Below are 57,671 nucleotides of genomic sequence, written 5' to 3'. Positions count from 1 at the left end.
AGTCTTTGACATCTCGTCGGTCGAGTCTGCTGATGCTTCGACAAACACCCGCATCGCGTCCATTCGGCCGGATTTGTAAAGTTCGATCTGATAGTAGGGGGCCAGACCGCCTGTCGCCATGACCTGTTCTTCGATCTGGCTGGGGAAAACATTCACGCCCCTTAGGATCATCATGTCGTCACTGCGGCCGGTAATCTTTGCCATCCGGCGCATCGAACGCGCGGTTCCGGGCAACAGGCAGGTTAGATCGCGCGTGCGGTAGCGGATCATTGGCAAACCTTCTTTGGTCAAAGTGGTGAACACCAACTCGCCGGTTTCGCCGTCGGGCAGTACTTCGCCTGTGGCCGGGTCAATGATCTCTGGTAGGAAGTGATCCTCCCAGATCACGGGACCATCTTTTGTTTCGACGCACTCGCTCGCGACGCCGGGGCCCATGATTTCAGACAGGCCGTAGATATCGACCGCGTGCATGTCGAATGCAGATTCAACCTCCGTTCGCATTGCATCTGTCCAAGGCTCTGCTCCGAAAATGCCGACCTTGAGAGAGCTTTTTCTGGGGTCGAGCCCGGATTTGTGGAACTGTTCAAGGATGTTGAGCATGTATGACGGCGTCACCATGATCCCGTCGGGCTGAAAATCATTTATCAAGCCGACCTGTTTCTCGGTCTGCCCGCCGCTCATGGGGACAACGGTTGCACCCAAACGTTCGATCCCGTAGTGGGCGCCCAGGCCGCCGGTGAAAAGGCCGTAGCCATAGGCGTTGTGGACCAAATCGCCCTTACGCAAACCTGCCGCCCGCAACGACCGCGCACCCAAATCTGCCCAGTTGTCGATATCAGCTTTGGTATAGCCAACCACAGTTGGTTTGCCGGTTGTCCCGGAAGACGCGTGCAGTCGAATAATCTCACTGCGTGGGACCGCGAAAAGGCCGAAAGGGTAGTTGTCGCGCAGATCGTTTTTATACGTGAACGGGAACTTCGAAATATCCGAAAGCTGTTGCAAATCATCCGGATGGACACCCGCCTCATCAAAGCGCTGTTTGTACATCGCCACGTTTTCGTAGGCATGTCGGACCGACCATTTGAGGCGTTCAAGCTGTGTCGCACGGATTTCGTCGATCGATGCGATTTCGATCGGGTCCAATTCAGCTTTGTTGGGGGACAGGGCGTCCATTGCGTTGCTCCTCCAGCGTATTTCTATTCGACAAAATTCTGACCACCAACCGCGCGGGACATGCCCCGGAATTCGGCGACAGTCATGCCATCTTGATTTGTGATGCGTACGTCATAGACGCCGCTACGACCTGCGACAGCGGTTTCTGTCGCGGTTGCGGTCAGGCGGTCTCCCAGGCGGCCAGGTGCGAGATAGCTCATCATTGTATGCTGGCCGACGGTCGCGACGTTGCGACTGTTGCAGGCAAAGGCAAAGGCGCTGTCTGCCAGGGCATGGGTGACGCCGCCGTGGCATATGCCATGGCCGTTGCAGTGATGAGTTGCGACGGTCAGTGCCAGAATAGCGCGGCCTTCGTCGACGTTAACGAGTTCCATGCCGAACCATTTGCTGGCCTCATCATTGGCCCACATAGCAGCGGCAGATTTAGCGGCGCGTTCTTGCGGGGTCATCGTCATTTGCCCTGAAAACTTGGCGCGCGTTTTTCGAGGAAGCTGGACACGCCTTCGGCATAGTCCGCACTTTCCCCGCAGATCTTCATAGCGTCCGCTTCAATTTCAAGATGATCAGAAAGAGTGGTGGTCGCCGCGGTCTGAATGCACTGCTTTGTCTTACCCAGCCCAACGGTCGGACCGTTGGCAAATTGGTTTGCCAATGCGCGACTTTCGGTCATCAACTGATCATCGGGCAGGGCTTTCCAGATCAGGCCCCAGTCTTCAGCTTGTTTTGCTGGTAAAGGTTGTGCCGTAAGCGCCAGTCCTTTTGCTCTGGCCTCTCCCAATAGGCGGGGCAGGTGCCAACTGCCGCCAGTATCAGGGATCAGACCGACCTTGGCAAAACTCTGAATGAACTTGGCGCTTTCACCGGCCAAAACCATGTCACAGGCCAGTGCCAGATTTGCCCCGGCTCCGGCAGCAACACCGTTCACAGCACAAATAACCGGGAAGTTCAGCGACCGGATCAATCGCACTAAAGGCGCATAAAAGGTCCGCACGGTTTTGCTCAGATCAGGCGGGCCGTCCATTTTCGATGGATCGCGGTCACCAAGATCCTGTCCGGCGCAAAATCCGCGACCTGCACCGGTCAAAAGGACGGCGCGCGCGCCGTTGTCTCGGGCGGATTTCAGCGCGTCTTGCAGCGCGTAATGCATCTCATCATTGAATGAGTTCAGTTTGTCGGGACGATTCAGTGTAATCTCAACCCAGGTCCCGTGATCTTCTACAAGAATCGTATCGCTCATGACTGCTCTGCCAGATGTCGTTTCATTTTTATCATTGCATTAACCGAACGGTTGGTCAATATATAAACAAGACTCGAATCCAGAGCGCTTGAAGGGCACACCCATGTCTCAGACCTCACTTGTGAATGTTGAACTCAAAGGCGATGTCGCCTGGGTCACCATTGACAACCCGCCGGTCAATGCGACCTCGCAAGCGGTCCGGCAGGGGCTTGCAGATGCTGTGGATGCGGTCAAAGGCGCGCGGGTGGCCGTGTTGCGATGCGCTGGCCGGACTTTCGTCGCGGGCGGGGACATGTCCGAATTCGACAAGCCGCCGGTCGAGCCGCATTTGCCCGATGTCGTCCAAATGATCGAAGACAGCGATGTCCCTTTCGTCGCCTGTATGCACGGGAATGTTCTGGGTGGGGGACTCGAAATTGCGATGGCCTGCGCATGGCGGATTGCAGCGCCCGAAACGGGATTTGGTCTGCCAGAGGTCAATGTTGGATTGATCCCCGGCGCCGGCGGCACGCAACGTCTGCCACGCCTTGTGGGGATGGAAGCGGCAATCGATCTGGCCTGCACAGGCAAAGTGCGGAAGGCCGAGGAGATGCAGCAGCTTGGGGCCGTCGATTTGGTGGCCGACGATCTTGAAGCGGCGGTCGAGAGTTTTGTGGCCGATCTGCCCGACCGTCCTGTGCCTGTCAGCCAACGTATTCTCGCTGATTTTGCGCCGGATCTGATCGAGACCTCTCGGGCATCGCTGAAAAAGCGTGCCAAGGGGCAGCAGTCGCCGTTGGAGAACCTGACCGCGTTAACCTGGTCCCAGAAGCCGTTTTCCGAAGCACAGCCGATGGAGCGGACGCGCCATCTGGTGCTTCGCCAAACTGCGGAAAGCCGCGCGCTGCGTCATGCGTTCTTTGCGGAACGCAGCGTATCAAAGCCCTCTCTGATCAAGGATGCCCAACTGCGTGATATCAGCCGTATTGCTGTTGTGGGTGGCGGCTTGATGGGCGCCGGGATCGCAACGGCCGCTCTGACGGCTGGCCTGTCTGTAACGTTGATCGAGCGCGACTCCGAGGCCGCATTGGCAGCCCATGATCGGGTTGAAGGCCTGTTGAAGGGTGCGGTCAAACGCGGAAAGATGACTGAGACGCAATGCCTGACTTGCCTGTCCCGATTTCGCGCCGTTGACAGCTATGCCGAAGCAGCCGACGCGGAATTGGCGATAGAAGCCGTGTTCGAGGACCTATCGGTCAAACAGCAGGTCTTTGCTAAATTGGCCAAGAACATGGACGCCAACGCAATTCTTGCCACCAATACATCTTATCTGGACCCTGCTGAAATCTTCTCGGGCATCGAAAACCAGACACGGTGCATCGGGCTACATTTCTTCAGCCCGGCCCATGTCATGAAACTGCTTGAGATCGTGCACACCCCCCGAACCGCCCCAGAGGTGGTGGCCACAGGGTTTGCTCTGGGCAAGAAACTGCGCAAGGTCTCGGTGCTGTCAGGCGTTTGCGACGGGTTCATTGGCAACCGCATGTTGGCCGCTTATCGGCGCGCAGCAGATTATCTGCTGGCAGACGGGGCACTACCCCATGAAATTGATCTGGCGATGCGGGATTTCGGGATGCCGATGGGGCCCTACGAGCTGCAGGATCTTACCGGGTTGCAAATCGCCTGGGCAAACCGAAAACGCAACGCTGCCACGCGCGACCCGAACGAACGCTATGTCACCATTGCCGACCAGCTATGTGAGATGGAGCGGTTTGGGCGGCGATCCGGCAAAGGCTGGTACCTGTACGAAGAAGGAAATCGCAAACCGATCCGCGACCCCGAGGTTGAAGCTTTGATCGAAGGGTATTCCACAGCGCAGGGCATTACCCGCCGGACCTTTACGGCCGAGGATATATCGTCTCGCCTTCTGGCGGTCATGGCGAATGAGGGCGCTTTGATCATCCAAGAAGGGATCGCCGAAAACGCAGAAGCCGTCGATATGGTTCAGATCCACGGCTATGGTTTCCCGCGTTGGCGAGGGGGGCCAATGAACTATCGCAAGGAAATCGGCAGTAACGTGTCCCAGTCGGTTATGCTGACTGTGGCTAAGGAAAGTCCGGCGTCTTGGGTCATCGCGGCCCAAACTATAGCGCTTTAAAAGTGTTGATGGTTACAAAAGCAACCATTAACGCATTCAGAATGCATGTTTCACAGGGAGGAGATAGAACATGAAACTCAGCAACTTGAGCACCTTGCTGGCTTCGGCGGCACTTGCCATTTCGGGTACCGTTGCGATGGCGGCAGACTATACGCTGACTATTTCCAGCTGGGCGCCGCCGACCCATGGCATCAACGCCAAGATGTGGCCGAAATTCGTCGAAATGGTTGAAGAAGCCACCGATGGCCAAGTCACCGCCGAACTGAAACTTGGCATCGCACCACCGCCGGCTCAGATGGACCTGATCATGGATGGGGCGGCGGATGCCTCGATCATTTTCCACGGCTACCAGCCCGGCCGTTTTGTCACCACCAAGATGATCGAACTGCCCGGATATGAAGGCTCGGCCGAAGCCGCATCGGTGGCCTATTGGCGCGCCTATGACAAGCACCTGAAGGCGGCCGACGAACATCGCGGCGTCAAGGTGATCGCGCTGCATACGCACGGACCAGCCCAATTGCATTCCAGCAGCCCTGTTACCACGCTGGACGAGGTGTCAGGCCTCAAGGTTCGCATCCCCGGAGGTGTTGGTGGCGATGTCGGTACAGCGCTGGGCGCAACCGGTATCCAGGTGCCTGCTCCGAAAGTGTACGAAACGCTGGCTTCGAAAGCAGCCGATGGCGTCGTGATGCCATTTGAATCCCGCAAGGGCTTCAAGCTGACCGAAGTGGCTCAGAACGTTTACGAAGTTCCGGGCGGCCTGTATCGCGGTTCTTTCGCCTTCATCATGAACGAAGACACATTTGCCGATCTGCCTGCCGAGCTGCAGCAAGCGCTGGAACAGCAAGTCTTTGGCGAGCCGCTGAGCCGTGAAATCGGTAAAATCTGGGACGAAATTGATGCCATCGGGCGCGAAGCCACCGAAGGCACAGACGGCAATGCGATCAACACCGCATCTGTGGAAGACCTGGAAAAGTTTAACGCTATTGCTGTCGATGTCCGCGCCAAGGTCATTGACGAAGTCAACGGCGCCGGGGTCGATGCTCAGGCCGCGTATGACATGATCGTCAGTGAAATGGCCGCGCAATAACGCGAGCTGGTTGGCGGTCTCGCACCGCCAGCCGTTTCGACCGGGCGGGAATTCCTCATGCAATCTCTGGTATCCTTCGCGCGCCGCATCAGTGTTTTTCCGACAGTGATGGCCTGTGTGGCGCTGTTTATCCTCATGGTTATGACGTTTTGCGACGTCATTCTTCGGTCCATGTTTAACGCGCCGATCGAAGCGGCGACCGAGTTGACGCGTATTCTGATGGCGATCCTTGTATTCTCGGTGCTGCCGATGATTTCGGCTGGAAAGGGTCAGATTGCAGTCGACCTGACAGACGGGTTGTTTGCGCGACTGCGCCTAAGCCGCGCCCGGGATGCGATTGTCTATCTGGTCTCGGGCATCATGCTCTTCTGGCCGATACAGCGGGTCTGGATCCTTGCCGAACGGGCGCGGGACTACGGTGACGTGACCGAGTACCTGTCCATCCCCGTTTTCTACGTCGGCTGGTTCATTGCCGCGTCCACAGCGATCACCGCCGTCGCGATGATCACGACCGGCCTTCTGCACATCTTCGCCCCCCATACTTTGTCGGAGCACCCTCAATGACTGCCGCACTGATCGGCTTTGGCCTTGTTCTTGTTCTCGTGCTTCTGCGCCTGCCGATTGTCTTTGCAATGGGTCTCGTCGGAACGCTGGGTTTTGCGTATGAACGCGGAGGCAGCATTCTGTCCGAACGCGGCTTGAAAGCAGCAATGTCGATGGTGGGTCGTCAGATCACCGATACGGCTCAGGACTACGGCCTTTCGGTTATTCCGCTGTTCATCCTGATGGGTTTGTTCGTGAACAAAGGTGGGCTGGCGCGCGAACTTTACGCCGTATCAAACGCGTTTCTTGGCCATTTCAAAGGCGGGATTGCAATGGCTACGGTTGCGGCCTGTGGTGGGTTCTCGGCCATCTGTGGTTCGTCCCTGGCAACGGCGGCAACGATGTCCAAGGTCGCCATGCCGGAAATGCGCCGCTATCGCTATTCGGACGAGCTGTCGACCGCCTCGATTGCGGCTGGCGGTACGCTGGGTATTCTGATCCCACCTTCGGTGATTCTTGTTATCTATGGCCTGTTGACCGAGACATCCATCGGCAAACTGTTTGTGGCCGGTATCATTCCCGGCGTGCTTGGCATCCTTCTGTATCTGTTTGCAGTCCGCTGGACCGTCTGGCGCAAACCCGAATCCGGACCCGCAGGAGAAAAACACGGCTGGGGCGAAAAACTGACAGCGTTACGGTCGGTTTGGGCGGTGTTGCTGTTGTTCTTTCTTGTCATTGGCGGGCTTTACGGCGCGTTTGATTTCCACCCACTGAACCTGACCTTCAGCCCGACCGAAGCCGCCGGCATGGGCGCCATGGGGGCGTTTCTGATCGCCTTGTCCCGCGGTGGGTTGACTCTGAGTTCGACCTTCGAGGTGTTGAAAGAAACAACTTACACCGCTGCCGCCCTGTTCTCGGTCCTGATCGGGGCTCAAATCTTTTCGAACTTCATCAACCTCGCTGGCCTGCCCGAGGCGCTGATTGGTTTGGTCACGGCTTATGACGTGGAACCGTTCGTGGTGATCCTGATGATCCTGGGCATCTACATCATCTTGGGCTGCGTGTTTGAATCCCTGTCGATGCTCTTGCTAACTGTGCCGATCTTTTTCCCGCTGGTGACGTCGCTGGGCTATGATCCGATCTGGTTTGGAATCGTGGTTGTTGTCGTGACCGAGATCAGCCTGATCACCCCGCCGGTTGGTCTGAACGTATTCATCCTGAAAGGGGTGGTCGGGGACGTTTCGACCGCAACGATTTTCAGGGGTGTTACTCCATTTTGGGTCGCCGACATTTTCCGTCTGGCCCTGATCGTTCTGGTGCCCTGGCTGGTACTGGTGCTGCCCGAACATATGGGGGCGATGGGTCACTGATGTTTTCCCTGACGGCGCTTCCCGACGGGTTTCACGAGGACCCTTATCCAGCCTATGCCGCGCTGCGCGAGGATATGCCGGTTTGCCCCCAGTCCGACGGCTCGGTGATCCTGTCGCGATACGAGGATCTGGATCTAGTCTATCGGGATACGACGAGGTTTATCTCGGACAAAAAGGCGGTGTTTGGGCCCAAATACGGGGTCGACAGCCCCCTATACGAACACCACACCACAAGTCTGGTGTTCAACGATCCGCCCCTGCACACCCGCGTCCGCAAGGTGATGGTCGGAGCGATGAACCCGCGTGCCTTGGCGCAGATGGAGCCGGGATTGATCCAACTCGTCGACAGTTTGCTGGATCAGATGCAAGCCAAAGGCACAGTCGAGTTGATCGAGGATTTTGCCGGGGCGATCCCCATCGAAGTGATCGGCAACCTGTTGGGCATTCCCAGGTCCGAACGCGAACCACTTCGGGACTGGTCTCTGGCTATTCTTGGGGCTTTGGAACCACAATTGACGCCTGAGCAGGAAGAGTGGGGCAATCGCGCCGTCTCCGAGTTCAAAGACTTTCTGCGCCATATTATCGAAGATCGAAAAGCCAACCCGGGCAATCCGGAAACGGATGTTCTGACACGGCTGATGCAAGACGATGCGGATGGAGGCCTGACCGACGTCGAACTGTATCAGAACTGTATTTTCATCCTGAATGCCGGGCACGAGACCACGACAAATCTGATCGGCAACGCTCTGGACCTGCTTGATCGGCACCGGGATAAACGCCCGGAATTGCTGAACAATCCCGATCTGATTTCCACAGCAGTGGACGAATTTTTACGCCTGGAAAGCCCAAACCAGTTTGGCAATCGCCTGACTACCGACGATGTGACACTCCATGGTTATACCATCCCGGCAGGCACGGATGTTCACCTGTGTATCGGTGCTGCCAACCGCGACCCGAGGCAGTTTGACCGGCCCGACGACATGCTGCTGGACCGCCGCCCGAACAAGCACCACGCCTTTGCCGGTGGCCCGCACACCTGCGTCGGTCTGACTCTGGCCCGGATGGAGGGCAAGATTGCGGTCAGTCGGTTATTAAACCGCTTTCCCAACTATCAGGTCACAGAGGGCGCAAAGCGTGGTGGGCGAATTCGCTTTCGCGGGTTCGCCCAGCTTCCTGCAAAGGTTTGACGTGACCGAACAAGAAAATGAATCGGCCTTTTTATTGACCGACCGTACGGTAAATATTATAGCTACCATAACCGCGCGCTTAGGGCCGCGTAGATTATTTCAGGACTGAGGAGAGGCACATGACGATCCAACAGATTTCAAGTTTCGCGGCCGGTGAGTGGGTCGCGCCGGGCGAAGGGGCCCGCAACATTGCCAGCGCCGTAACAGGTGAGGTGATCGCGACCGCTGGCAACACTGGCTTGGATGTGCAGGGCATGCTGGATCATGCACGCAATGTTGGCGGGCCAGCACTGCGGCAGATGACCTTTCATGAACGCGCTAAGATGCTAAAGGCACTTTCGGTACATTTGGGGCAGCACAAGCAGGCCCTGTATGACCTTTCATTCAACACGGGCGCGACCCAGTCAGACCATCTGATCGACATCGACGGCGGGATCGGCACGATGTTCGTGTTCGCCTCGAAAGGCCGCCGCGAAATGCCCGATGGTCACGTTTACTTGGATGGTGACGTCGAACAGCTGTCGCGGAATGGGACCTTTGTCGGTCAGCACATCTGCACCCCGCTGCAGGGTGTGGCGGTTCATATCAACGCGTTCAACTTTCCGGTTTGGGGCATGTTGGAGAAGCTGGCTCCGACCTTGCTGGCCGGTGTTCCAGCTATCGTCAAACCGGCGACGAATTCCTGCTACGTAACCGAATTGTGCGTGCGGTTAATGCTGGAGTCTGGCATTTTGCCTGCCGGGGCGCTCCAGCTTGTGTCGGGTGGTCTGGGTGACATTTTGGATCGCCTGACCATGCAAGACGTGGTCAGTTTTACCGGCTCGGCCGATACTGCGCTGAAACTACGGTCTAACCCCGTCATTCTGCAAAACTCCGTCCGTTTCGTGGCGGAACAGGACAGTCTGAACTGTTCGGTACTGGGCACTGACGCCCAACCGGGGACACCGGAATTTGACCTGTTCATCAAGGAAGTTCAGCGCGAGATGACCACAAAAGCGGGTCAGAAATGTACCGCGATCCGCCGGATCATCGCACCCGAGCCGCATGTGCAGGCGGTGATCGAGGCACTTTCCGCGCGGCTGGCAAAAACGGTTATCGGCGACCCTAGGCTTGAGACAACGCGCATGGGCGCGCTGGTATCGAATGATCAAAAACTGGATGTACTGGAAAAGGCTGCGATCATTTGCCAAGAGGCCGAACGTGTGTTCGGCAACCCGGATGACTTTGCCGTTGACGGCGCAGATGCCCAAAAAGGGGCTTTCCTGCCGCCAATGCTGTTCCATTGCGCCAACCCGGATGCGGCACAGCGTGTCCATGACACCGAAGCCTTCGGTCCGGTCAGCACCATCATGGGGTATCGCGATACTGACCACGCGATTGAGCTGGCGAACCGGGGGCAGGGGTCTCTGGTCGCGTCGATCATTACCCACGACCCGGACGTGGCGCGCAAATTCGCCATGGGTGCCGGGGCGTATCACGGGCGTCTCTATTTCAACAACCGAGACTCGATGAAAGAGGCTACGGGCCACGGTTCACCCTTGCCGCATATGGTCCACGGCGGCCCCGGTCGCGCGGGTGGCGGTGAGGAAATGGGCGGCGTGCGGGGCGTGAAACACTACATGCAGCGTACAGCCATTCAGGGCTCGCCTGACCTGTTGACGGCGATTGGCTCGAAATGGGTCTCGGGCGCAACCGAGATCGAAGGCCCGGCGCATCCTTTCACGCGGCGCTACCACGATCTGGCAATCGGTGAGACAATTCACACGGCGCCGCGCACCGTCACGCTCGAAGATATCGAGCACTTTGCGGAATTCACCGGCGACACCTTCTATGCGCACATGGATGAGGCCGCCGCGGAACGAAATCCGTTCTTCCCGGGCCGCGTCGCGCACGGGTACCTGCTGTTGTCCTTCGCCGCCGGGTTGTTTGTCGAACCGAACGAAGGCCCGGTCCTGGCCAACACAGGCTTGGATGGGTTGCGTTTCATGAAACCGGTTGTGGCGGGCGACAGCATCAAAGTGCGCCTGACCGTCAAATCAAAGACCAAACGAAACGATCAGTATGGCGAGGTTCGCTGGCATGTCACGATGACTCAACAGGATGACGACCTTGTTGCCGAATACGAACTGCTGACAATGGTGGCCTACTGACGAAACCGGGCCGGATGGTAATTCGATCCGGCCCGCCTATACTGCGACCATGAAAGACGCTTCCACAGACTGGTTCGACCATTGCGTTCGTCATTTGACCTCCGAAGGGTCTCTGCGGGTTTGGTCTGTGCTTGTCACGATCTTTGGCGATCTGGCGCAAAACAAATCCGATCAGATAAGCGGATCATTGATCACTGCGCTGACGAGCCTTGTGGGAATCAAGGCCGAAGCGACCCGAGTGGCGTTGCATCGATTGCGCAAAGAAGGCTGGATCGAAAGTACGCGCGTTGGACGCGCAAGCGTCCATCAGCTTACGGACTATGGCCGTACTCAAAGCGCAGCCGCTGCGCCACGCATTTACGCCCGCGAAACGGCCAAACCAGACGTCTGGCACGTGCTGATGTCGAGCAGTTCGGAAACATCCCGAAAGGAGTTGGCCGATCTGTTGCTGACCGGGGAATATATCTCATTAAACCCTTCCACAGCGATGGCAGCGGGAACCATGCCGCGCGATCTGGAAGACCTGCTAGGTTTTGAGACCACCGCGATTTCAGTACCAGATTGGTTAACAGAGCTATGCGGACCAGAGCCGCTGAGAATCGCGTATGACGCGTTTTGGACATCAATCCAGGTGATCGACGATCTGCTGCCGACGACCGGTGTGGATGATCCGATGAAAACGGCAGCGCTGCGTGTTCTTCTTGTGCACAATTGGCGCCGCATCATCTTGCGACACCCAGCTTTGCCCTCGGATTTTCTACCAAGTGACTGGAAGGAGCCCGCTTGCCGCGAGGCGGTCTCTAGGATTTTGGACAGGCTGCCCCGACCGCAACTCAAAAATTTGGAAGCAGATTTGAGCACTTAGGTTTTTGGGACAAAGGCCCTCCTGATATCTCAAAGGATGATGGCTTGCTTTAACAGAAAACTGATTTCTTTTTATGTTACGATAATGTGCAGAAAATAAAAATTCGGTAACATAATGCTTGCCTCGAATCGATGACGGAAATATAAACCGACCATACGGTCTATAATTGAGTGTGAACGCCCGGGAGAATTCACAGATGGATGCATTCATTTGCGACGCGACGCGCACGCCGATTGGGCGATACGGCGGGGCTTTGTCGTCGATCCGCACGGATGATCTGGCGGCCATTCCGCTGGCTGCGCTGAAAGAGCGGAACCCGCAAGTCGACTGGTCCAGCGTGGATGACGTCATCTATGGTGATGCCAATCAGGCCGGTGAAAGCAACCGGAACGTCGCCCGTATGGCGGCCTTGTTGGCTGGATTGCCGATTGATGTTCCGGGGACCACCATAAATCGCCTGTGCGCCAGCGGCATGGACGCTGTTGGAGTGGCCGCCCGAGGCATCAAGGCGGGTGACTATGATCTGGCGATCGCGGGTGGGGTCGAAAGCATGTCCCGTGCGCCCTTTGTGATGCCCAAGGCGACATCAGCATACACGCGCAGTAACGCGGTTTACGACACGACTATTGGTTGGCGCTTTGTGAATCCGAAGATGCAGCAGGCCTACGGCATCGATTCAATGCCCCAAACCGCTGACAACGTTGCCGACGACTATGGCATCAGCCGAGCGGATCAGGACAGTTTTGCCGCGCGCAGTCAGGCCCGATGGGCCGCCGCGCACGAGGCGGGGCTGTTCGCGGATGAGATCACTCCGGTCTCGGTTCCACAACGCAAAGGTGACCCGATAGTGGTCGATACCGATGAACATCCCCGCCCGGGAACAACGGCCGACAAGCTGTCGGGCCTCAAGGGAGTGAACGGGCCCGACAAAACTGTCACGGCGGGCAATGCTTCCGGTGTAAACGACGGAGCCGCAGCCATTTTGATGGCGAATGAGGCGGCGGCCGCAAAGAATAGCCTTACTCCGATTGCACGGGTTGTGGGAATGTCGGTGGCTGGCGTCGCGCCGCGCATCATGGGCATTGGGCCTGTACCAGCCAGCCGCAAGGTTTTGGCGCGGGCTGGGCTAACCATGGAGCAGATGGATGTGGTAGAGTTGAACGAAGCTTTTGCGTCGCAAGGGCTGGCAACACTTCGCGAACTGGGCCTTGCTGACGACGCACCGCATGTGAACCCAAATGGCGGTGCCATTGCCATGGGGCACCCTTTGGGCATGTCCGGAGCGCGGCTGGTTTTAACCGCCGCCTATCAGCTGCGGCGGACAGGTGGGCGGTATGCTCTCTGCACGATGTGCGTGGGCGTCGGGCAGGGCGCAGCCTTGATCCTGGAACGGGTTTGATGGGGAGAGCACTGTTTTGACTGAGGCGATCCAGATAATCGACCACAGCGAACGCGTCGAGCGGCTGTTTGAGCCGTATCAAGATGTTCTCGGCGACGACTACAAGGCCTATCGAGGCCATGTTTATCGTGTGATTACCTATGCCATGCACTTCCTTGGCGGCGATGACACGCATCGTGCATTGGTCGAGACGGCCTTCGTCTACCACGATATCGGACTGTGGACGAAACACGATCTGGCATATCTGGAGCCATCCGAAGAACTGGCTCTGAGGGACAACGCTGAAAAGGGTTGGGGGCTGGATCCAGAGCTGTTGCGCAATGCCATCCACTGGCACCACAAGGTTACACCCTACCGCGGGCCGCATGCCGATGTGGTCAACGCCTGCCGAAAAGGTGACTGGATCGATGCGACAGGGGGCAAGGTGCGAAAAGGACTGTCGCGCGATCAAGTCGCCAAGGTCGAGGCCGCCATTCCCAGCTACGGATTTGCGGATGTTTTACAGCGCTTGGCGAAGGACCTTGGTGGCTCCGCATTTAAAGGAAATATGCGGGTTCTAAGCCACGTATTCAAAATCTGATCCCATCCGAGAGGAGGAAATACGATGTACGCACAAATGGTTAAGTCTGAGGCCACAAACGATGACCCTGAAAAGCTTGCCGAGTTTCAGGCAAAGATTGACGCGGACATCAAGATTGAGCCGAAAGACTGGATGCCGCAAGGCTATCGCAAAACGCTGATCCGCCAAATCGGACAGCACGCCCATTCTGAGATTGTTGGACAACTGCCCGAAGGCAACTGGATCACGCGCGCTCCCACATTGGAACGCAAGGCGATCCTGCTGGCCAAGGTGCAGGATGAGGCCGGACACGGGCTTTACCTTTATTGCGCGGCGGAGACACTGGGCGTCAGCCGGGATGAGCTGACCGAGATGCTGCTGGACGGTCGGATGAAATATTCGTCGATCTTCAACTATCCAACATTGAACTGGGCCGATATCGGAGCGGTTGGTTGGCTGGTAGACGGTGCCGCTATCATGAACCAGGTGCCGTTGCAGCGGACATCCTACGGGCCGTATTCGCGTGCCATGATCCGGATCTGCAAGGAAGAAAGCTTTCACCAGCGTCAAGGATACGATGCCATTCGCAAGATGGCCGAAGGCACACCTGCGCAGAAGAAGATGGCGCAGGATGCCCTGAACCGCTTTTGGTACCCGTCGCTGATGATGTTCGGACCCTCGGACAAGGACTCGGTGCATTCGACCCAATCCATGGCTTGGAAGATCAAAATGAACACCAATGATGAGCTGCGTCAGAAGTTCGTCGACCAGACCGTACCGCAGGCCGAATTCCTTGGCCTGACCGTCCCCGACCCGGATCTGAAATGGGATGAAGAACGCGGCCATTACGATTTCTCGGAACCCGATTGGTCCGAGTTCTTTGACGTCATCAAAGGCAACGGGCCTTGCAACACCGACCGCCTGGCCGCGCGCAACAAGGCCTGGGACGACGGGCAATGGGTGCGCGACGGCCTGCTGGCCCACGCCAAGAAGAAACGCGCCGGTCAAGTGGCCGCTGAATAAGCCTGACCTGAGGAGGAAACCCGATGAAAAACGAATGGCCCCTATGGGAAGTCTTTATCCGCGGTCAGCACGGTATGAGCCACCGCCATGTCGGCTCACTGCACGCACCAGACGCAGAAATGGCGATCAAGAACGCACGCGATGTCTACACGCGCCGAAACGAAGGGGTGTCGATCTGGGTGGTCGAAGCGAACAACATCTCGGCCTCATCCCCCAGTGACAAAGGCCCACTATATGAGCCCAGCGAAAGCAAGGTCTACCGTCACCCGACATTCTTCGACATCCCCGATGAAGTGGGGGCGATGTGATGACCCGCGACGAAGCCTTCCTGCAGTTTCTGCTGAGAATGGGTGACAGCACGCTCATCTTGGGTCACCGCGTCAGCGAGTGGTGCGGCCATGCGCCTGTGCTGGAAGAAGATATCGCGCTGGCCAATACCGCGCTGGACCTGATCGGCCAAACCCAGATGTGGCTGGGCCTTGCAGGCGAAATCGACGGCGGCAAAAGCGCGGATGATCTGGCTTTCTTGCGCGATGCCTGGGATTTTCGCAATGTTTTGATGGTTGAGGTTCCGAACGAAGATTTTGGCCGGACCCTGATGCGCCAGTTCCTGTTTGATGCGTGGCATTCGATCATGCTGGGGCGTCTGATCAAATCGTCAGACGACCGTGTCGCGGCCATTGCGGCCAAGGCCAGCAAGGAGGTCGCCTATCACCTGGAACGCTCTGGCGACACGGTGGTTGGGTTGGGCGACGGAACGGCGGAGAGCCACGACCGGATGCAAGCTGCACTGGACTATCTGTGGCCTTATGTGGGTGAGATGTTCGCCAGCGACGATGTGGATACCCAGATGGCAGCCGCTGGCATCGCCCCCAATCCCGCCGATCTGCGCGATGAATATGACGCTTTGGTTCAGCGTGTCTTGGCGGATGCGACGCTAACGATCCCAAACAGTGATTTCGCACATAAGGGCGGGCGTACCGGTCAGATGCATACCGAACATCTGGGGCACTTGCTGACTCAGATGCAATGGCTGCAACGGGCCTATCCCGGCGCAAGCTGGTAAACCGATATGGAACGGGTGCCGACAGATCAGATATGGGACTGGCTGGATGCCGTTCCGGATCCAGAAATACCGGTCATTTCCGTAGTTGACCTGGGGATTGTGCGCGATGTGCACTGGGATGCCGAAACCTTGAAGGTGACAGTGACACCGACCTATTCAGGTTGTCCGGCGACGTCGATCATCAGCATGGACATTGAAACCGCGCTACGGGATCGCGGGATCGAAGATATCCGGATCGAGACCACCATTTCACCGGCCTGGACCACCGATTGGCTCAGCGACAAGGGCCGCGCCCGGCTGGAAGAATACGGTATCGCCCCGCCACAACCGGCAGGCGGCCCAGAGCGGTGCCCGCATTGTGGCAGTAAGGCGGTTGAGAAGGTCAGCCAGTTCGGCTCGACCCCGTGCAAGGCGCACTGGCGCTGCACCGACTGCCTGGAACCTTTTGACTATTTCAAGTGCATCTGAGGAGGAGCACCGGATGGCACGTTTTCACGACCTGAAGGTCACCGATATCCACAAAACAATCCGCGACGCGGTGGTTTTGACGCTGGAACCCATGAATGGTGCAGCGCAAGAATTTGACTTCACCGCAGGCCAATACCTGACGTTCCGCCGGGAATTCGACGGCGAAGAATTGCGCCGGTCCTACTCTATCTGCGCAGGCAAGGACGACGGTGTCCTGCAGGTTGGGATCAAGCGCGTCGACGGTGGGGCGTTCTCGGGCTGGGCGAACTCGGAACTGAATGTCGGGGACATCGTGCAGGCCATGCCGCCGATGGGCAGCTTCCACGCTCCGATCCATGCAGATGCCGAAAAGCAATATCTCGGTTTTGCCGGTGGGTCCGGGGTGACGCCTGTTCTGTCGATCCTCAAAACGACGCTCGCCCGTGAACCCCAGTCGCGCTTTACGCTGATCTATGCCAACAAGGGCATCAACACGATCATGTTCCGCGAAGAACTAGAGGATCTCAAGAACCTGTATATGGGTCGCCTCAACGTGATCCATATTCTTGAGACGGATTCCCAGGAAATCGACCTGTTCACCGGGCTGGTCACGCGGGAAAAATGCGCCGAGTTGTTCAAGCACTGGGTCGATATCGAAAACGTCGATACGGCGTTCATTTGTGGTCCTGAACCCATGATGCTGGGTATTGCCGCCGCCCTTCGCGAACACGGGCTAGACGACAGCCAGATTAAATTCGAACTTTTTGCCAGCGCCCAGCCGGGTCGCGCAAAGCGCAAAGCAAGTTCGGCAGATGCCGGTCGGACAGACAATCAGACCAACGCGTCCATTACGCTGGATGGCTCGACTCAGACCCTGACCATCCCCAAGGACTTGTCCATTCTGGATGCTGCTTTGGAAAACGCGTTGGACGCCCCCTATGCCTGCAAAGCCGGGGTATGTTCGACCTGTCGCTGCAAAGTGTTGGAAGGTGAGGTCGAGATGGTCGCAAACCACGCGCTTGAGGATTACGAGGTCGAGAAGGGCTATGTGCTCAGCTGTCAGGCCTATCCGACAACGGACCGCGTGGTCGTGGATTACGATCAGTAGAGGAGAGGTAGACATGGCCGATACGATGACTCTCGACAGCTATCTTGCCGCAGGCGGTGTGCTGACCAACCCGTCAAACGTTCCGCCACGCTATCGTGCGGAACTGCTGAAACTGATGGCAACTTTTGTGGACAGCGAACTGGCCGGGGCGGCCGGTTTTGCTGACGTAATTAATCTCGGTCCGGGAATAAAAGAACGCATCGCCGCCGCGAAGATCGTGCTTGAAAAAACGGATCATGCAAATCGTGTTCTGAACATTATGGGAGAGTTTGGAGCCGACACGGAACGCTACGCCAATCATCATCCGTGGACGGCCCGGTTAAGCCGGGACGCGGACATCGGAGCGACGCGTTCCGAACATGATATGCGCTTGGCTGTGTTCAACTATCCGTTCTCGGGTTGGACGGATGCCGTGATCATGAATCTGCTCATGAGCCGCGCCGTCGCCGAACAACTGGCTGAGTATTCTACGATTTCCTACCAACCCCTGGCCGAAATCTTCCGCTCAATCGCTCCGATTGAAGCACACCATGGCGAATTGGCGATGGAAGGCGCAAATAAGTTGATCGAACGAGGCGAAGCTGAGCAAATGCAAGTCTCGGTCGACTACTGGTGGCCTCGCGTCGCGGTGTCTTTCGGGGGCGACGATCCGAAACGGTTCGAGTTGTTGAAATCTCTTGGTCTGCGGCGGAATAAAAACAGTTCCCTGAAAGAGCGCTGGAGCCAGACGATGGATGACGCGCTGAAGACTTTGGGACTTAAAACGCCTTTGTGAATCGCTTGACTGGACCGTTTTAGGGCCCGTCCTCTAGTCTGATGCGAGGCCCAAGTTTCTGGGATGACAAGAAAAATAGTAGTGTAGGGCTGGGGTTTGTCGGACGTGGCCTGACGACTGATCGCAATAGGCCATTCGGTAACACTTCAGATTCTCGACTATCCGGGGATTCAGAAATTCGCTCAATGGGGAATGACAGAACTATTGGATTACGCGAATAAAAAGGCTGAAAATCTTGGTTCCTTGCTGTTCACAAGTGAGATCGCTCTGCAACCAATTGGCCAGCCCGTCGGTTATCGTCTCACCGCCATCAGTTTGGGCCAATTCCTAAAACGAAACACCTTGGAGTGAGTTACATATAGCCCGACAAGTACACGCCAAATCCACCGGTATTAAACCTTACAAAACGTTTTGCTGAAAACTCACATCACGGGTACTCTTTACGCTGATCCAGTCACAGCAAGCCCAACACCCATGAAGCCACAACCAGATAGCGCATATTTTAAACCGCTTGTGCGGACGAATTTGCGTTCACGATCTGTAGAAGGTTTTTCTCAGGATCTAGAAAAGATCTGCGGGCAGTTTGCTGTCGAGTCCAGTTTTGCCACGCGCGGACGCATTGACGGGGATATCTCCACCTTGCCGGTCTCGCGCTTTGAGACGGCAATCGTATCACTCGACGCACAAAGGGTTTTTCGGGACGAGCGTATGATCCGACAAGACCCCGGAGAACACTTGTTTCTTCTCATCCAGGACAAGGGAAATTGTCGTATCCATCAGAATGATACATCGGTTTTGCTGGGACCGGGCGACATGTATCTGGTCGACAGCGCGAAACGCTCCGAGTTTGTGTATGACGGGATGAACTCGCGTCAGGTTTCGATCCATTTGCCACGCGACGAGATGGTCCACAGATTCGGTGAGATCTGCACGGGAGGTATTTCGGTAGATCGAAACGACCCCCTGTTTTTCGCCATGCGTGCCGTGCTGGCCAAGATATTTACCGAAGAAGCCGCTGTGGCCCCTCATTTGGGCGAAGCATTTCTGAGCTTGTTAGGTGCGTATTTCCGCTGTGTCAGCCATCAGGAAGACCAACGTGGGCGAGAAGCTAATGCGGTTCTGTCGCGCGCTCTTCAACTGATTGACCAGAACGCGATGGATCCTGCATTCGGACCGCAGGCATTGGCCGAAGCATTGCAGGTTTCGCCTCGGACGCTACAGCGTCATTTTGGAACCCTTGGGGAAACCGCCAGCAAACGCCTTATGTCCGTGCGGCTTGAAACAGCGAAAGCCCGGCTAAAAGAGGTGAACTCTGACGTAGGGCGCGACACGATCGCTGCGGTTGCGTATGATTCCGGTTTCAACGACCTGTCGCATTTCTACAAGGTCTTTCGGGAACGATTTGGTTTCTCACCGGGGGCGGTGCGGAAGAATATGTCGTCCTAAGCCATAATATTTGGCGCAAAACCCCAAGACTCGACCGACCGGTCGGATAATAGTACTCCCCAGCCTTGCTGCGTTCGCGCACAGGCATCGCGATTTAGGGAGGACAAGCCGTGATCGAATACGATCTGACTATCGGGGGTCAACCGGTATCTACCGCCACCAGCTTTGACGTATTTAACCCGTCAACCGGTGAAGTCGCAGGGCGTGCGCCCAACGCGACAAGCGCTGATCTGGATAATGCTGTCAAAGCTGCGAAAGTTGCTTTCGAAAGCTGGTCGGCCAAATCGGACGAAGAACTGCAGGCCGCATGCGAGGCCGTAGCGCAGAAGATCGGAGAGCATTCCGAGGAACTCGCACAGATTATTACAGCCGAACAGGGTAAGCCGCTTAACGGGCTTGGATCGCGCTGGGAAATGGGCGGGGCAGGGGCTTGGGCAGGATACACTGCCGGGCTGTCCTTACCAATGAAAGTGCTGCAAGATAACAACGAAGGCCGCGTTGAACTGCACCGCAAACCGATGGGCGTTGTGGGTTCTATCACGCCTTGGAATTTCCCGGTGATGATTGCGATCTGGCATATCATGCCGGCGTTGCGTACCGGCAATACCATTGTCGTCAAACCCTCGCCGCTGACCCCACTGTCAACATTGCGCCTTGTTCAGATCATGAACGAAGTACTGCCTGCGGGCGTCGTGAACGTGATCACAAGCGACGACAAGGGCGACAATATCGGAGGGGCCATGTCGGCCCATCCCGACATCCGTAAGATCGTATTTACCGGGTCCTGTGCGACAGGGCAGAAGGTCATGGCCTCGGCCGCGGAAACCATGAAACGCCTGACCCTGGAACTGGGGGGCAATGATGCCGGTATCGTTCTGCCCGACGCAGACCCGCAAGCGATTGCCGAAGGTTTGTTCTGGGGCGGTTTTATTAATAACGGCCAAACCTGCGCTGCGATGAAACGTCTTTATGTCCACGAAAGCATCCATGATGAGGTTTGCGACGCGCTGGTGGCCTTCGCCCGCAATATCCCGGTGGGGGATGGCATGGACGACAACGCGATCCTAGGTCCGGTCCAGAACAAGATGCAGTTTGACAAGGTCAGCCGCCTGGTGGCCGATGCGAAAGAACGTGGGCAGGTCTTGCTGGGCGGTGCGCCGGGCGACGGGCTGTTCTTCCCTCCCACGATTATTGCGGGTCTGTATAACGGCGATCCGCTGGTCGATGAAGAACAGTTCGGCCCGGCGCTGCCAATCATCAAGTATTCAGAAGTGGAAGACGCAATTGCGGCCGCCAACGACAGCCCGAACGGGTTGGGTGGCTCGGTTTGGTCGTCCGATATCGACGCCGCCAAGGCCGTTGCCAGCCGCATGGAGTGTGGTTCGGTCTGGATCAACAAACATGGCGCAATTCAACCCAACGCCCCGTTCGGCGGGGTCAAATCATCTGGCGTTGGTGTCGAATTCGCGGACGAAGGTTTGGCCGAATACACCGATATCCAAGTCGTATTCAGCTAAGAACAAGACAGGAGAGGAAAAGATGAATATCAGAAATATCCTTGCCACAACTGCACTGGGCGCCGTTTTCGCCGGCAGCGCTTTGGCACATCCCCTGGACGGGTTAACGCCAGATGAACTCCAGCAAATCAACACGATCCTGAAAGACAGCGGCACCGTCACCGACGAGACGCTGTACCCTTTGATTGATCTGCACGAGCCGTCGAAAGCCGAAGTTCTGACTTGGAAAGAAGGCGATGCACTGGATCGCAAGGCGATGGTGCAATACACCACCGTCGAAGGATTCAGCGAAGCAATCGTGAACATCACGCAAGGCACCGTTGAAGAAAACTTTGCCATCGAAGGCTCGGGTCAGCCGATGGTATTGTTTGCGGAATTCATCGGTGCACTGGAAGGGGCTTTGGGTCACCCGGATATGATCGCGGGGCTCGAAGCGCGTGGCCTGACAAATGAAGACGCCTTCTGTCTGCCGTTGACAGCGGGTAACTTCTTTACCCCCGAATTTGATGGCACCCGCCTGATGAAGGTGCCCTGTTATCAGAACCCGACAGGCTCAAACTTCTACGCAAAGCCGATCGAAGGGTTGTTCGCAATCTACGACATCGGCAAGCAAGAGGTTGTTGAGGTCATCGACACCGGTGCGATCCCCTTGCCACAAGACGCCTGGGGTTACACGGCCGAAGAGGTTGCCGAACGGGTCGAGCTGCGACCGGAAACCAACAAGGTTCTGCTGACGCAGGAAGGTGGTCCGAATTACACCCTGGATGGCAACCATCTGGAATGGGACATCTGGCGCATGAATCTGCGCGCGGAAAAGCGTGCCGGCCTCGTTGTCTCGAACATCGATGTCAACGATCAGGGCAATTGGCGTTCGGTCATCTATCAGACGCATCTGTCCGAAGTGTTTGTCCCCTATATGGACCCGACCGAGGGTTGGTACTGGCGGACCTATATGGACAGTGGCGAATACGGTTTCGGTCTGTTCCTGACGCCGTTGCGTGCGGGTGTGGATTGCCCTGAATATGCAACTTTCTTGCCTGCTGTAATCGCGGATGACGCAGGTATGCCGCTGGAAATCCCGGATGCGATCTGCATCTTCGAGCGCAACATTGGTGACCCTGCTTGGCGCCACTTTGAGATCTTTGCTCAGACGCCGGACAACTTTGTACCTGCAGAGGGCCGCTCGGAAACCGAATTGGTAGTGCGCACTGCGTCAGAGGTCGGTAACTATGACTATCTGATCGACTACCGCTTCAAGCAGGACGGTCAGATGTTCATCAAGATCGGCGCAACCGGTCTGGACGCGGTCAAAGGCGTGGTTTCGACCTCGATGAATGATGAAACCGCTGCGGAAGACACCAAGTATGGCACGTTGATTGCACCGCATCTGGTTGCGGCCAACCACGATCATTACTTCAACTTCCGGATCGACTTTGACATCGACCAGCCGGTCAACCACATGGGTCTGATGGAAATCGTTCCGGCCGAAGTGCCTGCGGACAGCCCGCGCAAGTCGATGTGGACCTGGCAGCATGTGATGCCGGACAGTGAGCTGGACGCGCGCTATCGCTTCAGCGCCTCCAAACCGCGTCACGTCCATATCTCGAACCCGCAATCGGAAGGGTATCTGGGCCACATTCCGGGCTGGATGATCCACCACGGCTCGATCGCATACGGTCCGTTCGACTTTGAAAGCGACCCGCCGTTCAAGCGCAACGCCTATATTGAGTATTCCTCATGGACGACTGTTTATGACCAAGAGCAGCGCTATGCAGGTGGTAAATACGCGATGCAAAGCGACGGTTCCGACACGCTGGCGGAATGGGTCAAGGAGGACAAGCCGCTAAAGGGTCAGGATATTGTGTCCTGGTTCACCGCAGGGTTCCACCACATCCCGCGTATGGAAGACTGGCCTGTGATGTCGACCGAATGGAAGACGGTTCACATCATGCCGTTCAACTTTTTTGCACATAACCCGGCGTTGACGATCCGCGAGTGATTGATGGCAAATGAAACTAAAAGCGCGGCCTGCAATAGGCCGCCCATTCATTTTGTGTCTTCTTGTTTTCTGTTAGTTTTGCTGCATCGAATGCAGACCATTCAGGATCTGATCAGCCTACTCGATCGGTATATGATTAGAGGCGGGGGAAGGATGATGCTGTTGGCGTTGATCCGTACCAAAACGCTATCATCGTATAGCTCTTGATAGATGTGGCGCATTTCGGGCACGAGTTCGGGGTCTTTCGGGACGAAGCTGTTTCCTTGGTTCCAGTACAGCCGAAAAGTTGTCGGGCCGACAACCAAGAGGTCAACTTTCCTTCGCGGCCGCCAGTGCCTGTTTCAGTGTTTCGCGATCCCCGATGTGATTGGAGAGGATGAGAATGAGGCGCGCGTTCAGGGCTTCGCTTTCCTCATCCGACAACCCTTCATGCACTGCGATGAGGTCTGCGTAAAAATCATCCGGTGAATACAGGTTTGGTTCGGTAATCAGGGGCATCAGCTTATTCCTTTCCGCAAGCTTTAAGGACTGCTGAACGCAGAGCAGCCTCGTCGTAATCGCGCCAGCGCGCCGCGACATGCTGATCGGGGCGGACGAGGTAGACCGCCTGGCTTTCCGATCCAAGGTAACGTTCCGCTAATGTGTCCGAAGCTGTAAGGGACACGCTTCTGACCGTGATACCGTCGATATCGAGGCTGTTCGGAACTTCGGTGTTGAGTGCCAAAACCACGAAGTCGTTTCCAAGCTGATCCAGAAGGAAGCCGTCGCCAACCGGGGCATCCTTGCATGGAGATCCTACTCTGGACGTGTCAGGACCTCCCGCGAGGTCATCTGCTCCGTTCAGGGACGAGTGATCATAGGTACAGGGCACTGACAGACGCCCCGAGTTCACCAGAGGCCGTGCAAATGTGTGGCGTTCCGCCAGGCTAAGCACAGCGTCACGGAAATTCTTGCTCACCTTCGATTTTGGTGTGATGAAATCAGTCGAACGCGTCGAATTCAGGATATTTTCATCCGCTCCGTAGATCCGTTCGTCATCATAGGTGTCCAGAAGGCTTTCTGGTGCCTTGCCCGAGATCACGAGGCCAAGTTTCCAGCCAAGGTTATCGACGTCCTGAAAGCCGGAATTCGCGCCGCGTGCCCCGAAGGGCGACACTTGATGTGCCGCGTCGCCAGAAAAAACAACGCGCCCGTGGCGGAATTTGTTCATACGCCGGCACTGGAAGGTGTAGATGGATGACCAGACCATTTCATATTCGACGTCATCGCCCAACATCGCATCCAGCCGCTTGCGGATGTTTTCCTCTTTCAATTCTTCCTTGCGATCGACATCCCAGCCGATCTGGAAGTCCACGCGCCACACGTCATCAGGTTGTTTGTGCAGCAAAGTCGAGGCGCCCGACTTAAAGTAGGGCTCGAACCAGAACCAGCGCTCTGTCGGGAACGTGTTGTTCTTCATCCGGATGTCAGCGATCAGAAAGCTGTCCTGAAAAACCCGGCCTTCAAAACCCAGATCCAGCATGTCGCGCGTTGGCGAACTTGCGCCATCGCAGGCGATCATCCAATCCGCCTCAAGCTGGTAAGGCCCGTCCGGAGTTGTGACGGACAGCACAACATGGTCGTCCTTGACGTCTACAGCTTCGACCCGGTTCTTACCTCGGATCTCAATCGGCGCGCCGCGTTCCTGTTCCGCGCATATCGCTTCGAAAATAAACTTTTCGAAGTAGGGCTGCTGCAAGTTGATGAAGGCAGGGTTACGATGGCCGGATTCTGGCAAGAGGTTAAACTCAAAGACCTTTCGATCATCCTGAAACACCTTCCCGACATTCCAGACGACCCCTTTATCGAGCATCGGCACGCCGCACCCATAACGGTCAGCGATTTCCAGTGTTCGCTTGGCAAAGCAGATGGCACGGCTGCCCATGCCGATCCCTTCGTGATCATCCAGAACCAACGCCGGAATACCCTGTCGACCAAGGTCCAGCGCGGCGGCCATACCGATAGGGCCGCCTCCGACGATGACAACCGGGTGGCGCACTGCATCGGGCGCGTCTTGATCTTTTGATTTCTCATAAGGGTAAAGCTTGAAGGCGAGGGAATATCGGTCCTGAAGCATCGAAATACCTAGCTTGTTGAGTTCGGAGGAGATGAGTGGGTTCAGCCTTGAAGCTGTTCCCACATTTCCAGATCACGTTTGTCAGTCCAGATGCGAGGGTGGGCGATCCCCCGAGCTTCGTCATAGGCACGGCTGACGTTGAATGGCAGGCAGTGCTCGTAGATCGCGTAGTCCTTGAACTTGGGATCGCAGGCGTCGCGCACGGCATCCCAGGCGTCTTTTAGGCTGCCGCCCTTCATCGCAACTTTTTTGGCGGGTTCGTAGGTTGAGTTGACAAAATCGCGGGTGCTTTCGATGGCCCGTTCGACCGCTTCCTTACCGATCAGCGCGCCGCCGCGCCCCGGAGCGATGGCGTCGACGTCATAAGCTTTGATATTGTCCAGCGTCCGGCCCCAATCGGTAAAGTGACCATCTCCGCAATAGCAGGCCGAGTGGTCCTCGACGATGTCGCCGGTGAACATGACGTTCTGATCAGGCACATGAATCACCGCATCGCCTGCCGTATGGGCGCGGCCGATCTGTTTGATATCTACGCGGCGGTTGCCCAGATAGACCGTCATGCTGTCGCTGAATGTGGTTGTGGGCCATGTCAGGCCGGGGATGCTTTCATGACCTTCGAACAGGCGCGGGAAACGCTGGAACTCGCTGTCCCAGTCCTCTTGCCCGCGTTCCACGACCATCGAGCGCGCCACATCCGACATGATCACCTGTGGCGCGTTGAAGGCCGAGGCGCCCAAAACGCGTACCGCGTGATAGTGCGTGAGTACAACATGGCTGATCGGCTTGTCGGTGACTTCGCGCACCTTCTCGATCACTTTGTTTGCCAGACGCGGCGTGGCCTGCGCCTCGACAATCATGACGCTGTCGTCGCCGATAATGACGCCCGAATTCGGGTCACCTTCGGCAGTAAAGGCCCAAAGGCCCTCGCCGATCTCATCGAAGGTGATTTTCTTTTCTGTCATGTCGCCTTGCGATGCGAATGCTTTAGCCATGGGAGTCCTCCGGTGCCCGAGCGGGCGATTTCACGTGTCAGTTGCTTTTGTAGGGATCGTCGAGTGCTGCGAGGACTTGCCCCGTGCATTCGCCAAAACCGATCCGATAGCCGTCGCCTATAGCCGCGCCCGTCAGGGTTAGGGTGTCGCCGTCTTCAACGAAGCTGCGGGTCTCACCGGTGTCGAGCGTAAATGGCTCTTTGGCACCCCAGCTGAGTTCCAAAAGGGAACCGCGATTGTGCTTTTCCGGGCCGGAAATTGTGCCCGAGCCCAGAAGATCGCCGGTATTCATCGGGCACCCGGACGTGGTGTGATGGGCCAATTGCTGAGCTGCCGAATAATACATTTCGTTGTAATTGGTTCGGGCAATGGTTGTAGCCGCCTTGCCCTTGGGAGCCAACGTGACCAACAGGTCGATGTCGTACAGCATCGGGCCACAATCCTTCAGGTGGTCCAGCAATTCGAACTCCCGCGCAGGGGTGTCGCATCGGAAAGGCTCAAGCGCAGCTTTGGTCACGATCCAGGGGCTGATCGAGGTTGCCGTGGCCTTGGCCTGAAATGGCCCCAGCGGTTGGTATTCCCAAGCCTGAATGTCGCGGGCAGACCAGTCGTTCAGCAGTACGTAGCCAAAAATGTTGTTATCCGCTTCTTGCACCGAGATCGGACCATCCGAAGGGGTTCCAACGATGGCGCCCATTTCAAGCTCAATGTCGAACCGTTGCGACGGGGCAAACCGGGGCAGGGTGTCTTTTGGACCTTTCAGCTGACCCCAGGGGCGTCGAATGTCCGTGCCCGAAACAACCACTGACGAGGCACGACCGTTGTAACCGATTGGGATGTGCAGCCAGTTCGGGGGCAGCGCATTTTCCGGCCCGCGGAACATGGTGCCAACGTTGAAAGCATGATGTCGACCCGCGTAGAAATCTGTGTATTCGCTAACGGCGAAAGGCATATGCATCTCGGCATCGTCTTGCGCGACAAGCAGCGGTTCGATTTTATCTCGTTCTTCGGCGCCTTCGGCCAACAGGCTTGTCAGCCGGTCCCGCAATGCCGCCCACACAGCCGGGCCCTCTTCCATCAATGGATTCCAGAAAGGCAGATCGAACAGGGGTTCGTCGCTCAGCGAAATCAGGCCTTCGGCCTCGGCGGCGGAGACGTCCAGGATCATATCGCCGATGGCCACGCCACAACGGGGTTCGTCGCCTTCGGTCGAAAAAACCCCATAGGGTAGGTTGTTCAAGGGAAAAGGATGGGCTTCATCATTGGCCGATATCACCCAGGAGTTCATCAAAGGCATTTTGTATCCAGACTTTGTCACGAGCGGATTAGTTGTTTCACTTTTTGCCGGGCGTGCCGTCGAATTTCTTTTCGATGTCCGCCCAGCAGTCAATATAGTCGTCCTGCAAGGGTGCCTCGGTCGCGGCAAAGGCGGTCAGATGTTGCGGGAAGCGGGTTTCGAACATGAAGGACATCGTGTGGTCCAGCTTGTCCGGCCCCAGATTTGCGTTTGAGGCTTTTTCGAACGCTTCGCGATCCGGACCATGCGGGATCATCATGTTGTGCAGGCTCATGCCGCCCGGAACAAAGCCCTGCGGTTTGGCGTCATACTGGCCGTAGATATTGCCCATCAGCTCGGACATGATGTTCTTGTGGTACCACGGCGGGCGGAAGGTGTCTTCGGCCACCATCCAACGCTCGCGGAACAGGACAAAGTCGATATTGGCCGTGCCGGGCTGGCCCGAAGGGGCCGTCAGGACGGTGAAAATCGACGGATCCGGGTGGTCAAACAGGATCGCGCCGACCGGGCAGTAGGTGCGCAGGTCGTATTTGTAGGGCGCATAGTTACCGTGCCAGGCCACCACGTCCAGCGGGCTGTGACCGATCTGAGTGACGTGGAACTGCCCACACCATTTGATTGTCACGGTAGAGGGCACCTCTCGGTCCTCGAACGCCGCGACGGGCGCTTTGAAGTCGCGCGGATTGGCCATGCAATTGGCGCCAATCGGGCCACGCCCTGGCAGTTCGAATTTCTGCCCGTAATTCTCACAGACAAAGCCCCGGGCTGGACCTTCCAGCACTTCAACACGGTAGAGCAATCCGCGTGGCAGGATCGCGATTTCCTGTGGCTCCAGATCTATGATCCCCAGCTCGGTCACAAAGCGCAGACGACCGTCTTGCGGAACCACCAGAAGCTCGGAATCGGCCGAGAAGAAATAGTCATCCACCATCGAGTCGGTGACCAGGTAGACATGGCTGGCCATGCCGACCTGCGTGTTCACATCCCCCGCCGTCGTCATGGTGCGCATGCCGGTCAACCAGGTCAAAGGGGCGTCAGAATGCGGAACCGGGTCCCAACGATACTGGCCCAGGCTGATCACATCCGGGTCGATACAGGGCGCGGACTTCCAGTAGGGCAGGTCAATTTTCTCATAGCGATGCGAATGCTTGACTGACGGGCGAATGCGATAGCACCACGTCCGCTCGGGCGGGTTGGCGGTGAAGGCCGTGCCGCTGAGCTGTTCGCCATAGAGGCCGTAGTTGCAGCGCTGCGGGCTGTTCATGCCCTGCGGCAACGCGCCAGGTAGAGCCTCGGTCTCAAAATCGTTGGCCCAACCGGGCATGTAACCCTTAGAAATGGTGTTCCCATCTTCAGCAACGGTCAATCCGCTATGTTCAACGTGTGCATTCATCTGGATCTCCTGCTCATTCGATTCGGCAAGACTTTGGGTTCGCAGTAAATATTTGTTGCATTTGCAACGGTGTCAATGTTGTTGTTGCAGATGCAATGAAAATCTGAATTCAATAACGCCGAAGGGAAATCGCTGCATGAGCACCAAAAACTTGCCCGAGTTCGATTTGGAAGGGTTCTTGCCATACCGGCTTACGGTGCTGGCCGCGCGACTGAGCGCCGAAATGGCGCAGCAGTATAAACATGAGTTTGGCGTTTCGAACCCCGAATGGCGCGTCCTTGTGAACGTTGGATATGCTGAAAACCCGTCGGTTCGGGACATTGAAAAACGAGTCAGTCTAGAGAAGTCAAAGGTCAGTCGGGCGGCCGCACGGCTTGAATCCCGCGGACTGATCACCAAGGTTGAAGACCCTGCCGACAGACGGCTGGTCAAATTCGACCTGACGGAAAAAGGCGCTTATCTTCTCGGCCAATTGGTCCCTATCGCACTGTCGTTTCAATCCAGCCTGGAAACCAAACTTGGTGAGTCTGAGGAAGCGCTGAATGCCGCCCTCGATCTGCTGTGGGAAGAATGAATGGTAAAACTCCACAACTCTTGGCGCTCATCAGCGAGCTATCGCGTTCGGATTGCTCTTGGTCACACCCGGGAAAGCAGCGTTGGCGTGCGTTCGCTAACAGGACCTCTTCATACTTTCCGATGAAGCTTACCGCCTGCTTGACCTGATGCTTGGAGCATTTCGAAAGCGACATTTATTTGAGCGACTAAAACCGACATAGCATGTTGATTTTGGGACTGAGCCAGATCAATACTGCATAGACGCGATCACTGAGATAAGCCAACCAGCTTGCGCTGGCGATGACCGCTGATTTTGTTGCGAAGTTTGTTGCTGATCGAAGAGGTCACATCGGGCTAGCGGGTTAAGCAGCCAGTTCGGCAAATTGACGGGACCATCATAGTCCGGGCGTGAGTTGGCCCTTTCTGAGCAGTTTCGCGACTTCAATTCCTTCCAGCATTGACGATAATGTACTTATCGACCATACGTAAGCATTGATGCCAATACTTCAAACTCCCTCAAATCGTCGGAAGGCCAAGGCAATTAAACCGGCGATGGCCATGTAAACCAAAGCCAACAACAACAGGGGCTCGTAGACCACAAATGTGTCTGCTCGAACCCGGGACGAAACCGCATATATCTCGACCACTGTGATCGTTGCTACGAGTGGCGTTGCTTTGAGCTGCAAGATGGTTTCTCCGCCCAAGGTAGGTAGAACATTGCGTACGGCTTGGGGTAGCCAGATCCGGCGGAACATCGTGAAACGTGGCATCCCGAAAGACTTTGCTGCCTCCAGCTGGCCTTTTGCCACACCGGAAAACGCGCCTCGCATGACCTCGCCTTCATATCCCGCAAAGGACAGTGTCAGTGCCAGGACGGCGTAGGGCCAAGCCTGACGCAGGTAAGGCCAAAGCTCAGACGACCGTATCCAGGGAAACTGCGGAAATAACGAACCAAGCCCGTAGTATAGCAACCAGATCTGCAACAACAGCGGTGTGCCTCGAATAATCGTGCAGAAAACCCGGGCGGGCGTAGCCAAGTACCACGGACCCACTGCCTGCGCCAATCCTAGAGGCACAGCCATTAGAAAGCCTAATACGGTTGTGACCACCAAGAGCCAGATTGTGGTCCAGAGACCTTGCAACGCCAAAGGGGCATATTTTGGAATCCAATCCCAACGCAACGAGAACGCACACCAGATCACCAATGCTGCAAACAGCAACATCATGACGATACGGTGCGGTTGCATAAGAGCTTTTACAGTGATCATGCCGAGCCACCCTTCAACGAAGGTTGACCACGCCGCGCCCATTTCTCGATGCGGGCAAAAACGACCCCTGAGAAAAGGGTCACCATAAGGTACAAGAAACCTGCAGCCAAAAAGAAGGTGAAATAAGCACGGGTACTGCTAGCCGCTTGGCGTGTTTCCAGCGTCAACTCACTGAACCCGACGACAGCAAGCAAGGCCGTGTCTTTGGTGGCGATAAGCCACAGATTGGCCAGCCCGGGCACCGCAAATCCCATCATTGCCGGTATGGTCACCCGACGCATGATCATGAAAGCGGGCATTCCATAGGACTTCGCCGCCTCGATCTGCCCGACGGGCACCGCCTTTATGGCACCTCGCAGAACCTCGGTGGCATAGGCCCCTTGTACAACGCCCAGCACCCAAATACCGGCGGCTACACCGTTGATCTCAACCCGGCCGCCTCCGACCGCCTCAGAGATCTTGTTGATGATATCACTGCCGACATAATACAGGATCAGGATCAGCACCAATTCGGGTACAGCCCTGATCACTGTTGTGTAGATGGCAAGAAGGTCACGCGTGACCTTCCCGCCGTAGAGTTTTCCGTAGGCCCCGAACAGCCCGATAACCAGCCCCATTCCAAATGCGCCGAAGGCGATTTGCAGGGAATTGGCAAGCCCGCGCAACAGGTTGCCACCCCAACTAGACAGCGACAGCAACTCCATGCTGGTGCCAAGGCCCAGTGTCTCTAACAGTCCGGTCACAGCAACGCCTTAGTAGATGCTGGTGGTGAAATAACCCGAGGTGATTTTCTCGTGGGTCCCATCCGCCAAGATCGCAGCGATCCCTTTGTTTAGCGCTTCAAGAAGTTCGGTGTCACCCTTGCGCACACCGGCACCGACGCCACGGCCCAAGATTGCCGGATCATCCGCGACAGCGCCTTTGATCTCGCAACAGCTGCCATTGTCCGAATTCACAAAATCCGCCATGGCAATGCTGTCCGCCTGAGTAGCATCGATGCGACCCGCGAAAAGGTCTTGGTTGGCCTCATCCTGAGTCTGATAGACTTTCAGCTCTGAATCCTTGAAGTACTCCTGCGCATAGGCCTGGTGGATGGTCGAGGCTTGGATCCCGATGATCTTGCCAGCAAGGGACTCTGCGGTGGGTTCGATGTCCATCGACTTGTCCGCCACAATCACTGCGGGTGTGTTGTAATACGCATCACTGAAGTCGATGGTTTTCAGACGCTCTTCGGTGATCGACATCGACGCCATGATCGCGTCGATCTGCTGGCCGGTCAGCGACGGAATGATACCGTCCCAGGCGACAGGGGTGATTACACAGTCAAGCTCGGCTGCGGCGCAGACGGCATTGATCACCTCGATCTCCCATCCGACCCAATTGCCCGAGCTGTCGGGTGACGCAAATGGGGGATAGGGTTCTGCGGCGATACCGATCTTAACTTGTTCAGCTGCGGCCGCGCCTGCAGTTAGAACGGCTGCGGCTGTTGCTGCAGTCAGAAGTGCTTTCAGTTTCATTAGGAGTCTCCCGGTTGGTTTTATTTGGTGTTTTGATGCTATCCGACGGATCTGAGGAATTGCTTCAGCCGTTCTGATTGTGGATTTCCAAAGAGGTCGGCAGGTGGTCCCTGCTCTTCAATGCGCCCCTGGTAGAGGTAGACGACATGGTTCGCCACTTCACGCGCGAACTTCATCTCATGAGTAACCAATAACATGGTTCGCCCTTCGGCAGCCAGATCACGGATCACCGTCAGCACTTCGCCCACGAGTTCCGGATCCAGTGCGGATGTTGGCTCGTCAAAGAGCATGGCTGAAGGATCAACCGCCAATGCCCGAGCAATAGCGGCCCTCTGCTGTTGGCCCCCGGATAAATATGCTGGGAAGGTGTCCTCTTTGCCGCCCAGGCCAACCCTGACCAGCAATTCGCGCGCGCGTTCGATCGCCTCGGGTTTGGGCTCCTTCAACACATGTACCGGAACCTCGATTACATTCTCAAGAAGAGTGCGGTGGGTCCACAGGTTGAATTGCTGGAACACCATCGCCAGCTTTGTCCGAATGCGCTCTATCTGCTTTTGGCTGGCCGGGCTGCCATCCGCCCGCATGGCCACTTCCTCGCCTCCGATTACGATTTTGCCGGAGGTCGGTGTTTCAAGGAAATTGATGCATCGCAGCATGGTCGACTTGCCAGACCCCGAGCCACCAATGATCGCTACGACATCGCCCTGGTGTGCAGTGAGGTCTACGCCTTTTAGCACCTCGAGATTTCCAAAAGACTTATGCAAGTCTTCAACGCGGATCGCCTCTCGGCGCGTATCCGGTCGTTCAGCGACTGCGTCAGCGGCGGCTGTGTCCATTTTTCTTTGACCCCAACTTTCTGATTGCAGTAAGCCGTGAGCATAGTAATTATGCAAGTGTATAATTACGGCATCCGCAAAAAAGGACCAATCGTGAGCGAAGACCGCAAGAAATTTAAGCGTGAGTCGGCCGAAGCCAGACAGCACGCACTGATTCTCGCGACGCTTGATTTGGTGGCGGAGCAGGGCGTCCGCGGCGCCACAGTGCGGGGAATCGCAGACCGCGCAGATGTAACGCAGGGGCTCATCCGTCATTATTTCAACTCCAAGGAGGAGTTGATCGTCGCGGCGTATGAGCACCACATGAACTCGATGACAGATCAGACATTCGCACCCGCGAGCCAAGTCGAAGCTAGCGCCCAAGCCAAGTTGGCAGCTTTCGTGAAGGCGTCGTTGACGCCCCCGGTTGTCGACCCCCGTGCTATCGCTCTTTGGGCCAGTTTTTTGAACAAAGTTCAGCAGGACCAGCAAATGAAGGCGACCCACGAACGAACATACGGCTATTTTCGGGACCAGCTTGAAGGGTTGATCGCGGCCTCGCTGAAAGAAGCGAACCGCTCGGCATCGCCTGCCCAATTGCGGCAGCTGGCTATCGCTTGCAACGCGGTCATCGACGGTCTGTGGCTGGAAGGCGGCGCCTTGCCCGATGCCTTTGAGCATGGTGAACTGGTTGAAATCGGGCTGCAATCCGTTTCCGCCATTATCGATTTGGATCTAACGCAGGAGAGCGAGCCCCTATGAGGTTGACAGCAATTACTGACCGGCTGGCCGGATTGGGTGGTGGCAAGTGGGAAGTACACTTGAAGGCGCGCGCAATGGTTGAGGCAGGCGCCGATCTGGTGGAAATGACAATCGGCGAGCCGGACGTGCCAACGCCTCCAGAGCTATGCGACGCCGCTGCCGTGGCGTTGAAGTCTGGCCGTACCGGCTATTCCAACGGCCGCGGAGAGGCCGGGCTTTGCGCAGCCTTGGCAGAGTCGTATACCAAAAGCCGCGGCCGGCAGTTTTTGCCGGAGAATTTTCTTTGTTTTCCCGGCACGCAGACCGCGCTTTATACGGTGATGCAAGGCGTCGCCGAAGAAGGTTCGGAAGTGTTGGTCGGTGATCCGATGTATGCCACGTACGAGGGCGTGATCCGCGCATCAGGAGCCGAACCCGTGCCGGTGCCGCTCCGCCCTGAAAACGGTTTTCGGTTGCAGGCCGAAGATATTGCCGAGCGCATCACCCCGCGCAGCCGCGCTATACTTCTGACGACTCCGCATAATCCGACAGGCGCGATCCTGACCGCTGAAGATGTGCGGAAAATTGGCGAACTTGCGATCAAGCACGACCTCTGGATCATCTCGGACGAAGTGTACGAGCATCTGGTGTTTGAAGGAGCAGAATTTGTATCTCCGCTTTCGGACCCGGACCTGGCCGATAGGGTCATCGCCGTGTCGTCGATTTCCAAATCTCACGCAGCCCCTGGCTTCCGCAGCGGTTGGTGCGTTGGCCCAGCCGCGTTCTGTACTGCGTTACTACCGGTCTCGGAAACGATGCTGTTTGGCAACCAGCCCTTTATCGCAGACATGACTGAAAAAGCTGTGCGACACGGATCTTCGGTCGCTGCAGGCATGGCGTCTCGTTTTGCGGCTCGCGCTCGCGTTCTGGAGCGCCGCCTTCATAGTGAAACGCCTCTGACCGTCCACCAACCGGATGCGGGCATGTTTGCGCTGGTCAACGTATCGGGCATTGGAATGGATGGTGACGCCTATGCTTGGGATCTTTTGGAGCATGGCGTTTCAGTGATGCCGGGCTCGGCCTTTGGTGAAAGCCTCAAGGACTGGTTTCGGGTCGCCCTCACCATCGACGACAGCCAATTCGCGACGGCGCTGAACCGCATCGTCGCCCACGCAAACCTCAGCAAACGGAATGTTGCATGACCAAACAAACAGTGGGCGAGGCACTGGTCGCCGAATTGAAGCAACGGGGCGTATCCTGCGTGTTCGGCATTCCCGGCGTGCACACCGTTGAGCTTTATCGCGGGCTTGCCGCCTCGGGCATTCAGCATGTGACCCCAAGGCACGAGCAAGGCGCAGGTTTTATGGCTGACGGCTATGCGCGTGTTTCAGGCAAGCCGGGCGTTGCCTTTGTCATAACAGGACCCGGCCTGACAAATACGCTGACGCCGATGGCGCAGGCCCGGGCGGATTCCGTTCCGATGCTGGTGGTTTCCGGCGTCAACGAGAAGAGCACGCTAAACAAGTTTCTTGGCCACTTGCATGAACTGCCCGACCAACATGCGCTCGCCAAGACTGTCGCGCTGGTGTCCGAACATGTGGACCAGCCCTGTGATCTGATTGCTGCATTGGACCGCACGTTCGCACCCTATTCCGCTGGACGACCAGGCCCCACCCATATCCAAATCCCGCTGGATATAGCGGGACTGGCGGCTGAAAGCGCCCTGGCTTCGAAAGATCATCCCCATCAGGCATTGGACGGCGACTTAGTCCAACAAGCCGTAGCCCGGCTGTCGGCCGCGCGAAAAGTCGTCATCTTGGCCGGTGGCGGAGCGAAAACGACCGGAGAAGATCTACAAACTCTGGCAGAGCGCCTTGATGCGCCTGTCGTGCAAACCGTAAATGCGCGCGGGCTGATGCATGGGCACCCACTGACTATTCCCGCTAGTCCCAGCTTGAAATCTGTCCGAGCATTGATCGAGGATGCTGATTGCGTCCTCGCTTTGGGAACCGAGTTGGGCCCAACGGACTATGACATGTATGCCACCGGAGATATGGCCTCTATGTCAGGGCTCATACGCGTGGATATTTGCCCGGATCAATTGACCCGTCACGAAGCCGCAATAGCCATAGAGGGTCGCACCGATCAGGTTGTTTCGTGGTTGCTGGCTGCATTGCCCGGAAAATCCAACCAGCGAGATGGAATGGACCGCGCTGAAAGAACCCGCGCTGCGGCGTTCGAAGAGATAGGTTCGGACTACCGCGCTCAAGTCGGGATTCTCGCAGCCATGCGCGCTGCTGTCCCGAATGCGCTCATGATCGGAGATTCCACCCAGCCGATTTATGCAGGCAACCTCTACTATGATCACGACCGTCCCGGTGGTTGGTTCAATGCGGCCACCGGATACGGGGCGCTTGGCTACGGCATTCCGGCCGCCATCGGTGCCGCGATTGCCGACCCTGAGGCGTCCGTGATTTGCATCGCCGGGGACGGTGGTGCCCAATTCTCACTGCCCGAGATCATGGCCGCAGTGGACCAAAACCTGCGCATTACCTTTGTTCTTTGGAACAATCATGGCTATGGCGAAATCGCCACGTCCATGGAGGGCGTGGGGGTCGAGGTGATCGGTTGCGACCCAACCCCACCTGACTTTGCGGCCACTGCTGCCTCGTTCGGCATCCCCTACAAACGCGTTCCCCAAGACCCAACAGCTGTTGCCGCTGCACTGGCAGACGCCGATGCCCAAAACGGCCCCTCTATTCTGGAAATTAATGCTGCCGGGCGTCGCCCGGATCAGGAGTGACTATGCGAAACCCGACCTTTGAATTTACCCGTGCCATAACGCGCAAGCCTGCCTCGACCATCGCAGACGGCTTGCGTGCCGAGGATATCGGCAATCCCAGCCTCGAAGGTATGCTGGCTGCGCATTCGGCCTATGTCAGCGCGCTGCGAAGCACCGGAGCGGAAATTATCGAGCTTGACCCGCTGGAAGCGTACCCGGACGCACAGTTCGTCGAGGACACCGCGCTGTGCCTGCCGCAAGGTGCTATCCTGATGCGACCGGGCGCGCCCTCGCGCCTGGGTGAGGTGGCAGAAATATCGTCGACGATCCGTGCCTGCTACGACGACGTCCGCCAGATCAAAGGCCCCGGCCATGTCGAAGGAGGTGATATCCTGGTGACCGGAATGGAAATTCTGGTCGGCCGCTCGGATCGAACCGACGCTGCAGGCGTAGCCGAGCTGACGGATATTGCCAATGAGTGGGGCCATGCTGTGCGCGAGGTGTTCACGCCTGAAGGCGTGTTGCATTTCAAGACCGATTGTTCGCTGATGGATGCCGAAACCATCCTGTCAACCAAGCGCTTGGATGCGTCCGGATGTTTTGAAGGCTACCGGGTTCTGCATGTTGCCGACGGCGAAGAAGCGGCCGCCAATGCAATTCGTTTTAACAATCTGGTGCTCATGGCGGCCGGTTTCCCCCGCACTGCAGATGTTTTGGACAAGGCAGGGTATGAGGTCGTCCAAATCGACAACACCGATTGCGCCAAGTTGGATGGCGGCATGTCATGCCTGTCTCTGAGATTCTGATCGCAAAAAAGCCTTCGTGCATGGGGAAAGAGTTCGCTTAGGTCAGACCACAATGGGGCCGCTTTCTATTGTAGGGTCTCCTCCATTGTTCGATGAGAATTTGAGCTTAGCGTAGGCTGTATATGACTTTTCGGAAACGTTCAGTTGGTTGCCTACATAGCTACTGCAGGTCCGACGACGAATGGGTCTCAGAAGTGTCCCTAAATCGCTTCCGTCAGGATTCGTTTGTCCAACGGCACATCAGAATTCGCGCGTCTCAGCCGCTTCAGTTTTTCAACTGGTCTACATTCATTCCGCCGTACTTTTTTCGCCAGCAGTACTAGGGGCTATGGCGCAAAATTTTGAAGTGGTTATAGACAGTCTATCGCTGGTCACACTTATCCTGCCATCGAGTAATTTTCTAAAAGCCCGAATTCGTAGACTCAGAGTATCGGCTTTTGTGGATCATGTTGGATGTATCGCAAACTCGGGGCTTTAGTTGAAAAGCATGCACTGTCGAGATTTCGTGACATCCGTTAGACTGCGAGCAGGAGGGTTCCATGCAGCGCCGACTCGCCGCGATCATGGCTGCCGATGTCGTTGGGTATTCGTCGTTGATGGGCAGCGACGAGGCAGGGGTATTGTCCGCTCTCAAAACTCTGCGTTCAGAGGTTTTTGATCCCGCAATTGCAAGACATCACGGGCGCCTCTTCAAGGTGATGGGGGATGGTGCTCTTGTCGAGTTTGCTTCGGTTGTCGATGCCGTAAACTGTGGCGTCGAGATCCAGCAGACAATGGCTGAGGCTGCTCCGGCCCTCGACAACGGGTCGCGGTTGCAACTTCGGATCGGTATAAACCTTGGTGATGTCATGATCGCTGATGGGGACCTCTATGGTGACGGGGTGAATGTTGCCTCCCGCATTGAAGGTTTGGCGGATCCAGGCGGCGTCGCGATTTCTGAGAGTGTCGCACGACAGGCAATGGGCAAGGTGGATGCCGGATTTGAGGATCTCGGTCTGAAGAACCTGAAGAACATCTATGAACCGGTTCGAGTTTTCCGCGTCATGCCCGACAGAGCGCAGGCATTCAAACGGCGATCTAAAAAAATTCCATTGATGACCGGAGCATCGGTGCTGGTTGGTTTGGGGCTTGTCGGCTTAATTGCGTGGTGGATTGATTCCGGTGACCAGCCGCCCGATGCCATGACCTTTGATGAAGCTGCTCTGTTGACAGAGCCAACGGGTCCGACCGTTGCGGTTCTGCCATTTCAAAACCTTAGCAATACGGACGCCCGCGATTTATTGGCTGTTGGCATTGGCGAAGACATCATCGTTGAGCTAGGGAGCTACCAGGACCTCAACGTACTGTCCCGTCAATCCACCCATTCCGTTGGACCGGACGAAAGTGACCGGCGTAGTATCCGGCAGAAGTTCGGCGCGGACTATGTGCTGGAAGGTTCTGTACGGCAGGTTGCAGATCGTCTGCGCGTGACAGCGCGACTGATAGACACAAACTCGGGGTTCCAGGTCTGGTCGGAAGCGTATGACGAAAGCCTCACGACTTTAAATATTCTGGACGTTCAGCTGAGCATCACCGAAAAAGTGGCCTCGGCTGTGGGTGACGCGGGCGGAGCAATCAAGCGCATTCACGCAGGTCATGCGCGCGCGAAACCTCCGGAACATCTCTCGTCTTATGAATGTTCCCTGCTGCGCGTTGGTTTCCTGAACCGACGGAATGTGCAAGAGCGCGTCCGCGGCTGTATCCTGCGGGTTGTCGAAGACGAACCTGAGTATTGGCGCGGGTGGGCGCAATTGGCCGAGGCACTGCTAACGGATGTGAAGCTTTTCACCGGGCTGTATCCAGGGACACAGGATGAGAAAATCCAACGCGCGGAAGAGGCGGCTCGGAACGCGGTGTCGCTGAACCCGCTTTCCGCCCGCGCTCACTTCCTTCTGTCGCTTGTGCTTCAGATTCAACGCGATCTCGACGGGTTCTTCTCGTCTGCTGAAACGGCGCTGACATTGGGGACAGATCGGTATCTGCAAGGGCAGATCGGCTATGAGTTCATTTGGTCCGGGCGTCTGGATTTGGGGGCTGCGCTCGTCGAAAATGCAATCGCGCTAGACCCAAATGCAGCAGACCCAAACTGGTATCAGGCGCTGGCCGAGTATCATTTCCTGAACGGGGATTATGAAACAGCGCTGAGCACTTATCGCAAGGGGGCACAGCCGGACATTTGGTGGTCGGTCTCAATCGAAGTCGCAATTCTGGCTGAACTGGGTCCGCGCGACGCCGCCATTGCCGCACGGGACAGGCTGAACAAAATCCGTCCGGGTATAAAAATTGCTGACGTTGTCTGGATGTATCGGCGCTTTGCGCGCCCGGATGAACACATCCTGCCTTTCGTCGAAGCCTACAGAGCTGTGGACATGCCCGAGGGGCGGTTTGCCCCGCTTCAGGATAGTGCAGGCTGACCGACAGGGCGCGGTACGGCACAGAATAGTGCCAAGTCTGGCACCGATTTTTATTCGGGCACGCCCGCCTTTTGCAAACTTGCCAACCAGATCCGTCGGTTTTCGGGGTGGTTTTTTGATCCTGCGAATTGCCTGCGCATCGCTGAGATTGACAGCTTGGGGTTGATCTCAAGCGCATTGTTAACGGCCTCTTGGGCTTCGTCTTGTCTGCCCATCTCTGCAAGAGTGGCCGCGCTCAACAGGTGGTGAAACAGCCGCCAAGTATTGCTTGTTGCCACCGCGCCCAACTGCCGGGCTGCGTCAAGCGCTTCTTCGTAGCGATCCAGATGAAACAGTATGTGCCCTTGGTAGAAGTACATGTTTTGCAGCATCGGATCGCGTGGACTTAGCCGGATTGCCATCTCTATCTCGGGCAGGGCGTGGTCCTGCATGCGGAACCAGTCATAAGTATGCGCCAATTCCAGCCGTATACGCGCATCATTGGGATTGAGCGCGACAGCGCGCTCGAGATTTGCGATGGCTGGATCGGCCTCTCCGGTAAATCGGTAAATATAACCAAGAGCCGCATGTGCCTGCGCGTCCTGATCGTCCAGTTCAATTGCCCGTTTGGCCGCCTCAGTCGCGGCAATCAACGTGTCCTGAGGCGTATCTGACCACTGAAAGAAGAATATCGTTCCCAGCGCGCGGGCCAACAGGCTGTGCGCTGCCGCGAATTCCGGGTCCGCAGCGATGGCGGATTGTGCAAACGTCACCGCGTCCTGCTGTGCCTCTTGCGAAAACACGGCCTGCCGCGCCCGACCGCGTAAATATAGGTCCCATGCACCCATGTCCTCGGTCGGTTTTTCCTGCGATCGTTCTTCGCCGGACTGATATATCTCAGGCAATAACTGGCCCACGATAGCCCGGCTGATCTCGTCCTGAACGTCAAAGACATCCGTTACCTGACGATCAAAAACCTCGGCCCAGATGGTTTCGGCGCTGTCGACATCAATGAGTTCTCCGCTGATGCGCATCTGACCATCGGAGCGGCGGACACTGCCGCGGACTACATAGCCAACCCCAAGGTCGCGTGCGATTTCGATCGGGGTTGCCTGATCCCTAGCGTACGAGAACATCGTCGCGCTGGATACAACGAAGAGTTCCCGGTTACGCGACAGATGCGCGATCAGGTCGTCGGTGAGACCATCGACGAAATACTGACCCGTTCTTTCGTCCCCGATATTGTCAAACTGCACAACGGCCAAAGAGGGTTTCCCGGTGTCCGGCAATCGCTGCCGGTCAGCAAATATGGAGAGCGACAGCATAGCGATTGCCAAAGCCAACAGAACGCCCGCAACAAGAACGCCGCGTTTGGGCGCGTGGGAAGTGCGCTCCGGCGGCTCATCCGATGTAACCGGGGCCACAAATTGGAACCCGCGCTTTGGAAAGGTCTTGATGTAGTCTGAGCTTGCCGCAGTATCGCCCAAGGCTTTGCGCGCGGATCGAATGCGCGTGTTCAGCGCGGCATCCGTGATCGCTGCGCCGCCCCAAATCTCGTCAATGATCTCTTGCTTGCTAACAATCCTGTCCCGGTTCCTGACGAGAAATTCCAGCAATTGCAGGGCCTGAGGTTCCAAAGCAACCGGTTCGCCACTGCGGTTCAATCCCTGTGTCGGATCAAGTTGGAACTCTAAGAAACGGTACATACTGAAACCTACACTCCGCCATGTCCTTGGCTCAACGAAGTTTGCGGATTGTCAGATGAATGTCAGAAAAAATCAGCTTCCGATCAAGCACGGCGCGTTCTTCGGGGATAGCGTTTTCAGGGGTTAGCGCTCCGTAGCATTCCCTAAAGCAACAAGGAGACAAGACATGGTACAACTAAAAACACTTTGCATAACGGCCGCGTTCGCTCTGGCGGGCAGCACTGCATTCGCTGAAACGGATCTTGAGGCGGCATTGAATAGCGGCGCCGAACGCCTCAACGCCGATCAGATCGCAGAGCTATTGATCGGAAACACTGTCACAGCCACATCCGGAGAGAAGAGATTTCGCTTTTTTTATGACCCGAACAATGTCGTGGGCGGAGAGCTTGCGAACGGTGGCTGGAGCGGTGCCGGCGCATTTGCCATCACCGATACAGATAAGGTTTGTGTTTCCATGGCCGCTGACAATGGGCGCTATCGCTGTATGACAGTGCTGCGTGTCGGGGACTCAATCCAGAAGTTCAACGCCGATGGAAAGAGAACTTTCGAGCTGCACAGCTTTGTACCCTCTACCGGCCTCTGAGCTTTCATCTCAAACTGGTTCCGACCCTGGACTTGCCGTTTTTCTGATTGAGGAAAAATGGCAGCCACGAGTATAGCGACCCTATTCTACAAGTGCGGTGAATGCCCGCATTCAACGGATATGGTTTATCATAGTTCGAACACCTCAAGCGTCAGCTTTGGGCCTAAATCTGCTTGCGGAGTGCAAATATTTGTTTCGGCAGGTTTGCCCATTGCTTTGGGTTCTCAAACCATTCGGTCATACTTGCTAGGACTGAGCATCCCAATGTCCGATTAGAACTCTTGGGATGGACGGCTAAAACCTACTGTGATCCTATGCTGTCGCAGTTCATGGGCAGTCAATGCGATCAGCTTCTTATATTGTAGGTATTTTAGTAGCCATTGCCTCCAGCATTGGACTTTATTTGGTTTCTTACCAATACTTCGTTTCGGAGGAGCTTTCGAAAGCTCAGGGCCGGCTCTCTCTCTACCAAAGCTCGGTGAACAGCGAACTCGAACGATTTTCCCACCTTACATATGTGCTGTCACAAGACTCCTTTGTAATTGGAACAGCCGAAGGCGATGGCACCGGAACCTTAAATCGACGCCTCGAGGATTTTGCAGAGCAGGCCGGTCTGGATGCGATCTACCTGATGGACGAAGACGGGATCACGATTTCCGCATCGAACTACCGCGACAAAGGGAGCTTTGTTGGCCAAAACTACGCTTTCCGCCCGTATTTCCAAAGCGCCATTTCCGGGGAACAAGGCCGTTTTTACGCGATCGGGGCAACAACTGGCCTGCCAGGATACTTCATCGCCAATGCAGTGCTGAACGACCGAGGAGCTTCAACTGGTGTCATAGCGATTAAGATCGATTTCTCTGATCTTCAGAACAGTTGGAAAAACTCGGGTGAACAAGTTTTCTTGGCCAATGAAGACGGCGTCGTTCTGCTGTCTTCGAACGCGGATTGGCAATATCGTGCGTTGACGCCATTGTCGGAACCACAGCGAGAGCGAATTCGAGATGCCAGGCAGTTTCCGGGGCGAGACTTAGATGCGTTGGATTGGGTTGAGTTGCCGGGAGACCAGGCCAGAATTGCGGGGACGAAGCGCCTGCATCTTGCAGCTAAGGATCTACCCCATGGCTGGTCGCTTCACTACTTTGCGAGTGACGATCAGGCCGTAGCGCGCAGTTGGCTTGTAACTGCAATTTTTGTCCTTTTGGCGGGGCTCACGTTTATCTTCTTCCAGATACAACGCGCGAGACGCGTAAGCGCGGCCTTGGCGCTGTCCGAAGAAGAAGAAGCAAAACTGCGCGAGGCGAATGAAAGGCTTGCAATCGAAATCGACGACCGCAAGACAGCCGAGCGGAGCCTCAAACGCACCCAGGGCGAGTTGGAGCGCGCAAGCCGACTGGCGGCCCTAGGGCAACTCTCCGCGTCTGTCACGCATGAGCTGGGCCAGCCCATCGCTGCGATGCGCAATCACTTGGTGGCAGCAGAGATCTCATCTCCCGGTGAAGTCAAGCTACCGCAAAAAATCGGAAGCCTTGTAGACAGGATGGAAGGGATCACGCGCCAATTGCGGTTCTTTGCACGGTCAGAGAATGAGGCGTTCGAAGACGTAGACTTATGTACTTCGGTCAATACCGCTTTGGCTCTGGTTGCGCCAAACATCGAGCAGGGCAGGGTGAAAATCTCAGTTGATGCGCCGACCGGTCCGGTATTTATCCGGGGCAGTGCCCTGCGGATCGAACAGGTCATCACCAATCTTTTGCGCAATGCCATAGATGCAACAGATGAAGCGGATGCGCCTGAAATCCAAATCTCTATCACGGCTTCTGATGGTGTGGCAGTGTTGGAAATTCAGGACAACGGTCACGGATTGGGCGAGGCAACGCTGGCTGAGTTGCAAGAGCCATTTGTAACCACAAAAGAGAGCGGGCGAGGCATGGGCTTAGGACTGGCGATTTCCACCAGCATTGTCAAAGATCACGATGGCACAATGACGGCCCGAAACCGCGATAGCGGAGGAACAATTTTCCGCGTCACCTTCCCGATTGCCTCAGCTACTGAAGAAACGGACGAATGACCCAGCAGCAACCCTTCAAAGTACTGGTCGTTGATGATGACAAATCGATGCGACAATCCCTGGTTGAGTTGCTCGAAGCCGCAGGCTGGATTGTTAGTGCCCTGTCGCGCGCGACCCAGGTGACAGAACATCTGGCTGGCACCTCGCCTGATGTCATTCTGTCCGATGTGCGTATGCCCGGTATGTCGGGGCTTGAATTACTGGCCAGTCTGGACAGGCATGTGGCGCCTCCGGTGGTCTTGATTTCGGCGCACGGTGACATCCCGATGGCGGTTCAGGCCATACAGGAAGGGGCGTATGGGTTTATCGAAAAGCCATATGAACCTAGGCGATTGTTGACTGTGCTGAGGCATGCGGCTGAGCAAAACCGCATGCGGAAAAGCAATGCCCGCCTCAAAGACAGACTTTTCAAATTGTCAGGCCTTGACCGTATCCTGCTGGGCCAAACAGACGCCATTGTAGACTTGCGACAAGAGGTACTTGATCTTGCCGATACGTCGGTTGCGGTTTTGTTGCAGGGGGATACCGGCACCGGAAAAGAGCTGGTTGCCCATGCTTTACATGATTTGGGCCGCTCGCCGGAGGCACCGTTTCTGGCGCTGAATTGCGCCGCATTGTCCTCCGAAACATTTGAAGCGGAAATGTTCGGCGTTGCGGGTGAATCCGATGGCAGGCTGGTGGCGGCATCGGGTGGGACCTTGTTTCTGGATGAAATCTGCTCGTGCCCACCAGCGGTGCAAGCCAAGCTACTAAGGGTCATAGAAGATCAACAGGTGCTGCAGGTGGGTGCTGTGTCGCCGGCGCCGCTAAGTTTCAGGGTCGTGTCAGCAACCAACGAAGACGTTGTACTGGCCGCCGAGGAAGGCCGCCTGCGTCAGGACCTATTGTTTCGACTAAATACTGTCGTCCTGACTTTACCTCCGCTACGGCAAAGACGGGATGATCTGGTTCTGCTGGCGACGCATTTCTTGAGCGAATACGCGCAGGTTTATGAGATTGACGCGCCAGAGCTTGATCAGGACGATTTGGCCGCTCTGCTTGCCCATGACTGGCCCGGCAATGTGCGTGAGTTGCGCCATGTCTGCGAACGGCGCATTTTAGCGGCGCGACGTGGAGGAGGGTCGATGGCGCAGGCTATACACAGCGATCAACACTTTGACGAAGTACCGGATACACTGCGCGAAGCGGTTGCTGCTTTTGAGCGCGAGCTCATTGGCAAAGCTATCAAGGCACATAAAGGCCGCATGGATGCCGCCGCCGAAGCGCTAGGGATTGGCCGCCGGACGCTTAATGAAAAGATCGTCAAACTAGGTCTCGATAAAGAGGCGCTGTTGTAAGCGAAACCACTCTGCGGATATCCGCAGGGGAACAGTGATTTCTCGCGCGTTTTCCTTCATAGGCAGGCTGCTGCGCATTCTGAATACTCCACCCAAGCGAATTGCGTGATCTGGGAGGAGCCATTATGCGCAAACATCTTAACCGGGCGGCCATTGCCGCCCTGTCACTGACCGTTGCATCCGAAGCGCTGGCTGTCGAATGGAACGTTTCCCTGTGGGGCAAGCGTCGTGCCTTTACCGAACACGTCGAGAAACTTGCCGAATTGGTGAGCGAAAAGACGGACGGTGAGTTCACACTCAACATCAGCTATGGCGGTTTGTCGAAGAACAAAGAAAACCTCGATGGGATTTCGATCGGTGCGTTTGAAATGGCCCAATTCTGCGCAGGCTATCACCGCGACAAGAACCCCTCGATCACTGTCTTGGAACTGCCGTTTCTGGGCGTGACATCCCTTGAACAAGAAGTTGATCTGTCGATGGCCGTTTATCAACATCCGGCCGTTGTTGAGGATCTGGCCCGCTGGGACGCGACTCTGCTGATGCCCTCGCCGCTGCCGCAGTACAACCTTGTTGGTGTTGGTGAAGCTCCGAAATCTCTAACCGATTTTGAAGGTCTGAGCGTAAGGGCGACAGGTGGCATCGGTAAAGCGATGGAGACGGTTGGGGCCGTCCCGACCTCGATGTCTGCGTCCGAAGTGCGCCAGGCAATGGATAGTGGCATTGTCAAAGCGGTCAGCTTTGCGCCACACGCGCATATGTCCTTCGGCACCATTGAAAACGGCACGTGGTGGACGACGAACCTCAACCCCGGCACCGTCAACTGCCCTGTCGTGGTGAACACGCTGGCGCTGGAAGATTTATCTGACGAACACCGCAAAGCGCTGTTGGGATCGGTGGAAGAGGCACTGGATCATTACGTGAGCCACTACCAGACCAAAACGATGGAAGCGTGGGGTCCTGAGTTGGATCAACGCGGCATCGAACGGGTCACTTTCAGCGATGAAGAAATCGCAGCGTTCAAAGAAGCCGCTGCCGCCCCCGCGGCCGAGGCTTGGATTGCAGAAAACACCGAGCGCGGCCTGCCAGCACAAGAGCTTTATGACCTTGTGACTGGCAAGATCGCAAACGGCAGCTAATCCACTCACAACCCGGCGTCGGCCAAGCTGGCGTCGGGTGCCTTTTTCCCTGACTGCGGAGTACAACGATGGCCGGGTCATCCCAGGTGCTGTCTGACGACAGCCGTCTCAGCATTCTCGATCAACGTCTCTACAAACTGGAGAGCTTTCTGGCTCTGATCAGCGGTCTTGCAGTGTTCTCGCTGATGGTCATGGCCGTGGTCTCCGTTGGTGGCCGGAATTTCGCCAATGCGCCGCTTCCCGGTTACGTGGACTGGATCGAGCAGGCCATGCCGTTGATCGCCTTCATGGGGATTTCCTATGCGCAGCGTGATGGCGGTCATATCCGAATGGACATGGTTGTTGGAGCGCTCAGAGGCCGGACGCTCTATATCGTTGAGTTCATCACAACCGCTGTCATTCTGGCGCTGATCGTCTTGCTGATCTGGGGGAGCTGGGCGCATTTCGCACGCAGCTTTGACTTTGGCGCTCCACTCTGGAGCCGCGACAGCTCCATCGACATCGGTATCCCGCTGTGGCCGGCCAAGCTGTTGGCACCCGTCGCCTTTAGCGTGCTTTGCCTAAGGCTTGCTCTACAGCTTTGGGCCTACGGTCGTGCAATCCGTCACCCCGATCAGGCACCGATTGCCGTCCCGCTGATAGCCGATGCAGCCACCCAAGCTGCAATGGAAGCCGAGCACGTCTCGGGCCACGACAACTGAGGTTAAATCTGATGGAACCCATTGATATTGGTCTGATCGTCTCGGGCGGTATGCTTGTTCTTGTGGTACTGGGGATGCGCGTGGCCTTCGCCGCCGCGACAGCTGGCATGGTTGGTCTGATCTGGATCTTCTGGGCCAAGTTTGGGTATGACCCGGCGCGGTTCGGTAAGGCTGTGACTGTGGCCGTCAAAACAGCGGGGCAGGTGCCGCACTCCAAGATTTCAAGCCAGGCGTTGAGCCTTATCCCGACCTTCATCCTGATTGGCTACCTCGCCTACTACGCAGGCCTGACCAAAGCCTTGTTCGAAGCCGCGAAACGTTGGCTTGCATGGGTCCCCGGCGGGCTGGCGGTTTCGACCGTTTTTGCAACCGCCGGGTTTGCGGCGGTATCCGGGGCCTCGGTCGCCACTTCCGCTGTGTTCGCCCGTATTGCCATCCCCGAAATGCTGAAGATCGGTTACGACAAGCGTTTTGCTGCAGGTGTCGTCGCTGCGGGCGGTACACTCGCCTCGCTGATTCCACCTTCGGCCATTCTGGTCATCTATGCGATTATCGTCGAGCAAGACGTGGGCAAACTGCTGTTGGCCGGATTCATACCGGGCATGTTCTCGGCTGTAATTTATGGCTTGCTGATCATCGGCATGGCCGTCGTGATCAAAGGATTTGGCCCCGCAGTCACCGGATTTACATGGAAAGAACGTTTCCTCTCGTTGCCGCCCGCATTGCCCATCGTGATTGTTGTCGTCACCATCATCTTCTTTGTCTACAACCCGTTCGGCGGCGATGCCTGGGGCACGCCAACCGAAGGCGGCGCAATTGGAGCATTTGTGGTGTTCCTGATGGCGCTGTACCGGGGCATGCGCTGGACCGAACTCAAAGACGCACTTTTGGAAACCGCCAAGCTGAGCGTCATGATTTTCACGATCATCTGGGGCGTTTTGGTTTACGTTCGTTTTCTTGGTTTTGCCGAGTTGCCAAGTGCATTCTCCGACTGGATCACCTCGCTAGAAATGTCTCCGATGCTGATCCTGATCTGTATTCTTCTGGCTTACGCGGTGCTGGGTATGTTCATGGATGCGATAGGTATGCTGCTGCTGACGTTGCCGGTCGTGTACCCTGCTGTCATGGCTCTGAACGGTGGTGAGACCGTAAGTGCAGCCGAGAGCACCTTCGGTATGTCCGGGCCCATGTGTGCCATCTGGTTTGGCATTCTGGTTGTCAAAATGGCCGAGTTTTGCCTGATCACCCCACCTATCGGGCTGAATTGCTTTGTGGTGGCTGGTGTGCGGGATGACCTAAGCGTGCAGGATGTCTTTAAGGGTGTAACGCCTTTCTTTCTGGCGGATGCTGCGACCATAGCGATGCTCGTTGCTTTCCCTGCTATCGTTCTATGGCTTCCAGGACAGGTTTGAACCACATGGGATGATTTTGGAGCGCGGTTTGCCAGTGCGGTTAAGACCTGCATCAATCAGCTGCGTGGCAGAATTCATGACATTTGCTCAATGTCCGGTTTTGGTCGTCCTCGCAGGGACCGCTAGCGCCACGGTGGATCGATGCTGCGGATGACCAAATGACGTGAGAGAGCCCTTATGACGCCTTACGAGTTAGATAGTCTGGAAAAATGATGAAACTTGATTGGCAAACTGCCGGAGACGTTACTAGAAACACAAAGTCACTTGAGTTGTGGCACGAAAAGCAAAAGCACATCGCAGATGTGATAAGAGACGACGATACAAATCACCTGAAAATAAATACTTACGGGAACGAAATTGATCTAACGGTTCTTCAGGATGTTATTGAGTTGGCTCTAGACCAACTTGGTGCTTTTGAGGACGGCACGCCGCTGACTGAGGCAACTCTGTTCCAAAAGGTCGTACCCTAGAGAAAATTAGCTTTTTCTGCACTACTGCCATTGCGCTAGCTAGGAAAGCCTCAACAATCGACACAGTGCGCCAAATGTCTGCTAAGAGGCCCAAACACTCAGTTCTTTAGAGCATCGGCTCCAGAATAGAATCGCTTCAAGCACAAATTGTTAAACGCGATGAAGTGCGAGCCAAATCAAAAAACCAATGTACAAAAAAACAGATACGTTCAAAACCGTATCGACGATCGAACCTGTCATTTGGTGACCTCTTTTGAAAGCGACTTGAGGAGACAGACCACAAGAATTGGTACGATGAAAACAAACGCAATGGCCGAGAGTGCGATAATAGATCTGACAAGTGAAACATCGTTTACGAGGATCATAGCTAGCCCTAGTGCGCCGAGCACCATCCCCCAGATGGTTCGAACGCTCGGCGAGGGGTTTTCGTCTCCGCCTGTTCCAATCATTGCAAGTGTGAAGCCTGCGCTAACGACGCTCGTTACAACAAAGAGGAAAGCGGCAGTGATCGTTGCGATCTGCGTGACATACTTCAATGGAAATTGTTGCAAGAGAGCGAATGTCGTCGCATCAAGGCTCTTTTCGTTGACCTCAAGAAGTTGACCACTGCCATCCAAAACATCAAAAAAACCTACACCGCCGAGCACTCCAAACCAGAAAATCGAAAAAAGAGTGGGCGCAATTATGACCCCGGCCAGAAACTCGCGTATTGTGCGCCCCCGAGAAATGCGTGCAATGAAAATGCCTACAAATGGAGACCACGCAAGCCACCAGATCATGTAGTTGAGCGTCCAGTCCTGAAACCAGGTGGAAATGCTCTGATCAAAAAACTCAGTTGTCGAAAATCCGGCAGGTATGACGTTGTAAACATAACGTCCAAAACCCGAGACGATCGAATTCATCACAAAAGACGTGGGACCGGCGACAAGCAAAAAAACTAAAAGACTGATCGCAATCGCCATGGCCAAATTGGACAGTTTTGACATTCCTTCTCCTAGATCACGTCTCAGAGGAACAAGGAAAGCAACGCACATGGCGGCAAAAATAATTGCTGTCAGATAAGGAGAATTTGGTATTCCAAGAACTCCAGCCAGTCCTGTTTGAATTTGAAACACACCCATGGCCAACGAACCCGCTAGGCCAACGGCTATGGCGACGACCGATAAGAAATCGAACAACCATGCCAACCCGCGGGTCCAAGTTTTCTCGCCGTACACGTCCAGCAACGGAGCGCTTAGCAGCAACGAACGTTCACGTCGAAACGCAAAATAGGCAACTATCAGTGCAACGACGCCATAGATGGCCCAGGCGTGGAACCCCCAGTTCAAATAGGTGACGAACATGGCGAGCCTTGCGGCTTCTGGATCAGAAGAAATATCGCGTATTACCGAAAAGTGGGTGAGCGGCTCTGATACGCCAAAAAACAGAAGGCCTACACCCATACCTGCGGCGAAAAGCATTGCAATCCAAGCTTTAGTCGAAAACTCGGGCTCTGAACCTTCGGGTCCAATTCGGATAGAGCCGTACTTGGAAACTGCAAGATAAATTGCCAGCAACAAAAGTGCGCTGGCTTCGAGCATAATGAACCAGCCTCGGCTTTCGAACTGGATGGTGACAATTCTTGAGGAGACGGAACCCAAGCTTTGCGGGTCGACAACACCCCATAGAGCAATACAGCTGCTGACGAAGAGAGCCGAAACCAAAAGCGCATTGACTTTCATAAATTACCCAATCGAAGAAGAATGGCTTCGCTTAATCGTAGCAGCGATCATCCAGCTCTAATAGCTGGAAACTTCTCTTTTCGGATTGGAACAGTTAGCCGTTTTGTCCCGCTTTACGGTCGTTCGGCTCATGTAGACCAGCCAATTCCATCCGATGACGGTTTTGAGCTCAAAGGCGACAGGGACATAGATGTTGAGCGCCGCGTTCGTCGTTGAGGGCGAGAAGCTGGCTTTCGCTGCAATCGCAAATACGCACTTTGATTTTGACTGGTTTTGGGTTCCGAGCGGAACTAGAAACTGCTCATCGGGCTATGGGAAGCTTAAGCGAAATGCTCGCGCCTCTTTCGACTTGGTTGATTTCGACCATTCCTTCGTGGCGTTGCGCCACTGCAGAGACGATTGACAACCCCAAACCGCTGCCCTCGGAATGTTCTAACTGAGAAAATCGATTGAATGCTTCTTCGCTTTGGTTTGGCGAAAGGCCAGCCCCGTCATCGGCCACCGTTAGCTTGACGTATTTGCCGTCACTCCGCAGCACAACTGAGATTTGGCTCAACTTTGAGCCACCGTGTTTGACTGCGTTGTCCAACAGGTTCTTTAGAGCCTCAATCAGAAAGATACGGTCGCCGAGTACCGTGACCGCCGTCTCAGGCATCGTGACATCAAATTCGATACCCTTTGCGAGGATGTGAACGCCCATTTCCGCGCAGGCCTCTTCCACGACCGAGCGGAAGTCAATTTTATCCATTTGGTCTTGGTGCGTCGGCTGCCTAAGCCTCTCAAGTGACAACAGCTGTTCGGCCACTGTTGCTGAGTTTTTTGCTGCCGCAACAAGTTCTGTGATGCGTTTTTCTCGGTCGTCATCCGTTTGCGCGTCCTGCAACGCTTCGGCCATTGACTGCACGGCCGCCGCCGGATTTCTCAGCTGATGTGCAGCTTCGGATATAAACACTTGATGGGCGTTGATACTATTTTCCACCTGTCCAAAAAGTCGGTTCAGGGTTCTGACAACTCCTTGAACTTCGATCGGGACGGGGCGCTTGATCTCACTGAGGTCATCTGGTGAACGCAAGTCAATAGCGTCCTGCAAATCCAACAAGGGCCTCAGACCACGCGCGACGCCGAACCATACCACAATTGCGAGAGTGGCCAGCAGAATTCCCATGAGGATTCCCGCGCGGATTGACAGTTCATTTGCGAAAGCGTTGCGATCCGCCATACGTTGCCAGACTGTAACTGTCGCATCTCCGATGAGATTTTCTATGGTTACTCTTTCCGTCATCTTGAGAACGCGCACTGGTTCTTGGCGGTAGAGCGCTTCGAAAAACTGCGGCTTGTAAACCTCTTGAGCAGACGGGTTGGTGGCTGCCGGAGGGTATGCATAGCCTGTCACATAGATGCCACCGGGCCCCGTTACGTGGTAAAAAATCTCTCCGCCCGACGCGTCACGGATCATGCTGCGTGTCGTTGGTGACAGCGCGTCACCCCCCGAAATCGCAACATCTCGCGATATGGCGAGGCCAGCAGACAAGAGGCTGTCGTCGAACAATTCCTGAGCCGTTTTCTGCGCAATCATAAAACGCCAAAGACCAAGCAGAGCGGCAATTAGCACCAAGGGGGTTAGGATAAGAATGAAAAGTCTTAACCTGAGCGAGCCGTGATTGATCACTTCTGCACCTCAAGCAGATATCCCAGACCACGGGCTGTCTTAATTCTAATGCCCAAATCTTGAAGGCGTTTTCTCAGCCGAGATACATGGGGCTCAACGGCCGAGGCCTCGACATCGGCACCGACGCCATAGACATAATCAGTAAGTTGGCTTTTGGGAACAATTCTGCCCCTGCGCTCTAACAGGCATTCAAGAACCGCGATTTCCCGCCGCGGAATATCCATAACTTTGCCCTGCACACTCACCTGGCGGGCAGCGCGGTCGAATTCCAGGCCACCAATGCTCTCCTTTGCGCCGTAGTCGAGATCTTTGCGTCGAGAAAGCGCTCGGATGCGTGCTTCCAGCTCGTCCATTTCGAACGGCTTAACCAGGTAATCATCGGCGCCCATATCCAACCCCGAAACCCGGTCGCTTGTTTCGGCACGTGCCGTAAGCAAGATCACTGGTACGCCGTCACCACGATTGCGAAGAGATTTCAGGATCTCCAGTCCTGACTGCCCGGGCAAATTGATATCCAGAACAACCAAGTCGGCACCCTCTTGCGCAAGATACAAGTCAGCCTCGTCGCCATCCGTAAGCACTTCTGCCGCATGACCGCGGTCACGCAGACGATAAGCAACAGCGTTGGCGAGGGTCTCGTTGTCTTCGACGATGACGATCCGCATCGAGTCTCCTGCAAGTTTCGCGCAAGGTTGGCGCTCCATGATTGCCAGATGGGAGGGGGAATCAACCCCACAGTTCTATTTGCGATCACGGTGGCGCAGAGGGCGCTAGCGTGGTTGTCTGGTCAACAGGGAGGAACCAATGACCATTTCCAACTTCACCCGTCGCGCCGTCGTGGGGCTGATCGCCGCCGCCGGTATCGCCGCACCTGCCGCTGCCGAGGTCGATTTCTCGGGCAAGACCGTTGAATGGGTCATCCCGTTCTCGGAAACGGGCGGGTCTGCCAAATGGGCCAATTTCTTTGCGCCGCTTCTGTCCGAAGCACTACCGGGTCAACCGACTGTTGTCGTGAAGTTCATGCCCGGCGCCGGATCGACCAAGGGCGCAAACTGGTTCCAAGAGCAGAGCCATGACGATGGTACGCTGCTGTTTGGCACCTCCGGTTCAACTCAATTCCCGTATCTGCTGAGCGATCCGCGCGTGCGCTACGAGTACAACGACTGGATCCCGGTTATGGCATCGGGAACCGGTGGTGTTGCCTATCTGAACGCCGAGGATGGAGCAAAGTTTGATGGCTCTGCGAACGCGCTGAAAGATACCAACTTCATCTATGGTTCGCAGGGCGCGACACGTCTTGACCTCGTGCCGCTGCTGGCTTGGCAAATGCTGGGTATGAATGTCGAGCCTGTCTTTGGCATCAAAGGCCGTGGCGATGGTCGTCTGATGTTCGAACGCGGTGAAGCCAACATCGACTATCAGACCTCGTCCGGCTACCTGGGTGGTTCGGCTCCGCTGGTTGAATCCGGTCAGGCTGTGCCGATGATGACCTGGGGTGCTCTGGATGCAGATGGCAATATCGTCCGTGACCCGACCTTCCCGGACATCCCGACATTCAAGGAAGTATGCGAAGCCACCAATGGCTGTGAAACCAGCGGTGAGGCGTGGGATGCGTGGAAAGCGTTTTTTGTAGCCGGTTTCCCGGTTCAAAAGTTGGCCTTCCTGCCGGGTGATACACCTCAGGAAGTGGTCGACGCATACACCGCCGCATTCCAGGCAGTAACCGAGCGCGGCGACTTTGCCGAAATCTCGTCAAAGCGCGTGGGCAAGTACCCGGTGTTCGTAGGCGACGGCTCTAAGGCGGCGCTGCAAACCGCAACAAATGTCGACGACAACGCCAAAGCTTACGTTCTGAACTGGCTCAAAGAAGCCTATGGTGTCGAGCTGAACTAAGCCCAGACACCACCGCGCGTGCCCCAATGTCGGGCGCGCGCTTTTCCAAACACAAGACAGTATATGAAAGGCGGCCGCTATGGAGGTTTTCGCCACAGCTCTTCCTGCGCTCAGTGATGCGTGGGGTCTGATCCTGCAACCTATTGTTCTGGGTTATCTTATTCTCGGTGTCGTCATGGGACTGGCCGTAGGTGTTTTCCCTGGGCTTGGCGGTATTGCTGGTCTGTCCTTGCTGCTGCCTTTCATGTTCGGCATGGACCCTATCCTCGGGTTGGCGTTGATGATCGGGATGGTTGCCGTTGTTCCGACCTCTGACACCTTTGCGTCGGTTCTTATGGGCATCCCCGGCAGTTCCGCCTCACAGGCGACGGTGCTGGATGGCTTCCCGATGGCGAAAAAGGGCGAGGCCGCGCGGGCATTGTCAGCGGCCTTTGCGTCATCGCTGTTTGGCGGTTTGGTCGGCGCGACTTTTCTGACCATGTTCATCCTGATCGCGCGGCCAATCGTTCTGGCATTCGGCCTGCCCGAGATGCTGATGATCACTATACTTGGTCTTTCCATGGTCGCCATTCTCGCCGGACGTATCCCGCTAAAAGGCGTTGCCGCCGCTGGGCTGGGCCTGATGGTTGGCACGATTGGCGAGGCGGATGCAGGCGGCTCACTTCGTATGGCCACTTATGACATTCCTTACCTGACCGACGGTCTGAAATTGGTCATCGTCGGCTTGGGTATCTTTGCGGTGCCGGAAATCGTCTCGCTGCTGCGTCAAGACCGATCCATTGCAAAGGGCGCTTCGCTGGGAGCGGGTTGGTTTGATGGCGTCAAAGACTGGGCTGCGAACATTTGGCTGTCGGTCCGCTGTTCGATTATTGGCGTGGTTGTCGGTGTCATTCCCGGCCTTGGGGGTTCGGTTGTTGACTGGATCGCTTATGGCCACTCTGTTCAATCGACCAAAGACAAAAGCAACTTCGGCAAGGGCGAAGTGCGTGGCGTCATCGGGCCGGAAAGCTCGAACAACGCCAAGGAGGGCGGGGGGCTGGTCCCGACGCTGCTGTTTGGCATCCCCGGTTCGGGTTCGATGGCGATCTTTATCGGCGCAGTTGCGCTGTTGGGATCCGGCGATATCGAGGTTGGTCCGAGCATGCTCAAGGATAATCTCGACATCACCTATTCGATTGTCTGGTTGCTGGCACTTGCCAACGTCGTGGGCACCATCCTGTGTATCGCTGCCTCGGGTGGCATCGCCAAACTAACGACGATCCGCTTCACCTATCTGGCGCCGTTTCTGTTCATGCTGATCAGCTTTGCGGCATTCCAATCCGGTCAGAATTTCGAAGACCTTCTGGCCCTGTTTGTCATCGGCCTGATCGGCATCTTCCTGCGCCGTTTCGACTGGTCACGCCCGGCCTTCCTGATTGGATTCGTGTTGTCCAACCCGGTTGAGAAGTTCACCAACCAGGCGTTCCAGATTGCCTCTTTCCGCTTCCGCAAAAGCTTTGGCGAAGGCATGGAGTACGTCTTCAGCCCGATCGTCATCGTCCTGATCGTGGTCACCGTGGTTTCGGTTATACTTGGCATTCGTCAAGCTAAGATGATCATGGCCGAGGGTGAGGTTAAATCCGGCAGCAAGCGCGCGCCGCTGATCTTCCTGCTGGTGATTATGGCCTATCTGATCGTGGCGTTGATCAATGCCAACATGATCCCTGACTACAACATGACTGACAAGATCATCCCGCTTGTGATCGGTAGCGTGTCGCTGTTCTGCTGCGTCATCCTGCTAATCCAGATGATGCGGCGGCCCGAGGGTGACGCGATCTTTGCTGACAAGGAACTCGCCGGCGAGGATGCAAGTGCGCCGCACGGACTTTGGTCAACGCTCGCGTGGTTTGCAGGTCTGATCGCGGCCACTTGGGTTGTTGGGTTCATCCTCGCCCTGATCGGGTTCCTGATCGCATTCTTCCGCATTCGCGCCGGGTCCAGCTGGCAGATGACGCTGCTCCTAACGGCCTGCGGCATCGGTTTCATGTGCTTCATGGCTGGCGCTTTGAACCGGGATTTCCCGCCGGGTCTGCTGCAAGACATGGTGAACCTGCCATGGCCGCTCAAGTAGGCGCTCAATGTCTGCCCGGCCTGCCTATCTGGCAACCGGGCAGCACTGAAATCAGAAATTTCAACGGTTTGTAAAGGAGGGTTCGCAATGACCCAGACAGCAATCCCATATGTTTTCATGCGCGGCGGCACTTCCCGAGGGCCTTATTTCCGACGCTCTGATCTGCCTGAAGATAGGGACAAGCTGGTTGATGTGCTGGTCGCTGCCCTCGGGGCTGGGCAAGCGCTCAATATCGACGGGATCGGTGGCGGCAACGCGGTGACGACCAAGGTGGCGATGCTGTCAGTCAGCGAGGACGACTGGGCCGATATCGACTATTTCTTCGCGCAAGTTTCTGTTGAAGAAAAGCTGGTCGATTTCAAACCCACCTGCGGAAACATCCTCTCAGGAGTTGGTCCCGCTGCGATCGAAATGGGATTGTTTCAGCCCAACGGCGATGAGACCGAAATCCGCATTCGCGCCGTCAATACAGGCGCCCGCGTCGTTGCCAAAGTGCTGACCCCAGGAGGTGAGTTGGCCTACGAGGGTGACGCGGAAATCGCCGGAGTTCCCGGTCATTCTGCACCGGTGAAACTGAGTTTCATGGGCGTTGTGGGCTCGGCAACAGGTGCATTTCTGCCCACGGGAAATTTGCGCGATACAGTGCAGGGGATCGAACTGACGTGCATGGATGTCGCTATGCCGATGGCGATAGCCCGAGCGGAGGATTTCGGACTGACAGGATATGAAAGCGCCGAAGAGCTGGATGCCAACCGTGCTTTCTTTGATCGGATGGAGACCGTGCGGATCGAAGCCGGGGAACGGATGGGTATGGGGGATGTATCGAAATCGGTGACTCCCAAATTCGGTCTGATGGCCCCCGCCAGAGAGGGTGGAACCCTTGCGGTTCGGTACTTCATGCCATGGAAAACCCACCCAACAATGGCCGTTACGGGTGCGCAATGCATGGCGTCTTGCGCTTTGACGCCCGGAACCGTCGCAGACGGGTTGCTTGATCGCCCGGCTTCAAGCCCGGCTGACGTTGTGTTGGAGCACGCCTCAGGCAAGATCGACGTTC

The 57,671-nt window shown here is 56.1% G+C and carries 50 protein-coding genes and 1 pseudogene (2 of these 51 cut by a window edge); 34 read left to right on the top strand and 17 right to left on the bottom strand.

Translation table 11 applies throughout. The features are described 5' to 3' along the window. The 3 genes in view from paaK to paaG are tightly spaced (at most 23 nt apart) and all read right to left on the bottom strand, a layout consistent with a single transcriptional unit that may run on beyond the window. Positions 1-1,173: the 5' portion of a phenylacetate--CoA ligase PaaK gene (gene paaK, locus ACR3FB_RS21045; RefSeq protein ID WP_170375277.1), read on the bottom strand. The gene continues 138 nt to the left of window position 1, outside the view; the window shows 1,173 of its 1,311 coding nt (coding positions 1-1,173); it begins with the start codon at positions 1,171-1,173; the stop codon falls past the left edge of the window. Between the two features lie 23 nt (positions 1,174-1,196). After that, positions 1,197-1,622 (bottom strand): hydroxyphenylacetyl-CoA thioesterase PaaI, encoded by a 426-nt coding sequence (paaI, locus tag ACR3FB_RS21040; protein ID WP_425084725.1) that lies wholly within the window; start codon positions 1,620-1,622, stop codon positions 1,197-1,199. Between the two features lie 2 nt (positions 1,623-1,624). Beyond that, positions 1,625-2,410, bottom strand: a complete 786-nt coding sequence (paaG, locus tag ACR3FB_RS21035) for a 2-(1,2-epoxy-1,2-dihydrophenyl)acetyl-CoA isomerase PaaG (protein WP_480565098.1) — start codon at positions 2,408-2,410, stop codon at positions 1,625-1,627. Positions 2,411-2,513: 103 nt separating this feature from the next. On the opposite strand from paaG, the gene ACR3FB_RS21030 reads away from it, so the two are divergent. From ACR3FB_RS21030 to ACR3FB_RS20945, 18 genes are all read left to right on the top strand, one after another. Beyond that, entirely contained in the window at positions 2,514-4,547 is a 2,034-nt protein-coding gene (locus tag ACR3FB_RS21030; protein WP_480565095.1) for an FAD-dependent oxidoreductase, read from the top strand. A gap of 70 nt (positions 4,548-4,617) precedes the next feature. Further along, positions 4,618-5,637: a TRAP transporter substrate-binding protein gene (locus ACR3FB_RS21025; RefSeq protein ID WP_480565092.1), complete on the top strand. Its 1,020-nt coding sequence runs from the start codon at positions 4,618-4,620 to the stop codon at positions 5,635-5,637. A gap of 57 nt (positions 5,638-5,694) precedes the next feature. Next, entirely contained in the window at positions 5,695-6,201 is a 507-nt protein-coding gene (locus ACR3FB_RS21020) for a TRAP transporter small permease (protein WP_480565089.1), read from the top strand. After that, positions 6,198-7,550, top strand: a complete 1,353-nt coding sequence (locus tag ACR3FB_RS21015; RefSeq protein ID WP_480565086.1) for a TRAP transporter large permease — start codon at positions 6,198-6,200, stop codon at positions 7,548-7,550. The genes ACR3FB_RS21020 and ACR3FB_RS21015 overlap by 4 nt, the downstream gene beginning before the upstream one ends. Continuing rightward, positions 7,550-8,737, top strand: coding sequence for a cytochrome P450 (locus ACR3FB_RS21010; RefSeq protein ID WP_480565083.1), 1,188 nt, complete (start codon positions 7,550-7,552; stop codon positions 8,735-8,737). The genes ACR3FB_RS21015 and ACR3FB_RS21010 overlap by 1 nt, the downstream gene beginning before the upstream one ends. 119 nt (positions 8,738-8,856) lie before the next feature. After that, positions 8,857-10,887: a phenylacetic acid degradation bifunctional protein PaaZ gene (gene paaZ, locus ACR3FB_RS21005; protein ID WP_480565081.1), complete on the top strand. Its 2,031-nt coding sequence runs from the start codon at positions 8,857-8,859 to the stop codon at positions 10,885-10,887. Between the two features lie 49 nt (positions 10,888-10,936). Continuing rightward, a complete protein-coding gene (locus ACR3FB_RS21000; protein WP_480565078.1) occupies positions 10,937-11,752 on the top strand; it encodes a PaaX family transcriptional regulator C-terminal domain-containing protein in 816 nt (271 codons plus the stop codon). Positions 11,753-11,948: 196 nt separating this feature from the next. Next, positions 11,949-13,151 carry a 3-oxoadipyl-CoA thiolase gene (gene pcaF / locus ACR3FB_RS20995; RefSeq protein ID WP_480565075.1) on the top strand — a complete coding sequence of 401 codons (1,203 nt, stop codon included), beginning with the start codon at positions 11,949-11,951 and terminating at the stop codon, positions 13,149-13,151. Positions 13,152-13,167: 16 nt separating this feature from the next. Beyond that, a complete protein-coding gene (locus ACR3FB_RS20990; RefSeq protein ID WP_480565072.1) occupies positions 13,168-13,731 on the top strand; it encodes a hypothetical protein in 564 nt (187 codons plus the stop codon). A 24-nt stretch (positions 13,732-13,755) separates the two neighbouring features. Further along, complete coding sequence (paaA, locus tag ACR3FB_RS20985) at positions 13,756-14,733, top strand: 1,2-phenylacetyl-CoA epoxidase subunit PaaA (protein ID WP_480565069.1); 978 nt, start codon at positions 13,756-13,758, stop codon at positions 14,731-14,733. Between the two features lie 23 nt (positions 14,734-14,756). Further along, positions 14,757-15,041: a 1,2-phenylacetyl-CoA epoxidase subunit PaaB gene (gene paaB, locus ACR3FB_RS20980; RefSeq protein ID WP_142639870.1), complete on the top strand. Its 285-nt coding sequence runs from the start codon at positions 14,757-14,759 to the stop codon at positions 15,039-15,041. Beyond that, entirely contained in the window at positions 15,041-15,799 is a 759-nt protein-coding gene (gene paaC, locus ACR3FB_RS20975) for a 1,2-phenylacetyl-CoA epoxidase subunit PaaC (RefSeq protein WP_480565066.1), read from the top strand. The genes paaB and paaC overlap by 1 nt, the downstream gene beginning before the upstream one ends. Positions 15,800-15,805: 6 nt before the next feature. Further along, on the top strand, positions 15,806-16,267 hold the full coding sequence (gene paaD / locus ACR3FB_RS20970; RefSeq protein ID WP_480565063.1) for a 1,2-phenylacetyl-CoA epoxidase subunit PaaD: 462 nt from the start codon (positions 15,806-15,808) through the stop codon (positions 16,265-16,267). A gap of 13 nt (positions 16,268-16,280) precedes the next feature. Then, a complete protein-coding gene (locus ACR3FB_RS20965) occupies positions 16,281-17,354 on the top strand; it encodes a 2Fe-2S iron-sulfur cluster-binding protein (protein ID WP_480565060.1) in 1,074 nt (357 codons plus the stop codon). Between the two features lie 13 nt (positions 17,355-17,367). After that, positions 17,368-18,129: a Phenylacetic acid catabolic protein gene (locus ACR3FB_RS20960; protein WP_480565057.1), complete on the top strand. Its 762-nt coding sequence runs from the start codon at positions 17,368-17,370 to the stop codon at positions 18,127-18,129. A 474-nt stretch (positions 18,130-18,603) separates the two neighbouring features. Then, positions 18,604-19,575: a helix-turn-helix domain-containing protein gene (locus ACR3FB_RS20955; protein ID WP_480565051.1), complete on the top strand. Its 972-nt coding sequence runs from the start codon at positions 18,604-18,606 to the stop codon at positions 19,573-19,575. Between the two features lie 110 nt (positions 19,576-19,685). After that, entirely contained in the window at positions 19,686-21,092 is a 1,407-nt protein-coding gene (locus ACR3FB_RS20950) for an aldehyde dehydrogenase family protein (RefSeq protein ID WP_480565048.1), read from the top strand. A gap of 22 nt (positions 21,093-21,114) precedes the next feature. After that, the gene (locus tag ACR3FB_RS20945) at positions 21,115-23,091 is read left to right on the top strand and encodes a copper amine oxidase (protein WP_480565045.1); all 1,977 of its coding nucleotides are present in this window, start codon (positions 21,115-21,117) and stop codon (positions 23,089-23,091) included. 309 nt (positions 23,092-23,400) lie between these two features. On the opposite strand, the gene ACR3FB_RS20940 is transcribed toward ACR3FB_RS20945, so the two are convergent. From ACR3FB_RS20940 to hmgA, 5 genes are read right to left on the bottom strand one after another with little or no spacing between them, the layout of a single operon-like run. Then, the gene (locus ACR3FB_RS20940) at positions 23,401-23,589 is read right to left on the bottom strand and encodes a DUF2783 domain-containing protein (protein WP_480565042.1); all 189 of its coding nucleotides are present in this window, start codon (positions 23,587-23,589) and stop codon (positions 23,401-23,403) included. A gap of 4 nt (positions 23,590-23,593) precedes the next feature. Then, complete coding sequence (locus ACR3FB_RS20935; RefSeq protein ID WP_480565039.1) at positions 23,594-25,207, bottom strand: FAD-dependent oxidoreductase; 1,614 nt, start codon at positions 25,205-25,207, stop codon at positions 23,594-23,596. A 41-nt stretch (positions 25,208-25,248) separates the two neighbouring features. Further along, entirely contained in the window at positions 25,249-26,199 is a 951-nt protein-coding gene (locus ACR3FB_RS20930) for an MBL fold metallo-hydrolase (RefSeq protein ID WP_480565036.1), read from the bottom strand. A 37-nt stretch (positions 26,200-26,236) separates the two neighbouring features. Beyond that, the gene (gene fahA, locus ACR3FB_RS20925) at positions 26,237-27,496 is read right to left on the bottom strand and encodes a fumarylacetoacetase (RefSeq protein WP_480565033.1); all 1,260 of its coding nucleotides are present in this window, start codon (positions 27,494-27,496) and stop codon (positions 26,237-26,239) included. A 37-nt stretch (positions 27,497-27,533) separates the two neighbouring features. Then, complete coding sequence (gene hmgA / locus ACR3FB_RS20920) at positions 27,534-28,889, bottom strand: homogentisate 1,2-dioxygenase (protein ID WP_480566876.1); 1,356 nt, start codon at positions 28,887-28,889, stop codon at positions 27,534-27,536. 136 nt (positions 28,890-29,025) lie between these two features. On the opposite strand from hmgA, the gene ACR3FB_RS20915 reads away from it, so the two are divergent. Next, positions 29,026-29,463, top strand: coding sequence for a MarR family winged helix-turn-helix transcriptional regulator (locus tag ACR3FB_RS20915; RefSeq protein ID WP_480566875.1), 438 nt, complete (start codon positions 29,026-29,028; stop codon positions 29,461-29,463). Between the two features lie 487 nt (positions 29,464-29,950). Here ACR3FB_RS20915 and ACR3FB_RS20910 read toward each other — a convergent pair whose 3' ends face one another. From ACR3FB_RS20910 to ACR3FB_RS20895, 4 genes are read right to left on the bottom strand one after another with little or no spacing between them, the layout of a single operon-like run. Then, a complete protein-coding gene (locus ACR3FB_RS20910; protein ID WP_170660777.1) occupies positions 29,951-30,712 on the bottom strand; it encodes an ABC transporter permease in 762 nt (253 codons plus the stop codon). Beyond that, positions 30,709-31,455: an ABC transporter permease subunit gene (locus tag ACR3FB_RS20905; RefSeq protein WP_170552217.1), complete on the bottom strand. Its 747-nt coding sequence runs from the start codon at positions 31,453-31,455 to the stop codon at positions 30,709-30,711. Before ACR3FB_RS20905 ends, ACR3FB_RS20910 begins: the two co-directional genes overlap by 4 nt. A gap of 9 nt (positions 31,456-31,464) precedes the next feature. Continuing rightward, complete coding sequence (locus ACR3FB_RS20900; RefSeq protein ID WP_170380295.1) at positions 31,465-32,229, bottom strand: transporter substrate-binding domain-containing protein; 765 nt, start codon at positions 32,227-32,229, stop codon at positions 31,465-31,467. A 38-nt stretch (positions 32,230-32,267) separates the two neighbouring features. Next, the gene (locus ACR3FB_RS20895) at positions 32,268-33,065 is read right to left on the bottom strand and encodes an ABC transporter ATP-binding protein (RefSeq protein ID WP_480566874.1); all 798 of its coding nucleotides are present in this window, start codon (positions 33,063-33,065) and stop codon (positions 32,268-32,270) included. Between the two features lie 93 nt (positions 33,066-33,158). Between ACR3FB_RS20895 and ACR3FB_RS20890 the strand changes: the two genes are divergently transcribed. From ACR3FB_RS20890 to ACR3FB_RS20875, 4 genes are read left to right on the top strand one after another with little or no spacing between them, the layout of a single operon-like run. Further along, positions 33,159-33,806, top strand: a complete 648-nt coding sequence (locus ACR3FB_RS20890; RefSeq protein WP_480566873.1) for a TetR/AcrR family transcriptional regulator — start codon at positions 33,159-33,161, stop codon at positions 33,804-33,806. Further along, on the top strand, positions 33,803-34,987 hold the full coding sequence (locus ACR3FB_RS20885; RefSeq protein WP_480566872.1) for a pyridoxal phosphate-dependent aminotransferase: 1,185 nt from the start codon (positions 33,803-33,805) through the stop codon (positions 34,985-34,987). Before ACR3FB_RS20890 ends, ACR3FB_RS20885 begins: the two co-directional genes overlap by 4 nt. Then, positions 34,984-36,588, top strand: a complete 1,605-nt coding sequence (locus ACR3FB_RS20880; RefSeq protein ID WP_425085479.1) for a 5-guanidino-2-oxopentanoate decarboxylase — start codon at positions 34,984-34,986, stop codon at positions 36,586-36,588. Before ACR3FB_RS20885 ends, ACR3FB_RS20880 begins: the two co-directional genes overlap by 4 nt. 2 nt (positions 36,589-36,590) lie before the next feature. Then, positions 36,591-37,373 (top strand): arginine deiminase family protein, encoded by a 783-nt coding sequence (locus ACR3FB_RS20875; RefSeq protein ID WP_480566871.1) that lies wholly within the window; start codon positions 36,591-36,593, stop codon positions 37,371-37,373. A gap of 37 nt (positions 37,374-37,410) precedes the next feature. Here ACR3FB_RS20875 and ACR3FB_RS20870 read toward each other — a convergent pair. After that, a pseudogene (locus ACR3FB_RS20870) lies at positions 37,411-37,530 on the bottom strand (integrase core domain-containing protein); the annotation flags it as partial. Positions 37,531-37,912: 382 nt separating this feature from the next. On the opposite strand from ACR3FB_RS20870, the gene ACR3FB_RS20865 reads away from it, so the two are divergent. Next, complete coding sequence (locus ACR3FB_RS20865; RefSeq protein WP_425085481.1) at positions 37,913-39,826, top strand: adenylate/guanylate cyclase domain-containing protein; 1,914 nt, start codon at positions 37,913-37,915, stop codon at positions 39,824-39,826. Positions 39,827-39,876: 50 nt separating this feature from the next. On the opposite strand, the gene ACR3FB_RS20860 is transcribed toward ACR3FB_RS20865, so the two are convergent. Further along, entirely contained in the window at positions 39,877-41,511 is a 1,635-nt protein-coding gene (locus tag ACR3FB_RS20860; RefSeq protein WP_480566870.1) for a winged helix-turn-helix domain-containing tetratricopeptide repeat protein, read from the bottom strand. Positions 41,512-41,677: 166 nt separating this feature from the next. Here ACR3FB_RS20860 and ACR3FB_RS20855 point away from each other — a divergent pair, with 166 nt between their 5' ends. From ACR3FB_RS20855 to ACR3FB_RS20825, 7 genes are all read left to right on the top strand, one after another. Then, positions 41,678-42,094, top strand: coding sequence for a hypothetical protein (locus ACR3FB_RS20855; protein WP_480566868.1), 417 nt, complete (start codon positions 41,678-41,680; stop codon positions 42,092-42,094). 340 nt (positions 42,095-42,434) lie between these two features. Next, complete coding sequence (locus ACR3FB_RS20850; protein WP_480566867.1) at positions 42,435-44,165, top strand: sensor histidine kinase; 1,731 nt, start codon at positions 42,435-42,437, stop codon at positions 44,163-44,165. Beyond that, positions 44,162-45,502, top strand: coding sequence for a sigma-54-dependent transcriptional regulator (locus ACR3FB_RS20845; protein WP_480566865.1), 1,341 nt, complete (start codon positions 44,162-44,164; stop codon positions 45,500-45,502). Before ACR3FB_RS20850 ends, ACR3FB_RS20845 begins: the two co-directional genes overlap by 4 nt. Positions 45,503-45,627: 125 nt before the next feature. Then, positions 45,628-46,638, top strand: coding sequence for a TRAP transporter substrate-binding protein DctP (gene dctP, locus ACR3FB_RS20840; RefSeq protein ID WP_480566863.1), 1,011 nt, complete (start codon positions 45,628-45,630; stop codon positions 46,636-46,638). 68 nt (positions 46,639-46,706) lie between these two features. Then, entirely contained in the window at positions 46,707-47,339 is a 633-nt protein-coding gene (locus tag ACR3FB_RS20835) for a TRAP transporter small permease (RefSeq protein ID WP_170640035.1), read from the top strand. 11 nt (positions 47,340-47,350) lie between these two features. Further along, complete coding sequence (locus ACR3FB_RS20830; RefSeq protein ID WP_480566861.1) at positions 47,351-48,751, top strand: TRAP transporter large permease; 1,401 nt, start codon at positions 47,351-47,353, stop codon at positions 48,749-48,751. A 212-nt stretch (positions 48,752-48,963) separates the two neighbouring features. Continuing rightward, positions 48,964-49,221 (top strand): hypothetical protein, encoded by a 258-nt coding sequence (locus tag ACR3FB_RS20825; protein WP_425085489.1) that lies wholly within the window; start codon positions 48,964-48,966, stop codon positions 49,219-49,221. A 236-nt stretch (positions 49,222-49,457) separates the two neighbouring features. Here ACR3FB_RS20825 and ACR3FB_RS20820 read toward each other — a convergent pair whose 3' ends face one another. From ACR3FB_RS20820 to ACR3FB_RS20810, 3 genes are all read right to left on the bottom strand, one after another. Continuing rightward, the gene (locus ACR3FB_RS20820) at positions 49,458-50,942 is read right to left on the bottom strand and encodes a BCCT family transporter (RefSeq protein WP_480566859.1); all 1,485 of its coding nucleotides are present in this window, start codon (positions 50,940-50,942) and stop codon (positions 49,458-49,460) included. 301 nt (positions 50,943-51,243) lie between these two features. Further along, positions 51,244-52,611, bottom strand: coding sequence for a sensor histidine kinase (locus ACR3FB_RS20815; RefSeq protein ID WP_480566857.1), 1,368 nt, complete (start codon positions 52,609-52,611; stop codon positions 51,244-51,246). Further along, on the bottom strand, positions 52,608-53,276 hold the full coding sequence (locus ACR3FB_RS20810; RefSeq protein WP_170555744.1) for a response regulator transcription factor: 669 nt from the start codon (positions 53,274-53,276) through the stop codon (positions 52,608-52,610). Before ACR3FB_RS20810 ends, ACR3FB_RS20815 begins: the two co-directional genes overlap by 4 nt. A 139-nt stretch (positions 53,277-53,415) precedes the next feature. Between ACR3FB_RS20810 and ACR3FB_RS20805 the strand changes: the two genes are divergently transcribed. The 3 genes from ACR3FB_RS20805 to ACR3FB_RS20795 all read left to right on the top strand — a co-directional run. After that, positions 53,416-54,504 (top strand): tricarboxylate transporter, encoded by a 1,089-nt coding sequence (locus tag ACR3FB_RS20805; protein WP_480566855.1) that lies wholly within the window; start codon positions 53,416-53,418, stop codon positions 54,502-54,504. A gap of 79 nt (positions 54,505-54,583) precedes the next feature. Beyond that, on the top strand, positions 54,584-56,614 hold the full coding sequence (locus ACR3FB_RS20800; RefSeq protein ID WP_170659840.1) for a tripartite tricarboxylate transporter permease: 2,031 nt from the start codon (positions 54,584-54,586) through the stop codon (positions 56,612-56,614). An 87-nt stretch (positions 56,615-56,701) separates the two neighbouring features. Beyond that, positions 56,702-57,671, top strand: partial view of a 4-oxalomesaconate tautomerase gene (locus ACR3FB_RS20795; protein ID WP_480566854.1) — the 5' portion only. Its footprint extends 119 nt past the window's final position; the window shows 970 of its 1,089 coding nt (coding positions 1-970); the start codon lies at positions 56,702-56,704; its stop codon lies off the right edge, out of view.

The organism is Ruegeria sp. AO1 (genome assembly GCF_056535985.1).
The sequence above is the reverse complement of the archived record's forward strand: the minus strand, read 5'-3'. Positions and strand labels throughout refer to the sequence as shown.

What these genes read in the sequence shown, in the direction of transcription:
- paaI (WP_425084725.1), bottom strand. Translation starts at nt 1,622, where the DNA reads ATGACCCCGCAAGAACGCGCCGCTAAATCTGCCGCTGCTATGTGGGCC.
- paaG (WP_480565098.1), bottom strand. Translation starts at nt 2,410, where the DNA reads ATGAGCGATACGATTCTTGTAGAAGATCACGGGACCTGGGTTGAGATT.
- ACR3FB_RS21030 (WP_480565095.1), top strand. Translation starts at nt 2,514, where the DNA reads ATGTCTCAGACCTCACTTGTGAATGTTGAACTCAAAGGCGATGTCGCC.
- ACR3FB_RS21025 (WP_480565092.1), top strand. Translation starts at nt 4,618, where the DNA reads ATGAAACTCAGCAACTTGAGCACCTTGCTGGCTTCGGCGGCACTTGCC.
- ACR3FB_RS21020 (WP_480565089.1), top strand. Translation starts at nt 5,695, where the DNA reads ATGCAATCTCTGGTATCCTTCGCGCGCCGCATCAGTGTTTTTCCGACA.
- ACR3FB_RS21015 (WP_480565086.1), top strand. Translation starts at nt 6,198, where the DNA reads ATGACTGCCGCACTGATCGGCTTTGGCCTTGTTCTTGTTCTCGTGCTT.
- ACR3FB_RS21010 (WP_480565083.1), top strand. Translation starts at nt 7,550, where the DNA reads ATGTTTTCCCTGACGGCGCTTCCCGACGGGTTTCACGAGGACCCTTAT.
- paaZ (WP_480565081.1), top strand. Translation starts at nt 8,857, where the DNA reads ATGACGATCCAACAGATTTCAAGTTTCGCGGCCGGTGAGTGGGTCGCG.
- ACR3FB_RS21000 (WP_480565078.1), top strand. Translation starts at nt 10,937, where the DNA reads ATGAAAGACGCTTCCACAGACTGGTTCGACCATTGCGTTCGTCATTTG.
- pcaF (WP_480565075.1), top strand. Translation starts at nt 11,949, where the DNA reads ATGGATGCATTCATTTGCGACGCGACGCGCACGCCGATTGGGCGATAC.
- paaA (WP_480565069.1), top strand. Translation starts at nt 13,756, where the DNA reads ATGTACGCACAAATGGTTAAGTCTGAGGCCACAAACGATGACCCTGAA.
- paaB (WP_142639870.1), top strand. Translation starts at nt 14,757, where the DNA reads ATGAAAAACGAATGGCCCCTATGGGAAGTCTTTATCCGCGGTCAGCAC.
- paaC (WP_480565066.1), top strand. Translation starts at nt 15,041, where the DNA reads ATGACCCGCGACGAAGCCTTCCTGCAGTTTCTGCTGAGAATGGGTGAC.
- paaD (WP_480565063.1), top strand. Translation starts at nt 15,806, where the DNA reads ATGGAACGGGTGCCGACAGATCAGATATGGGACTGGCTGGATGCCGTT.
- ACR3FB_RS20965 (WP_480565060.1), top strand. Translation starts at nt 16,281, where the DNA reads ATGGCACGTTTTCACGACCTGAAGGTCACCGATATCCACAAAACAATC.
- ACR3FB_RS20960 (WP_480565057.1), top strand. Translation starts at nt 17,368, where the DNA reads ATGGCCGATACGATGACTCTCGACAGCTATCTTGCCGCAGGCGGTGTG.
- ACR3FB_RS20955 (WP_480565051.1), top strand. Translation starts at nt 18,604, where the DNA reads ATGAAGCCACAACCAGATAGCGCATATTTTAAACCGCTTGTGCGGACG.
- ACR3FB_RS20945 (WP_480565045.1), top strand. Translation starts at nt 21,115, where the DNA reads ATGAATATCAGAAATATCCTTGCCACAACTGCACTGGGCGCCGTTTTC.
- ACR3FB_RS20940 (WP_480565042.1), bottom strand. Translation starts at nt 23,589, where the DNA reads ATGCCCCTGATTACCGAACCAAACCTGTATTCACCGGATGATTTTTAC.
- ACR3FB_RS20935 (WP_480565039.1), bottom strand. Translation starts at nt 25,207, where the DNA reads ATGCTTCAGGACCGATATTCCCTCGCCTTCAAGCTTTACCCTTATGAG.
- ACR3FB_RS20930 (WP_480565036.1), bottom strand. Translation starts at nt 26,199, where the DNA reads ATGGCTAAAGCATTCGCATCGCAAGGCGACATGACAGAAAAGAAAATC.
- fahA (WP_480565033.1), bottom strand. Translation starts at nt 27,496, where the DNA reads ATGCCTTTGATGAACTCCTGGGTGATATCGGCCAATGATGAAGCCCAT.
- hmgA (WP_480566876.1), bottom strand. Translation starts at nt 28,889, where the DNA reads ATGAATGCACACGTTGAACATAGCGGATTGACCGTTGCTGAAGATGGG.
- ACR3FB_RS20915 (WP_480566875.1), top strand. Translation starts at nt 29,026, where the DNA reads ATGAGCACCAAAAACTTGCCCGAGTTCGATTTGGAAGGGTTCTTGCCA.
- ACR3FB_RS20910 (WP_170660777.1), bottom strand. Translation starts at nt 30,712, where the DNA reads ATGATCACTGTAAAAGCTCTTATGCAACCGCACCGTATCGTCATGATG.
- ACR3FB_RS20900 (WP_170380295.1), bottom strand. Translation starts at nt 32,229, where the DNA reads ATGAAACTGAAAGCACTTCTGACTGCAGCAACAGCCGCAGCCGTTCTA.
- ACR3FB_RS20895 (WP_480566874.1), bottom strand. Translation starts at nt 33,065, where the DNA reads ATGGACACAGCCGCCGCTGACGCAGTCGCTGAACGACCGGATACGCGC.
- ACR3FB_RS20885 (WP_480566872.1), top strand. Translation starts at nt 33,803, where the DNA reads ATGAGGTTGACAGCAATTACTGACCGGCTGGCCGGATTGGGTGGTGGC.
- ACR3FB_RS20880 (WP_425085479.1), top strand. Translation starts at nt 34,984, where the DNA reads ATGACCAAACAAACAGTGGGCGAGGCACTGGTCGCCGAATTGAAGCAA.
- ACR3FB_RS20875 (WP_480566871.1), top strand. Translation starts at nt 36,591, where the DNA reads ATGCGAAACCCGACCTTTGAATTTACCCGTGCCATAACGCGCAAGCCT.
- ACR3FB_RS20865 (WP_425085481.1), top strand. Translation starts at nt 37,913, where the DNA reads ATGCAGCGCCGACTCGCCGCGATCATGGCTGCCGATGTCGTTGGGTAT.
- ACR3FB_RS20860 (WP_480566870.1), bottom strand. Translation starts at nt 41,511, where the DNA reads ATGTACCGTTTCTTAGAGTTCCAACTTGATCCGACACAGGGATTGAAC.
- ACR3FB_RS20855 (WP_480566868.1), top strand. Translation starts at nt 41,678, where the DNA reads ATGGTACAACTAAAAACACTTTGCATAACGGCCGCGTTCGCTCTGGCG.
- ACR3FB_RS20850 (WP_480566867.1), top strand. Translation starts at nt 42,435, where the DNA reads ATGCGATCAGCTTCTTATATTGTAGGTATTTTAGTAGCCATTGCCTCC.
- ACR3FB_RS20845 (WP_480566865.1), top strand. Translation starts at nt 44,162, where the DNA reads ATGACCCAGCAGCAACCCTTCAAAGTACTGGTCGTTGATGATGACAAA.
- dctP (WP_480566863.1), top strand. Translation starts at nt 45,628, where the DNA reads ATGCGCAAACATCTTAACCGGGCGGCCATTGCCGCCCTGTCACTGACC.
- ACR3FB_RS20835 (WP_170640035.1), top strand. Translation starts at nt 46,707, where the DNA reads ATGGCCGGGTCATCCCAGGTGCTGTCTGACGACAGCCGTCTCAGCATT.
- ACR3FB_RS20830 (WP_480566861.1), top strand. Translation starts at nt 47,351, where the DNA reads ATGGAACCCATTGATATTGGTCTGATCGTCTCGGGCGGTATGCTTGTT.
- ACR3FB_RS20825 (WP_425085489.1), top strand. Translation starts at nt 48,964, where the DNA reads ATGAAACTTGATTGGCAAACTGCCGGAGACGTTACTAGAAACACAAAG.
- ACR3FB_RS20820 (WP_480566859.1), bottom strand. Translation starts at nt 50,942, where the DNA reads ATGAAAGTCAATGCGCTTTTGGTTTCGGCTCTCTTCGTCAGCAGCTGT.
- ACR3FB_RS20810 (WP_170555744.1), bottom strand. Translation starts at nt 53,276, where the DNA reads ATGCGGATCGTCATCGTCGAAGACAACGAGACCCTCGCCAACGCTGTT.
- ACR3FB_RS20805 (WP_480566855.1), top strand. Translation starts at nt 53,416, where the DNA reads ATGACCATTTCCAACTTCACCCGTCGCGCCGTCGTGGGGCTGATCGCC.
- ACR3FB_RS20800 (WP_170659840.1), top strand. Translation starts at nt 54,584, where the DNA reads ATGGAGGTTTTCGCCACAGCTCTTCCTGCGCTCAGTGATGCGTGGGGT.